62 protein-coding genes and 1 tRNA gene (2 of these 63 running past the window's edge) are annotated in these 53746 nt (G+C 63.0%); 34 read left to right on the top strand and 29 right to left on the bottom strand.

Annotation, left to right across the window (positions count from 1 at the left end; translation table 11 throughout):
• Window positions 1-107, top strand: partial view of an amidohydrolase gene (locus tag AC1XDK_RS00880; protein WP_483347893.1) — the 3' portion only. Its footprint begins 1096 nt before the window's first position; the window shows 107 of its 1203 coding nt (coding positions 1097-1203); its start codon lies off the left edge, out of view; the stop codon is at window positions 105-107.
• A 73-nt stretch (window positions 108-180) separates the two neighbouring features.
• On the opposite strand, the gene AC1XDK_RS00875 is transcribed toward AC1XDK_RS00880, so the two are convergent.
• Together AC1XDK_RS00875 and msrB are read right to left on the bottom strand one after the other, a co-directional pair.
• Window positions 181-363, bottom strand: coding sequence for a hypothetical protein (locus tag AC1XDK_RS00875; protein ID WP_483347892.1), 183 nt, complete (start codon window positions 361-363; stop codon window positions 181-183).
• 156 nt (window positions 364-519) lie between these two features.
• Window positions 520-924, bottom strand: coding sequence for a peptide-methionine (R)-S-oxide reductase MsrB (gene msrB / locus AC1XDK_RS00870; protein ID WP_483347891.1), 405 nt, complete (start codon window positions 922-924; stop codon window positions 520-522).
• Window positions 925-1030: 106 nt separating this feature from the next.
• Between msrB and AC1XDK_RS00865 the strand changes: the two genes are divergently transcribed.
• A complete protein-coding gene (locus AC1XDK_RS00865) occupies window positions 1031-1183 on the top strand; it encodes an HVO_A0556 family zinc finger protein (RefSeq protein ID WP_483347890.1) in 153 nt (50 codons plus the stop codon).
• 176 nt (window positions 1184-1359) lie between these two features.
• Here the strand turns inward: AC1XDK_RS00865 and AC1XDK_RS00860 are convergent, their stop codons facing one another.
• Together AC1XDK_RS00860 and AC1XDK_RS00855 are read right to left on the bottom strand one after the other, a co-directional pair.
• The gene (locus tag AC1XDK_RS00860; protein ID WP_483347889.1) at window positions 1360-2355 is read right to left on the bottom strand and encodes a D-2-hydroxyacid dehydrogenase; all 996 of its coding nucleotides are present in this window, start codon (window positions 2353-2355) and stop codon (window positions 1360-1362) included.
• Window positions 2356-2438: 83 nt separating this feature from the next.
• The gene (locus AC1XDK_RS00855; protein ID WP_483347888.1) at window positions 2439-4223 is read right to left on the bottom strand and encodes an SLC13 family permease; all 1785 of its coding nucleotides are present in this window, start codon (window positions 4221-4223) and stop codon (window positions 2439-2441) included.
• Between the two features lie 246 nt (window positions 4224-4469).
• Here AC1XDK_RS00855 and AC1XDK_RS00850 point away from each other — a divergent pair, with 246 nt between their 5' ends.
• From AC1XDK_RS00850 to AC1XDK_RS00815, 8 genes are all read left to right on the top strand, one after another.
• Window positions 4470-5336 carry a universal stress protein gene (locus AC1XDK_RS00850; protein WP_483347887.1) on the top strand — a complete coding sequence of 289 codons (867 nt, stop codon included), beginning with the start codon at window positions 4470-4472 and terminating at the stop codon, window positions 5334-5336.
• A gap of 127 nt (window positions 5337-5463) precedes the next feature.
• Complete coding sequence (locus AC1XDK_RS00845) at window positions 5464-5703, top strand: hypothetical protein (protein ID WP_483347886.1); 240 nt, start codon at window positions 5464-5466, stop codon at window positions 5701-5703.
• A 76-nt stretch (window positions 5704-5779) separates the two neighbouring features.
• Window positions 5780-6223 (top strand): VOC family protein, encoded by a 444-nt coding sequence (locus AC1XDK_RS00840; protein ID WP_483347885.1) that lies wholly within the window; start codon window positions 5780-5782, stop codon window positions 6221-6223.
• A 71-nt stretch (window positions 6224-6294) separates the two neighbouring features.
• Window positions 6295-6708, top strand: a complete 414-nt coding sequence (locus tag AC1XDK_RS00835; RefSeq protein WP_483347884.1) for a hypothetical protein — start codon at window positions 6295-6297, stop codon at window positions 6706-6708.
• A 44-nt stretch (window positions 6709-6752) separates the two neighbouring features.
• Window positions 6753-8834: a ribosome rescue protein RqcH gene (rqcH, locus tag AC1XDK_RS00830; RefSeq protein ID WP_483347883.1), complete on the top strand. Its 2082-nt coding sequence runs from the start codon at window positions 6753-6755 to the stop codon at window positions 8832-8834.
• Window positions 8835-8963: 129 nt separating this feature from the next.
• Window positions 8964-9656: a DUF4013 domain-containing protein gene (locus tag AC1XDK_RS00825; protein ID WP_483347882.1), complete on the top strand. Its 693-nt coding sequence runs from the start codon at window positions 8964-8966 to the stop codon at window positions 9654-9656.
• Window positions 9657-9714: 58 nt separating this feature from the next.
• Complete coding sequence (locus tag AC1XDK_RS00820) at window positions 9715-10800, top strand: mRNA surveillance protein pelota (RefSeq protein WP_483347881.1); 1086 nt, start codon at window positions 9715-9717, stop codon at window positions 10798-10800.
• A 65-nt stretch (window positions 10801-10865) separates the two neighbouring features.
• Window positions 10866-11405, top strand: coding sequence for a hypothetical protein (locus AC1XDK_RS00815; protein WP_483347879.1), 540 nt, complete (start codon window positions 10866-10868; stop codon window positions 11403-11405).
• A gap of 40 nt (window positions 11406-11445) precedes the next feature.
• Here AC1XDK_RS00815 and AC1XDK_RS00810 read toward each other — a convergent pair whose 3' ends face one another.
• Complete coding sequence (locus AC1XDK_RS00810; RefSeq protein WP_483347878.1) at window positions 11446-12180, bottom strand: MBL fold metallo-hydrolase; 735 nt, start codon at window positions 12178-12180, stop codon at window positions 11446-11448.
• Between the two features lie 443 nt (window positions 12181-12623).
• Between AC1XDK_RS00810 and AC1XDK_RS00805 the strand changes: the two genes are divergently transcribed.
• The 4 genes from AC1XDK_RS00805 to AC1XDK_RS00790 all read left to right on the top strand — a co-directional run bounded on the left by AC1XDK_RS00805 (window position 12624) and on the right by AC1XDK_RS00790 (window position 18748).
• Window positions 12624-13772, top strand: a complete 1149-nt coding sequence (locus tag AC1XDK_RS00805) for a M14 family metallopeptidase (protein ID WP_483347877.1) — start codon at window positions 12624-12626, stop codon at window positions 13770-13772.
• Window positions 13773-13842: 70 nt separating this feature from the next.
• Window positions 13843-14181 carry an SRPBCC family protein gene (locus tag AC1XDK_RS00800; RefSeq protein ID WP_483347876.1) on the top strand — a complete coding sequence of 113 codons (339 nt, stop codon included), beginning with the start codon at window positions 13843-13845 and terminating at the stop codon, window positions 14179-14181.
• A 111-nt stretch (window positions 14182-14292) separates the two neighbouring features.
• Window positions 14293-17019, top strand: a complete 2727-nt coding sequence (locus AC1XDK_RS00795; RefSeq protein WP_483347875.1) for an ATP-dependent helicase — start codon at window positions 14293-14295, stop codon at window positions 17017-17019.
• Window positions 17020-17131: 112 nt separating this feature from the next.
• Entirely contained in the window at window positions 17132-18748 is a 1617-nt protein-coding gene (locus AC1XDK_RS00790) for an SLC13 family permease (protein ID WP_483347874.1), read from the top strand.
• Between the two features lie 79 nt (window positions 18749-18827).
• Here the strand turns inward: AC1XDK_RS00790 and AC1XDK_RS00785 are convergent, their stop codons facing one another.
• The gene (locus tag AC1XDK_RS00785; RefSeq protein ID WP_483347873.1) at window positions 18828-21569 is read right to left on the bottom strand and encodes an AAA domain-containing protein; all 2742 of its coding nucleotides are present in this window, start codon (window positions 21567-21569) and stop codon (window positions 18828-18830) included.
• A 97-nt stretch (window positions 21570-21666) separates the two neighbouring features.
• Between AC1XDK_RS00785 and AC1XDK_RS00780 the strand changes: the two genes are divergently transcribed.
• Entirely contained in the window at window positions 21667-21813 is a 147-nt protein-coding gene (locus tag AC1XDK_RS00780; protein WP_483347872.1) for a hypothetical protein, read from the top strand.
• A 104-nt stretch (window positions 21814-21917) separates the two neighbouring features.
• Here the strand turns inward: AC1XDK_RS00780 and AC1XDK_RS00775 are convergent, their stop codons facing one another.
• Entirely contained in the window at window positions 21918-22085 is a 168-nt protein-coding gene (locus tag AC1XDK_RS00775) for a DUF1059 domain-containing protein (RefSeq protein WP_483347871.1), read from the bottom strand.
• Window positions 22086-22185: 100 nt separating this feature from the next.
• Window positions 22186-23001, bottom strand: coding sequence for a helix-turn-helix transcriptional regulator (locus AC1XDK_RS00770; RefSeq protein WP_483347870.1), 816 nt, complete (start codon window positions 22999-23001; stop codon window positions 22186-22188).
• A gap of 176 nt (window positions 23002-23177) precedes the next feature.
• Between AC1XDK_RS00770 and AC1XDK_RS00765 the strand changes: the two genes are divergently transcribed.
• On the top strand, window positions 23178-23819 hold the full coding sequence (locus AC1XDK_RS00765) for an OsmC family protein (RefSeq protein WP_483347869.1): 642 nt from the start codon (window positions 23178-23180) through the stop codon (window positions 23817-23819).
• Window positions 23820-23938: 119 nt separating this feature from the next.
• Here AC1XDK_RS00765 and AC1XDK_RS00760 read toward each other — a convergent pair whose 3' ends face one another.
• Window positions 23939-25129, bottom strand: coding sequence for an alanyl-tRNA editing protein (locus tag AC1XDK_RS00760; RefSeq protein ID WP_483347868.1), 1191 nt, complete (start codon window positions 25127-25129; stop codon window positions 23939-23941).
• Between the two features lie 32 nt (window positions 25130-25161).
• A complete protein-coding gene (locus AC1XDK_RS00755) occupies window positions 25162-25683 on the bottom strand; it encodes a helix-turn-helix domain-containing protein (RefSeq protein WP_483347867.1) in 522 nt (173 codons plus the stop codon).
• Window positions 25684-25791: 108 nt separating this feature from the next.
• Here AC1XDK_RS00755 and AC1XDK_RS00750 point away from each other — a divergent pair, with 108 nt between their 5' ends.
• Window positions 25792-25995 carry a TOBE domain-containing protein gene (locus tag AC1XDK_RS00750; protein WP_483347866.1) on the top strand — a complete coding sequence of 68 codons (204 nt, stop codon included), beginning with the start codon at window positions 25792-25794 and terminating at the stop codon, window positions 25993-25995.
• A 56-nt stretch (window positions 25996-26051) separates the two neighbouring features.
• Here the strand turns inward: AC1XDK_RS00750 and AC1XDK_RS00745 are convergent, their stop codons facing one another.
• Entirely contained in the window at window positions 26052-26291 is a 240-nt protein-coding gene (locus tag AC1XDK_RS00745) for a DUF8066 domain-containing protein (RefSeq protein WP_483347865.1), read from the bottom strand.
• Window positions 26292-26383: 92 nt separating this feature from the next.
• On the opposite strand from AC1XDK_RS00745, the gene AC1XDK_RS00740 reads away from it, so the two are divergent.
• Complete coding sequence (locus AC1XDK_RS00740) at window positions 26384-26785, top strand: acyl-CoA thioesterase (RefSeq protein WP_483347864.1); 402 nt, start codon at window positions 26384-26386, stop codon at window positions 26783-26785.
• Window positions 26786-27034: 249 nt separating this feature from the next.
• Here AC1XDK_RS00740 and AC1XDK_RS00735 read toward each other — a convergent pair.
• Window positions 27035-27119, bottom strand: a tRNA-Leu gene (locus AC1XDK_RS00735).
• A 309-nt stretch (window positions 27120-27428) separates the two neighbouring features.
• On the opposite strand from AC1XDK_RS00735, the gene AC1XDK_RS00730 reads away from it, so the two are divergent.
• Window positions 27429-27989 carry a DUF420 domain-containing protein gene (locus AC1XDK_RS00730; protein WP_483347863.1) on the top strand — a complete coding sequence of 187 codons (561 nt, stop codon included), beginning with the start codon at window positions 27429-27431 and terminating at the stop codon, window positions 27987-27989.
• A 101-nt stretch (window positions 27990-28090) separates the two neighbouring features.
• Entirely contained in the window at window positions 28091-28267 is a 177-nt protein-coding gene (locus tag AC1XDK_RS00725; RefSeq protein ID WP_483347862.1) for a DUF8027 family protein, read from the top strand.
• A gap of 32 nt (window positions 28268-28299) precedes the next feature.
• On the opposite strand, the gene AC1XDK_RS00720 is transcribed toward AC1XDK_RS00725, so the two are convergent.
• The 5 genes from AC1XDK_RS00720 to AC1XDK_RS00700 all read right to left on the bottom strand — a co-directional run bounded on the left by AC1XDK_RS00720 (window position 28300) and on the right by AC1XDK_RS00700 (window position 32014).
• Window positions 28300-28851: a DUF8215 family protein gene (locus AC1XDK_RS00720; RefSeq protein ID WP_483347861.1), complete on the bottom strand. Its 552-nt coding sequence runs from the start codon at window positions 28849-28851 to the stop codon at window positions 28300-28302.
• Window positions 28852-28904: 53 nt separating this feature from the next.
• Window positions 28905-30368 (bottom strand): amidophosphoribosyltransferase, encoded by a 1464-nt coding sequence (purF, locus tag AC1XDK_RS00715; protein ID WP_483347860.1) that lies wholly within the window; start codon window positions 30366-30368, stop codon window positions 28905-28907.
• A 162-nt stretch (window positions 30369-30530) separates the two neighbouring features.
• Window positions 30531-30707 (bottom strand): 50S ribosomal protein L37e, encoded by a 177-nt coding sequence (locus AC1XDK_RS00710; protein WP_082837985.1) that lies wholly within the window; start codon window positions 30705-30707, stop codon window positions 30531-30533.
• Window positions 30704-30886 (bottom strand): LSM domain-containing protein, encoded by a 183-nt coding sequence (locus tag AC1XDK_RS00705; RefSeq protein ID WP_007977665.1) that lies wholly within the window; start codon window positions 30884-30886, stop codon window positions 30704-30706. Before AC1XDK_RS00705 ends, AC1XDK_RS00710 begins: the two co-directional genes overlap by 4 nt.
• Before the next feature lie 60 nt (window positions 30887-30946).
• The gene (locus AC1XDK_RS00700; protein ID WP_483347859.1) at window positions 30947-32014 is read right to left on the bottom strand and encodes a M20/M25/M40 family metallo-hydrolase; all 1068 of its coding nucleotides are present in this window, start codon (window positions 32012-32014) and stop codon (window positions 30947-30949) included.
• A gap of 113 nt (window positions 32015-32127) precedes the next feature.
• Here AC1XDK_RS00700 and AC1XDK_RS00695 point away from each other — a divergent pair, with 113 nt between their 5' ends.
• Both AC1XDK_RS00695 and AC1XDK_RS00690 read left to right on the top strand, forming a co-directional pair.
• A complete protein-coding gene (locus AC1XDK_RS00695) occupies window positions 32128-32391 on the top strand; it encodes a hypothetical protein (RefSeq protein ID WP_483347858.1) in 264 nt (87 codons plus the stop codon).
• Window positions 32392-32433: 42 nt separating this feature from the next.
• The gene (locus tag AC1XDK_RS00690) at window positions 32434-33381 is read left to right on the top strand and encodes a zinc-dependent metalloprotease (protein ID WP_483347857.1); all 948 of its coding nucleotides are present in this window, start codon (window positions 32434-32436) and stop codon (window positions 33379-33381) included.
• Window positions 33382-33412: 31 nt separating this feature from the next.
• Here the strand turns inward: AC1XDK_RS00690 and AC1XDK_RS00685 are convergent, their stop codons facing one another.
• Window positions 33413-34276: a PfkB family carbohydrate kinase gene (locus tag AC1XDK_RS00685; protein WP_483347856.1), complete on the bottom strand. Its 864-nt coding sequence runs from the start codon at window positions 34274-34276 to the stop codon at window positions 33413-33415.
• Window positions 34277-34580: 304 nt separating this feature from the next.
• Here AC1XDK_RS00685 and AC1XDK_RS00680 point away from each other — a divergent pair, with 304 nt between their 5' ends.
• Window positions 34581-35720, top strand: coding sequence for a Gfo/Idh/MocA family protein (locus AC1XDK_RS00680; protein WP_483348901.1), 1140 nt, complete (start codon window positions 34581-34583; stop codon window positions 35718-35720).
• A gap of 10 nt (window positions 35721-35730) precedes the next feature.
• On the opposite strand, the gene AC1XDK_RS00675 is transcribed toward AC1XDK_RS00680, so the two are convergent.
• Window positions 35731-36582 carry an eIF2B alpha/beta/delta subunit family protein gene (locus AC1XDK_RS00675; protein WP_483347855.1) on the bottom strand — a complete coding sequence of 284 codons (852 nt, stop codon included), beginning with the start codon at window positions 36580-36582 and terminating at the stop codon, window positions 35731-35733.
• Between the two features lie 118 nt (window positions 36583-36700).
• On the opposite strand from AC1XDK_RS00675, the gene AC1XDK_RS00670 reads away from it, so the two are divergent.
• Entirely contained in the window at window positions 36701-37006 is a 306-nt protein-coding gene (locus tag AC1XDK_RS00670) for a DUF7969 family protein (protein ID WP_483347854.1), read from the top strand.
• Here AC1XDK_RS00670 and AC1XDK_RS00665 read toward each other — a convergent pair.
• The 3 genes from AC1XDK_RS00665 to AC1XDK_RS00655 form a co-directional block, all read right to left on the bottom strand.
• The gene (locus tag AC1XDK_RS00665; RefSeq protein WP_483347853.1) at window positions 37003-37542 is read right to left on the bottom strand and encodes a hypothetical protein; all 540 of its coding nucleotides are present in this window, start codon (window positions 37540-37542) and stop codon (window positions 37003-37005) included. The genes AC1XDK_RS00670 and AC1XDK_RS00665 overlap by 4 nt on opposite strands.
• A 95-nt stretch (window positions 37543-37637) precedes the next feature.
• The gene (locus AC1XDK_RS00660) at window positions 37638-39134 is read right to left on the bottom strand and encodes an RtcB family protein (protein WP_483348900.1); all 1497 of its coding nucleotides are present in this window, start codon (window positions 39132-39134) and stop codon (window positions 37638-37640) included.
• A gap of 80 nt (window positions 39135-39214) precedes the next feature.
• The gene (locus AC1XDK_RS00655; protein WP_483347852.1) at window positions 39215-39625 is read right to left on the bottom strand and encodes an archease; all 411 of its coding nucleotides are present in this window, start codon (window positions 39623-39625) and stop codon (window positions 39215-39217) included.
• 104 nt (window positions 39626-39729) lie between these two features.
• On the opposite strand from AC1XDK_RS00655, the gene AC1XDK_RS00650 reads away from it, so the two are divergent.
• From AC1XDK_RS00650 to AC1XDK_RS00640, 3 genes are all read left to right on the top strand, one after another.
• A complete protein-coding gene (locus AC1XDK_RS00650; RefSeq protein WP_483347851.1) occupies window positions 39730-40218 on the top strand; it encodes a GNAT family N-acetyltransferase in 489 nt (162 codons plus the stop codon).
• Between the two features lie 106 nt (window positions 40219-40324).
• Window positions 40325-41497: a DNA primase small subunit PriS gene (gene priS / locus AC1XDK_RS00645; protein ID WP_483347850.1), complete on the top strand. Its 1173-nt coding sequence runs from the start codon at window positions 40325-40327 to the stop codon at window positions 41495-41497.
• Window positions 41494-42399: a DNA replication complex subunit Gins51 gene (locus AC1XDK_RS00640; protein ID WP_483347849.1), complete on the top strand. Its 906-nt coding sequence runs from the start codon at window positions 41494-41496 to the stop codon at window positions 42397-42399. The genes priS and AC1XDK_RS00640 overlap by 4 nt, the downstream gene beginning before the upstream one ends.
• 135 nt (window positions 42400-42534) lie before the next feature.
• On the opposite strand, the gene AC1XDK_RS00635 is transcribed toward AC1XDK_RS00640, so the two are convergent.
• The 3 genes from AC1XDK_RS00635 to AC1XDK_RS00625 all read right to left on the bottom strand — a co-directional run bounded on the left by AC1XDK_RS00635 (window position 42535) and on the right by AC1XDK_RS00625 (window position 45609).
• Window positions 42535-42741 carry a helix-turn-helix domain-containing protein gene (locus AC1XDK_RS00635; RefSeq protein ID WP_483347848.1) on the bottom strand — a complete coding sequence of 69 codons (207 nt, stop codon included), beginning with the start codon at window positions 42739-42741 and terminating at the stop codon, window positions 42535-42537.
• Window positions 42742-43105: 364 nt separating this feature from the next.
• Window positions 43106-45370 (bottom strand): CDC48 family AAA ATPase, encoded by a 2265-nt coding sequence (locus tag AC1XDK_RS00630; protein ID WP_483347847.1) that lies wholly within the window; start codon window positions 45368-45370, stop codon window positions 43106-43108.
• Window positions 45367-45609, bottom strand: coding sequence for a DUF7127 family protein (locus AC1XDK_RS00625; RefSeq protein ID WP_483347846.1), 243 nt, complete (start codon window positions 45607-45609; stop codon window positions 45367-45369). The genes AC1XDK_RS00630 and AC1XDK_RS00625 overlap by 4 nt, the downstream gene beginning before the upstream one ends.
• Window positions 45610-45795: 186 nt before the next feature.
• Between AC1XDK_RS00625 and AC1XDK_RS00620 the strand changes: the two genes are divergently transcribed.
• Entirely contained in the window at window positions 45796-46572 is a 777-nt protein-coding gene (locus AC1XDK_RS00620) for an alpha/beta fold hydrolase (protein ID WP_483347845.1), read from the top strand.
• A gap of 25 nt (window positions 46573-46597) precedes the next feature.
• On the opposite strand, the gene panB is transcribed toward AC1XDK_RS00620, so the two are convergent.
• Entirely contained in the window at window positions 46598-47407 is an 810-nt protein-coding gene (panB, locus tag AC1XDK_RS00615) for a 3-methyl-2-oxobutanoate hydroxymethyltransferase (protein ID WP_483347844.1), read from the bottom strand.
• 104 nt (window positions 47408-47511) lie between these two features.
• Here panB and AC1XDK_RS00610 point away from each other — a divergent pair, with 104 nt between their 5' ends.
• Both AC1XDK_RS00610 and AC1XDK_RS00605 read left to right on the top strand, forming a co-directional pair.
• Window positions 47512-47763 carry a DUF5822 domain-containing protein gene (locus AC1XDK_RS00610; RefSeq protein WP_483347843.1) on the top strand — a complete coding sequence of 84 codons (252 nt, stop codon included), beginning with the start codon at window positions 47512-47514 and terminating at the stop codon, window positions 47761-47763.
• 190 nt (window positions 47764-47953) lie between these two features.
• Window positions 47954-48604 (top strand): helix-turn-helix domain-containing protein, encoded by a 651-nt coding sequence (locus AC1XDK_RS00605; RefSeq protein WP_483347842.1) that lies wholly within the window; start codon window positions 47954-47956, stop codon window positions 48602-48604.
• On the opposite strand, the gene AC1XDK_RS00600 is transcribed toward AC1XDK_RS00605, so the two are convergent.
• Both AC1XDK_RS00600 and AC1XDK_RS00595 read right to left on the bottom strand, forming a co-directional pair.
• A complete protein-coding gene (locus tag AC1XDK_RS00600) occupies window positions 48605-49120 on the bottom strand; it encodes an HAD family hydrolase (protein WP_483348899.1) in 516 nt (171 codons plus the stop codon). It lies immediately after the preceding gene.
• A gap of 73 nt (window positions 49121-49193) precedes the next feature.
• On the bottom strand, window positions 49194-50318 hold the full coding sequence (locus AC1XDK_RS00595) for an acyl-CoA dehydrogenase family protein (protein ID WP_483347840.1): 1125 nt from the start codon (window positions 50316-50318) through the stop codon (window positions 49194-49196).
• Between the two features lie 177 nt (window positions 50319-50495).
• Here AC1XDK_RS00595 and AC1XDK_RS00590 point away from each other — a divergent pair, with 177 nt between their 5' ends.
• From AC1XDK_RS00590 to AC1XDK_RS00575, 4 genes are all read left to right on the top strand, one after another.
• A complete protein-coding gene (locus AC1XDK_RS00590; RefSeq protein ID WP_483347839.1) occupies window positions 50496-51059 on the top strand; it encodes a hypothetical protein in 564 nt (187 codons plus the stop codon).
• A gap of 163 nt (window positions 51060-51222) precedes the next feature.
• Entirely contained in the window at window positions 51223-52020 is a 798-nt protein-coding gene (locus AC1XDK_RS00585; RefSeq protein WP_483347838.1) for a hypothetical protein, read from the top strand.
• 105 nt (window positions 52021-52125) lie between these two features.
• A complete protein-coding gene (locus AC1XDK_RS00580) occupies window positions 52126-52326 on the top strand; it encodes a hypothetical protein (protein WP_483347837.1) in 201 nt (66 codons plus the stop codon).
• Window positions 52327-52381: 55 nt separating this feature from the next.
• Window positions 52382-52819 carry an NUDIX hydrolase gene (locus tag AC1XDK_RS00575; RefSeq protein ID WP_483347836.1) on the top strand — a complete coding sequence of 146 codons (438 nt, stop codon included), beginning with the start codon at window positions 52382-52384 and terminating at the stop codon, window positions 52817-52819.
• A gap of 1 nt (window position 52820) precedes the next feature.
• On the opposite strand, the gene AC1XDK_RS00570 is transcribed toward AC1XDK_RS00575, so the two are convergent.
• Window positions 52821-53746 carry the 3' portion of a sugar phosphate isomerase/epimerase family protein gene (locus AC1XDK_RS00570; protein ID WP_483347835.1) on the bottom strand. Its footprint extends 46 nt past the window's final position, so the window shows 926 of its 972 coding nt (coding positions 47-972); its start codon lies beyond the right edge, outside the window; its stop codon occupies window positions 52821-52823.

Genomic DNA, 53746 nt, shown 5'->3' with positions numbered 1-53746 from the left:
AACCGTTCGATATCACGTCCGACGCCGAACACGTCTTCGTGGACGGGAACCACGCCTACGACTCGGACCGCGACGACCGGGACCCCCGCGACGAGTACGCGTGGTGAGCGTAGGATAGAGCGATTCCGACGTTTCTCGCATGGGTTCGGTCGCGGTGTGACGATGACGGGACGGTCGTATTCAGTCGTCGTATCCCTCGAAATACGCCATCTTACGGTAGTACCGATACGCAACGACAGCCAGCACGAGAACGACGACTCCGGCGAGGACGGGACTGTTCAGCACGAATCCGCCGAGCAGTATCAGAAGCAAGAGAACGCCTCCGATGATGGCATTCCACTTGAGATACGTCCCTAAATCCATGCCGGAACTAGTTGAAGAAACTACAAATACGTTCTCCATGCCGAGTACCGCCGACGCCTCGGGACGTGCCGACCGTGATTTCCCCATGACCGCAAGTATAGACGTCAATTGACCGCACCCGCCACCGCAACCGCGTGCTCACGGCGTTGTCGTCGTCTACTCGTCCTCGAAGTCGAGCGAGACGCTGTTGATGCAGTAACGCTTCCCGGTCGGTTCCGGGCCGTCGTCGAAGACGTGGCCGAGGTGGCCGCCGCAGTTGGCACAGACGACTTCGGTTCGGACCATTCCGTTGCTGGTGTCCCGTCGCGCCTCGACGTTGTCCGTGGGAACGTCGTAGAAGCTCGGCCAGCCGCAGTGTGAATCGTACTTCGTGTCCGAATCGAACAGCTCCGCGCCACATCCGGCACAGACGTAGGTCCCGTCGTCCTTTCGGTCCAAATGCTCCCCGGTGTGCGGTCGCTCGGTGCCCTGCTCGCGGAGGACGCGGTACTCCTCGTCCGACAGGCGCTCACGCCACTCGTCGTCGCTCTTCGGCAGGTCTGGATTCGACTGTTCGCTCATGGGAGTACGTAGTGACTGCTGGGGGATAAACCGCTTGCACGAATGGCCACTTCCCATACGGGAGGCCACCAAATTCATAGCGCGAGGAATGGAACGTGAGGACGGAATGAGTTTGACGACCGACCAGGGCGTCATCGGATGCCTCGAAGGAGAAGACTGCCAGTGGTGTCCCGACGGCACGCTGGTACGAGACACCTACAAAGGAAACGAGGCGGTCGTCTGCGACACCTGCGAGACGCCCGCTGCCCAGATCTGGTAGTTCCGCACGAACCGCTGCGGACGCTGCGTTCCGTATCCGTAGTTCGATGTGGACTCCCGCTTTTGCCGTCCATTTATTTTTTTTTGTAGTTGATTAACGACGAGGGACATCTGGACCGGTGTCTCGCGTAGTCGCGTACTACGGTTATCGAAGCGGATTCGTCGGTCGACTGGGACTTACTGAACCCGATTTCGAAGGTCGTTGTAGGAACCTGTCCCGGTGATGGTCGCTATATTTTCGGCGACGATGTCGGCGAGCCGGGCGTAGTACTCGGGCGTGTGTCCCGCCATGTGCGGCGTGATGAGGACGTTCTCGAAGTTCCACAGCGTGTGGTCCTCCGGCAGGGGTTCCGGGTCGGTCACGTCCAACGCCGCGCCGCGGATGTGGTTGCCCCGGAGCGCGGAAACGAGCGCGTCCGTCTCGACCACCCCGCCGCGGGCGATGTTCACCAGCACGGCGTGGGACGGCAGGGTGTCGAATGCGGCGGCGTCGAGCAGGCCGCGCGTGTCCTCCGTCAGCGGACAGGCCAACACGAGGTAGTCCGTCCGGGCGAGCGCGTCGTGCAGGTCGTCGAACCCGACCACCTCGTCCGTCGGGCCGCCCTTCTCGGGCGAGTACCGGACGCCGACCGTTTCGACGCCGAACCCGTCCAACCGCTCCACGATTGATTCCCCGATTGCGCCCAATCCGACGACAGTCACGGTACTGCCTTGCAGTTCGTGGGCCTGAAAGTGCCGCCACTCGCGTCGCTCCTGCTGTCGTCCGGCGCGGAGGAACCTCCGCGTGAAGGTCAACATCGCGCCGAGGACGTGTTCCGCGATGTTCGGCCCGTGTACCCCCGAGGCGTTCGTCACCGCGACATCCCGCGATTCGAGGGCGTCGAGCGGTAGGTGGCCCGTTCCGGCGTAGGCACACGCGAACAGTTCCATGTTCTCGGCGTGGGCGAGGAGGGACTCGTCGATGGTCATCCCGGTCACGATTTCGGCGTCGGCGATGAACTCGCGTTCCTCATCGGGAGTCCTCGCGTGGCGGATTTCGTGATTCGGCAGTCGCTCGCGGAGTTCGTCGGCGTAATCGGACACCGGCATGCCGTGAGTGCCCCGCCGAAGGACGAGAACCGTCGGGGAATCGGTCGTCTGCTCCTCGTTCGAACCGGTCGCGTGGTCGGTCATACGCCGTGGTTCTCGGCGGAGAGAAATAGAGGTGGCCGTTCAGGCAGTTTGTCGGGTGGTCATCCCGCCACGACGACACCCCGTCAGAGACCGAAATAGACCGCAATCGTGAGGGGCGTGACGATAGCGAGTATCACCTGGAGGAGGGCACCGACGCGAGCGAAATCGGTAAAGCGGTACCCTCCCGGTCGGTAGACGAAGAGGTTGGTCTGATAGCCGACGGGACTCATGAACGCCGCGCTGGCGGCGAACATCACGGCTAGCAGGAAGGCGAGCGGGTTCGTCCCGATTTCGCGGGCGGCGTTGATGGCGACGGGGACCATGAGCGCGACGGTGGCGTTGTTGCTGATGATGTTGGTGAGAACGACCGTCGCCGCGTAGAACACGCCGAGGACGGCGACGGTCGGGAGGTACTGCGCCGAGGTGGCGACGAGCGCGCCGAGGAGGGCCGCAGTCCCCGTGTTCTCCATCGCGATGCCGAGCGGAATCACGCCCGCGAGGAGGAAGATGACGGTCCAGTCCACGCCCTCGTAGAGTTCCGTCGGCGCGAGCGTCCCCGAAAGGACCATCGCCACGACGCCCGTCAAGGCGGCGACCTGTATTTCCAGAAACCCGAGCGCCGCGGACCCGACGACGGCCGCGAGGATTGCGATTGCGACCGGAATCTTGTCGTATCGATAGTCCTCGCCCGGGATTTCGCGGGCGACGATGAGGTCACGCGTCTCGGCTACGCGTTCCAGTTCGTCGGCGGGCAGTTGGAGCAACAGCAGGTCGCCGACGGTGAACTCGGCTTCACGGACTCGGGGCAGTCGGACGTCGCCGCGTTGGAGCGCGACGAGCGTCGCGTCGTAGCGTTCGAGTATCCTGCTCGTCTCGATGGTGTCGCCGATGAGCGCCGAATCGGTCGGGACGACGACTTCGATGAGGACGGTTTCCGAGTCGTTCCTCGCCTCCTCGGTGACTGACGGTTCGCGCCCGACCGTCGGAAGCGGGTTCAGGGCTTCGTCCTCGATGAGCGAGGTGAGACCGGCCCGACTCGCCGTGATGAGAAACGTGTCGTCCGGTTCGACGGGTTCGTCGGAGAAGGGCGACAGCACGGTGTCCTCGCGGATAACCTCCTTCACTTCGCCGCCGAATCCGGCCTCCTCCGGGATGTCGGCGATGGGCGTCCCGACGAGCGGCGACGCCTCGGGTGCGACCAGTTCGGCCAAATACTCCTCGACTTCGTACTCTTCGAGGAGCGTCTCCCTCGGCCGAACACGCTCGGGGAGCAGTCGCGGCGCGACGAAGACGAGGTAGAGGAGGCCGGTGATGAGGACGACGACGCCGACGGGCGTGAACTGGAAGACGCCGAGCGAGCGCCCGAGAAGTTGCTGTGCGAGGCCGCTCGCGAGCAGGTTCGTCGAGGTGCCGATGAGCGTGAGGGTGCCACCGAGCATGGCGGCGTAGGAGAGCGGAATCATCAGTTTCGACGGCGACGTGTTACCCCGATGGGCGAGGTCGGACGCGAAGGGAACCAGCAACGCGACGACGGGCGTGTCGTTGATGAACCCCGACACGGACCCGGCGATGCCGACCGTCGCGAGTATCTGTTTGAACTGGCTGTCGCCGACGAGCGCCGTGACGCGATGGCCGAGCAATTGTACCGCGCCAGTTCGCCGGACGCTCTCGCTGAGGATGAGCATGGCGAGGACCGTGATGGTCGCCTCGTTCGAAAACCCCGAAAGTCCGTCCGTCGGCGACACGTTCGTCCACGGCCCGAGAATCATGAGGAGGACGAGGACGATGAGTGCCGTCACGTCCACGGGGAACAGTTCCGTCACGAACAGAATGAACGCGACGAGGATGATTCCGAGCACGACGAGCATACTGTCCGTTACCGGTGGAATAGACACACCTGTTTGAAGTGGAATCACCATTTGCACCCCTGTGGTCACGCGTCGCGTTGCTCACGTGCCACCCCATCGTTCATTCGTCGGAGATTGACAAATGGCTACCTCAATTGTTCATTCGACCGCGAGAAAAACCATCCCGTAGCCTCGTTGTCATATCCTTCCGTCGACTGACGCGGGGAAATCCATTGAAGTCCGTGCCCGTCGAACGAGACGGGGAGGATGTTCGATTCGATTCTGGTTCCGACGGACGGAGGGGACGCCACGGCGGGTGCGACAGAACACGGCCTTCGTATCGCCGAGAAAACCGGCGCGACGGTCCACGCGCTGTACGTCATCGACCTACCACAACTGCGCGTCGGTAACGCCGACGAAGGGCTTTCGACGTTGGTGGACGTACTCGAAGAGGAGGGAAAAGAAGCGACTGCGGCGGTCGCCGAGCGAGCGCGCGAGCACGACGTTCCGGTGACGGAGGCGATGGAATCGGGGGTCCCGTTCCGGGAAATCCTCGACTACGCCGAGAAACACGACATCGACCTGATTTCGATGGGAACGGGCGACCGCAGTCGCCTCGAATCCTACGTCGTGGGGAGTACGGCGCGGAAAGTCAACCGACTGTCCGAAAGCCCCGTGCTGACGGTTCGCGGCGGTGACGAAATCCCCACGACGGCGTACGAAAACCTCCTCTTGGCGACCGACGGGACGCCGGGTTCCGAGCGTGCAGTCGAGGAGTGCAGCGCGCTCGCCGCCGAGTACGACGCCTTCGTACACGTCGTTTACGTGGTCGACTCGCGCATCGCCCGTTCGGGGTCGTTGGTGGAACTGATGGAGGACGACGGGAAACGGGCGTGCAACGACGCCGTCTCGCGGGTGCAGAGCGAGGGCGTGCAAGCCAGACGGGAACTCCTCCGCGGACGACCCGCCGAGCAACTCCTCGACTATGCCGAGAAACACGACATCGACCTGATTTCGATGGGAACCCACGGCAGGACCGGAATCGACCGCTTCGTGATGGGGAGCGTGGCCGAGAAGGTCATTCGTCGCTCGGAACGGCCGGTCCTCACGGTGCGGGATTTGGGCGAGGAGTAGGGTCGAGAACGCGGGGGAGTCGGTCGAGCAGGGCGGATTCGCGGCCGAAGACGGATACCGAGTCGATGGCTCCCCGAAATGGGAACGTGACGACAAGATATTTGCTCGCGTCGTCTGAACGCCCGCCATGGCAGGCGTTCAAATCGTCATCCCGTGGTTCCTCGCGATTCCGCTCGCCGTCCTCCCCGCGATGTGGGTGTACCGAGATGCGAAGCGACGGCGGATGGACACCGCCGACATGTGGGCCGTCGGAACCTTCATCGGATTCTTCGTTCCTCCGTTCATTGGTGCGCTACTCGTCTACGCGTTCTACCTTCGGAAACGAAACCGGCGGCGAGGCGGGCCGTACGCCGTCCCCGGGCAGTGACGAACGGATGCGATGTGTTATCTCCCGTCTCGGTCGGGCAATCCTTATCTCCCGTTGCGGAGACCGTCGATTCGTTATGGCCGATTTCGATTCCGATCACGATATCTACCCGATGCCGCTCTTTCCCCAGTTGACCGTCTCGAACGTCGAGGAATCGACGGCGTGGTACGAGGCGTTGGGCTTCGACGTCATCCACTCGATGCCCGTGATGGCCCACGTCCGCTACCGAAAGTACGCGGACGTCATGCTCGTCGCCGACCGCTCCGAGGCGAATTCGGACGCGAAAACCACCCGGGGAGACGGCGTTTCCATCTACCTCACGGTGGAGGACGAGGCCATCGACGATGTGGCGGAGCGGGCCGAGGAAACGGGTGCCGATGTGGTCGCCCCGCCGCACGAAACCGAGTGGAACACGCGGGAAACGACGGTTAGCGACCCGGACGGCTACGAACTCGTGTTCTCCGAACGCGCCGAAACGGACCGTAGTTTCGAGGACGTTATGGGGACATTCGACGCGTAATCGACGGGTTCGGAACCCGCACACCTCCGTTTCACCTGAAAGCTTATTCCGACCCGCGAGACACTCCGGTCGTGACGACCGAGAAACTCGGAACCGGAGAAATCGCTCTGGGTCGGGACACGCGCCTCTCGAAGCGACTGCTCGTGGTCGCGGTCGGCCTGTTCGTCCTCACGTTCCTCGCCCACACGCCGCCCAATGTCTTTCCCCTGACGTACACGTTCGGGTTCGACCTCCGGATCCTCTTCCTGTTGGCGGCGATTCCTCCGCTTTTCGTCGCCTACTGGAACGACGGGGTTCTCGTGAGCCTCGCCCTCGCGACGGCCCCGACGTTGGCGTTTTTCGTCTCCATCGCTGCGTTCGACGCGGTGTACCCGACTCCGACGCTGACGTGGGGTGTCGGAACCGGGGTCTTTTGGGGATTCGTAGTCGGTGTCCCGGCCTATCTCATCGGTGCGTTCGCGCGGCGAACCGTCCCGCCGGGGTGACGTCGAACGACACGCCTTTCCTCCCGCCCGAGAAAACGACGGCTATGGATAGAAAGCGAGAGCTTTCGAGCATCGATCTCGCCGCCATCTCCCGGGAACTCGGCTCCTTCGAGGGCGCGAAGGTCGATAAAGCGTATCTCTACGGCGACGACCTGTTGCGTCTGAAGATGCGCGATTTCGACCGCGGTCGGCTCGAACTGCTCGTAGAAGTGGGCGAGGTGAAACGCGCCCACACCGTCGCACCGGAACACGTCCCGCCCGCACCGGGCCGGCCGCCGAACTTCGCCATGATGCTCCGAAACCGCCTCTCGGGTGCGGACTTCGCCGGCGTCGAACAGTTCGAGTTCGACCGCATCCTCCAGTTCCACTTCAAGCGCGAGGACGGCGATACGACCATCGTCGCGGAGCTGTTCGGACAGGGCAACGTCGCGGTGCTGGACGAGAACAACGAGGTCGTCGACTGCCTCGACACGGTTCGGCTCAAGTCCAGAACCGTCGCGCCGGGGTCCCAGTACGAGTTCCCCAGTTCGCGCGTGAACCCGCTCGAAATCGACTACGAGGAGTTCGAGTACCGGATGAACGACTCGGACACCGACGTGGTTCGGACGTTGGCGACGCAACTCAACTTCGGCGGTCTGTACGCCGAGGAGGTCTGTACCCGCGCCGACGTCGAGAAGGCCACGGACATTACGGATGCCGACGAGGACGAGTACGAACGCCTGTACGACGCCATCGAACGCCTCCGCGAACCGCTGGAAACCGGGGACTTCGACCCGCGGGTCTACTACGAGGACGACGTTCGAACGGACGTGACGCCGTTCCCGCTCGAAGAGTACGAGGGTAGGGATTCGGAGGCGTTCGATTCGTTCAACGCGGCGGCGGACGACTACTTCACCAACCTCGACCTGTCCGAAAACGAGGACGCGGGCGAACCGCAGAAACCGGACTTCCAAGCCCAAATCGAGAAACAACAGCGCATCATCGAGCAACAGGAGGGCGCTATCGAGGGCTTCGAACGCCAGGCCGACGCCGAGCGCGAGAAGGCGGAACTGCTCTACGCCAACTACGGGTTCGTGGACGAAATCCTCGCCACGGTTCGGAACGCCCGCGCCGAGGACACGCCGTGGGCCGACATCGAAGCCCGATTCGATGAAGGCGCGGAACGCGGCATCGAGGCGGCGGAAGCCGTGCAGGAAATCGACCCGAGCGAGGGGACCGTCACGGTCCGAATCGACGACACGGACATCACGCTCTTTCCCGACGACGGCGTGGAGAAGAACGCCAACCGTCTCTATCAGGAGGCCAAGCGAATCGAGGAGAAAAAGGAGGGCGCGCTCGCCGCCATCGAGGACACCCGCGAGGAGTTGGAGGAAGTCGAGAAGCGCGCCGAGGAGTGGGAAGAAGAACCCGAAGAGGAGCGGACGGACCCCGAGAACGTCGACTGGTTGTCGCGGGCGTCGATTCCGGTTCGGAAACAGGAACAGTGGTACGAGCGGTTCCGCTGGTTCCGCACCTCGGACGGTTTTCTCGTTCTCGGCGGGCGAAACGCCGACGAGAACGAGGAACTGGTCAAGAAGTACATGGACCGAAACGACCTGTTCTTCCACTCGCAGGCACACGGTGGTCCCATCACCATCCTGAAAACCTCCGACCCGAGCGAACCCTCGAAGGACGTGGACGTGCCCGAGCAAAGCAAGCGGGAGGCCGCCCAGTTCGCCGTCTCCTACTCGTCCGTGTGGAAAGACGGACGCTTCGCGGGAGACGCCTACATGGTCACGCCCGAACAGGTGTCGAAGACGCCCGAGAGCGGCGAATATCTGGAGAAGGGCGGCTTCGCCATCCGCGGCGACCGGACCTACTTCGAGGACACGCCCGTCGGCGTGGCCGTCGGTATCACCGTCGAACCCAACACCCGCGTCATCGGCGGCCCGCCGTCCGCCATCGAGAAACAGGCCGAAACCGTCATCGAAGTCGAACCGGGCCAGTACGCCCAGAACGACGCCGCGAAGCGACTGTATCGCGAGTTCCGCGAGCGATTCGAGGACACCTCGTTCGTCCGCAAGGTGGCGAGTCCAGACCTGATTCAGGAGTTCCTGCCCGCGGGCGGCAGTCGGATGGTTGACTGAGTCGGTTCCCGCCGGAGAGCGCGGATTCGATTCTGACACGTCCACTTTCCTGCGCAACGATTAAGCCCTCAGACGGTGTCTAGGACTCTGTATCGGGCGAGCCGTGGGTTCGACCCGAGGGGGAAATCAATGTTCAACGAAAGCATCCGGTATCTGAAGGACAGTGACGACGCCGCGACGACGGTACTCGTCGGCGGCCTGCTCGTCATCTTCGGGTTCCTCATCATACCGGCAATCGTCGTAGAGGGGTACATGATTCGCGTCCTGCGTCGGGTTTCCGAGGGTGATACGGACGCCCCGAAGTTCGACGACTGGACGGAACTGTTCGTGGACGGGTTGAAAGCACTGGTCATCGCGTTCGTCTACCTGCTCGTACCGGCCATCTTCGCCGCCGTGTTCATCGGCGGCGGCGCGGCGCTCTCGGACAGCTCCGGCGTTCTGGGCGGCCTCGTCGTGGCCCTCGGTGCGCTGTTGACGTTCGTGTCGGGCCTCGCGGTCTGGTACGCGCTTCCCGCGGCGCTCGTTCGGTTCGCGGAGAAGAACACGATGGGGTCGGCGTTCGAGTACGAGTCGTACCTCCCCATCCTGCGTGACCGCGAGTACGCGACGGGATGGCTCATCGCGTTGGCAGTCGTCGTCGTGACCGGCATCATCGTGAGTGCCATCGCCGTCATACCGCTTCTCGGATGGCTGGTGGGCGTGTTCCTCGGATTCTACGCCCACGTAATGGCGTCGTACATCTACGGCCGCGCCTACGCGGAAGCGGACGAACACCGACTGCGTGAAGGTCCCGAAGTGGAAGAAGGACGACCCGCGGTCTGATACTTTTTTGAACGCCCGAATAGCAGGGCACTTACCGCCGGACGTCACAGTCCTACCCATGCAGATACACGACCGAACGTCCATCGACGGGACCCGCGAGCGCATCACGCTCGTCCCCGAGAGTCTGGACGACCTCTGGCATCTCACGTATCTCCTCGAACCGGGCGACGACGTGTCGGGTGACACGACCCGACGCATCCAGCGGGCCGACGACCAGATGCGCGACACGGGCGGCGAACGAGAGCACATGCACATCACGCTGCGGGTGGAGGACGTGGAGTTCCACCGGTTCGCCAACCGCGTCCGCGTCGGCGGGGTCATCACCGACTGCTCGCGGGAGGACCAGTTAGGACTCCACCACACGCTCAACGTCGAGGAACGCGAGAAGATAACCATCGAGAAGGAGTGGAAACGAGACCAACTCGACCGACTCGACGACGCGGTCGAAGCGACGGACAATCCGGACGTAGCCATCGCCACCGTGGAGGAAGGCGAAGCCTACATCCATACCGTCGCCCAGTACGGCGCGGACGAGTACACGTCCTTCACCGGGACGACCGGCAAGGGCGAGTACGCGGGCGGGCGGACGGAACTATTCGACCAGTTGGGGTCGGCGCTCTCGCACCTCGACGTGGACGCCATCATCCTCGCCGGACCGGGCTTTACGAAACAGGACGCCTACGACCACATCGCCGAGGAGTACCCCGACCTGACCGAGAAGATAACGACGGTGGACGTGAGTTCCACCGGCGACAGGGGCGTCCACGAGGTGCTGAAACGCGGGGCCGTGGACGACGTGCAGGCCGAGACGCGCATCGCCGAGGAGGCCGAACTCATCGACGACCTGATGAAGCGAATCGGTGAGGGCGCGAAGGCCGCCTACGGCATCGAGGAGGTCAAGCAGGCGACGGACTTCGGCGCGGTGGAGCGACTGCTCGTGTTGGACGAGCGACTTCGCAAGGAGCGCGGCGCGCTCGGCGAGGACGAAGCGGGCGGCGAGTGGGAAATCGACGTGAACGAAATCATCACCGACGTGGAGCGAAAAGGCGGCGACGTGACCGTCTTCTCCCACGAGTTCGCGCCGGGCGAGCAGTTGTCGAACCTCGGCGGCATCGCCGCGCTCCTGCGCTATCGACTGAACTGAGTTCGGACTGAATTTTCTCTCTCGGCAAGAACGTTTACCAGCACCCCCCTCGAAATATCGGACGGATGTTTCTGTATCTGGCTGCGAAGTTGGCTATCGTGGCCGTTTATTATCTCGTTCGTCTCGTTCCCGTCGTCGGTTTGAAACTCTCGAATCGGTACGAACAGCAGGTGTTCGGCCCGTTGGTGGACGACCTCTCGGTCGCGGACCTGTCCGCGGAACGGTCGGGGAGGTCGATGGCCCTCGACCTCACGCTGGACAACGACAGCACTCTCGACGCGCACGTCGTCGGGGGGAGCGTTCGATTGGGCCACACGCGGGATGGGGAGACGGTCTGTACGTTCGTCTGGACGGACCACTTCGATGCCCCACCGAAGAACGTCGAGGCAACGAAAATCGAGAGCGATGGGGACGGAACCCTCCGACTCGAACACTGCGTCGATGGCGACCGCGACCTGTGGATAGACGGGGAGTTACGACTGCGCCGGGTGTTCACGATTCGAGGACGGGAGTTACCGCTCGGTGTCGCAACCTTCTCTCTTCCCGAGAAGTCGGTGTCGGTCGAATCTCGCGATACGGCAGAAAAAGCGTCGACGGACGGATAGAACGACGAGCAGAGCAGCGGCGTGAGACGAGAATATGCCGTCAGAGTTCGACGGACAGGAGGTCTTCCGCGAATCCCACGTCGCCGTCGTAGTGTTCTGCGATGGAGTTCAACATCGCCTCGTGGTTGCCGTCCGTGTGCGGATAGAGGTGGGTAAGATAGACGCGGCCGATATCCGTTCCCGACAGCGCTTCGCCGAGTTGTGACGGCGTCGGATGATTCGCCACGTCCACCTCGTCGGGGAACGAACAGTCGTGGACGAGCACGTCGCTCCCGTCCGCGAAGTTCGCCAACCCTTCGAACGCCTCGCTGTCGCCGCTGAACGTGAACTCGTCCTCGAACCGGTAGGCGAGACACTGCATCGAGTGGCGCGTCTCGAACCCTTCGACGTCGAAGTCCGCGACGGAGAACTCCTCTCCCGCGGTGATTTCACGCACTTGGAGGTCCACCCGCCCGTCGAGATAGTCGTGGACGGAGAGCAGTCCGTCGAGGAGGGCTTTCGTCCCGGTCGGACCGACGACTTCGAGTTGTTCTTCCCCCGCGAGCCAACGGGCCTTCAGGAGGGCCATGAGGTCGGACACGTGGTCAACGTGGTGATGGGTGAGGATGACGGTCGAGACGTTTTCGTATCCCACGCCCGACTGCTGGAGGCGGTGGAGGACGCCACTGCCGCAGTCCACGAGAACGCGACGGCCGTCGTCCTCGACGACGATGCCGGTCTGGAACCGACTGCCGGTGGGCATCGCGCTTCCCGTACCGAGAAACGTGATTCGCATGTGTACTCCCGAGTGCGGGAGGGTGAAAAAGGTTCAGTCGTGCGGTATGGTGTCAGAGTGCGTGAACGCGCGATTCGTGTCGAACGCGGTGAAAAGCGGTATCTGTCCCCCGTTTCAGGCTTCGTCGGAGATGTGCCGGTTACGCGTCGTTTGCTCTCGTTCGAAACGTTGACATACTAAAGTTCTATGACAGATGTATCCGCTGGGGAGATGGGTCGTCGTACTTCCTCCCGTCATCGCTCTCGGTGCGACTATCGAACCGTTTCGGACGTTCACATCAAGTGATGCTTAGTACGAATCAATTTCGACGACACGACGATTCCAGCGGTCGTTATGACGTAATCCGTTTTCCGCCGACGAACGTTTATGCTTCCCTTCTCGGGGATTATCCCGGAAGGATGCCTATAACAAAATGTCAATAGTGGTGTAGATATGGACGGCTCATGAAGGAATTTACGAACGATAGTTCGGAAAGTCAGACGAGTCGGCGAACGTTCCTGCAAGCCGGAACCGCCGCGGCCGCAGCGGCGACGCTCGGCTTTTCGGCGACGGGGCTCGGAAGCGCACAATCGACGGATACGTACAAGATCCGCGAAGGAACGGAGGACGAAACGGAGGTCGTCGTCATCGACTCGGGGTCGTCCGGTCCGACTGCCGTCGTCGTCGGGGGAATGCACGGCAACGAAGCGGCCGGTTACAAGGCCGCCGCGAAGATGCGGGATTGGTCGATAGACGAGGGGAAACTCGTCCTGATACCGAGGTCGAACCCGACCGCTATCGAGGACGACACCTACACGACCGACGACGGAAACCTCAACAGGCAGTTTCCGCCGGGGGAGGAGCCGAAAACGCCGCTCGCACGCGCGATTTGGGGCGTCATCACCGACCACGACGCCTACGTCGTGTTCAACCTACACAGCTCCAAGGGCATCTACAAGAAGGACGTCGGTCCCGAGGGGGTCGGGCAGGCCATCTACCCCACGACGATAGACGATACGCCGAAGAAGGCGACGCAGGCCGCGGAGTATATGAACGAGAATCACCTCGGCGACCGGGAGGATTACTACAAATTCAAGCGCGGTAATCTGATAGACGGCGACCGGCCGCTGTTGATTCACAAGGTGAACTCGGACCTGAAGAAACCGGGATTCATCGTCGAAACGACGCGCTACGAAACGTCGTTGGAAACGCGTGTCGATTGGGAACTCGAAATCGTGGAGTACCTCCTCAGCCAGTACTCCATCGACCGCACCTCGGGCGATTCCTCGGACGGGTCTAGCGACGGGTCGTCCGACGATGGTAGTTCGGGCGACGACTCGTCCGGCAACGACTCGAACGACGGCTCGTCCGGTGATGGTTCCGGTGGCGACTCCTCGGACGGTTCCTCGGGCGACGATTCATCGAGCGACGGTTCCTCCGACGACGGAAGCTCCGGCGATGGCTCGTCGGACGGTGGTGATTCCAGTGATGGCTCCTCCGACGACGGAGGATCGGACGACTCCGCCGCGAGCGACCGTGAACGAATCGAACAGTACCTCGAAGAGAACGAGAACGCCGACTGGGCGACCCTCGTGCGACAGTTCCTCGACTGATACCGTCCGACGGACGTCCGGTCGCGGACGCGGGCAGTACCGATTTCGTCCACCACCTCGTTTTCCGGGTATGCAGAGCGACGTTCGAGTCGAGCGCGGACCGACCGGCCGACATATCGCCGTCGCACGACCGACCGCCGCCCCGCCGGAACGCGTCTGGTCGGTGCTGACCGATACGACCGAGTGGCCGACGTGGGGGCCGTCCGTCACCGATGTCGAGTGCGTTGACCGCGTGATTCGAGTCGGATCCACGGGACGGGTTCGGACGCCGCTCGGGGTCTGGGTTCCCTTCGAAATCACGACCTGCGAGGCGTTTCGGTGGACGTGGACCGTCGCGGGCGTTCCGGCGACCGGCCATCGCGTCGAAGCGCTCGAAACCATCGACCGTCTCGCCACCGAAGAGTTATAACCGAAGACGGGAGCAGTTCGGCGTATTCGATGGCCATCACCGTCCACCCTTCCGTTCACTTTCACTCCGCTGGCATAACCCTCTTTGCCGCCCGACACCAACGCGGAACAAATGGATGCGAGAGGGCTGTTGGCCCGCGAGGAGTTCGATTTCGCCCCCGAGACGGTCGAAATCGAGGACGAAGCGACGTTGGACCTCCTCGAACCCGCGGTGCGCGAGTGGTGGGCCGAACAGTTCGGCGCGTTCGTCCCGGAGAACGGCGGCTTTTTCACGCCGCCACAGCGCGAGGCCATTCCGCTGATTCACGGCCACGACAACGCCCTCATCGCGTCACCGACGGGGAGCGGAAAGACGCTCGCGTCGTTCACCGCGATTCTCAACGAACTGTTTCGGCGGGAACAGGAGACGGGATTGGAGAACTCGGTGTACTGCCTGTACGTCTCGCCGCTGAAATCGCTGGCCAACGACATCCATCGCAACCTCGAACTGCCGCTGTCGGGAATACGGGAGCGGATGGACGACGTGAGCGAGGTTCGCCACGCCATCCGACACGGGGATACGGACAAGACGGCGCGACAGAAGATGTTGAAGGAGACGCCGCACATCCTCAACACGACTCCCGAGACGTTGGCAATCCTGCTCAACTCGCCGAAGTTCCGCGACAAACTCCGGAGCGTCGAGTACGTCATCGTGGACGAAATCCACAGCCTCGCGGACGGAAAGCGCGGAACCCACCTGTCGGTCAGCCTCGAACGCCTCGAAACCATCGCCGACGCCTCGCCGACGAGAATCGGGTGTTCCGCGACGGTCGAACCGCTCTCGGACATCGCGGAGTTCCTCGTCGGCAGGGCGGAACCCGGCGGGGAGAGTCGCCCCTACGAAATCGTGGACACGCGATTCGTCCGGGAGTTCGACCTCGAACTGCTGTGTCCGACCGACGACCTCGTTCACACGCCGCGGGCCGTCGTGCAGGAGCGGTTTTACGACCAGTTACACGACCTGATCGGGGAGCACACGAACACGCTCGTCTTCACGAACACCCGCTCCGGGGCCGAGCGAGTCCTCCAGAACCTCCGCGAGAAGTTCGCCGACTACGACGAGGAGAACTCCGGGTGTCACCACGGCAGTCTCTCGAAGGAGTCGCGCCAGCACATCGAGGAGCGCCTGAAGAACGGCGAGGTGGACGTGGTGACGACGTCGACCAGCCTCGAACTCGGCATCGACATGCCCCACGTGGATTTGGTCGTGCAGGTCGGGTCGCCGAAGAGCGTCGCGTCCCTGCTCCAGCGCGTCGGACGGGCCGGCCACCGCCTCGGTCAAACCGTCACCGGCCGTGTCATCGCGCTCGACCGGGACGAACTGGTGGAGTGTGCAGTCATGCTGAAGAAGGCCGAGGAGGGCTTCGTGGACCGCGTGTTCGTCCCCGAGAACGCACAGGACGTGGCGGCCCAGCAGGTGTACGGGATGGCGATAAACGAAGTTCGCCCGGCGGAAGACGTGAAGGCGACGCTCCGGCGGGCCTACCCCTACCGGAACTACTCGGATTCGGCGTGGGCCTCCCTCCTCCGGTATCTCACCGCGGATTACGACGGGATGGAGGACAGAAACGTCTACGCCAAGGTGTGGCACGACGAGAACGACCCGCCCGACGGGGAGTACCATTACCCCGATTTCCCCGTCGGCGAACCGTTGATGGGAAAACGCGGACGGTTGGCCCGCGTCATCTACATGACCAACATCGGGACAATTCCCGACTCGTTCACCTGCGACGTGTTCACCCGCGCGGACAACGAGTGGGTCGGTGACTTGGACGAGAGTTACCTCGACACGTTGGAGAAGGGCGACGTGTTCGTCCTCGGCGGGCAACACTTCGAGTACCGCTACCGGCGCGGGTCGAAGGTGTACGCGGACCGGACGAGCGCACGCCCGACGGTGCCGTCGTGGTTCTCCGAGCGTCTGCCGCTCTCCTACGATTTGGGGCGGGAAATCTCCGCGTTTCAGGGCGAACTCCTCTCGCGCCTGACCGACCGCGGGAAACCGGCGGTCCGAGTGTGGCTTCGGGAGTTCCCGCTGGACGAGAACAGCGTCCGGGCCATCGCGCGGATGTTCGACGAACAGGTCCGCTACGCCGGGGAAGGGAGCGTCAGTACGGCCGAGCGACTCACAGTCGAAATCGAAATGGACCGCGACGAGTACGAGCGTCGCTATTACGTCCACTCGAACTACGGCCGACAGTTCAACGACGGCCTCTCGCGGGTCGTCGCCTATCGCTGTGCGCAGGCGGCCAACACGAACGTCGGCGTCGCCGTCGCGGACAACGGCTTTACCGTCTCGATGCCGCTCAACCGCAAGGTGGACGTTCCCGGAATTCTCGCCGATATCCACCCGAAAGATGTCCGGGAGGATTTGCGCGCCGCGCTCTCGGAGACGGACCTCCTCCAGCGTTACTTCCGCATCAACGCGACACGCTCGCTGATGATACTGAAACGCTACAAGGGCTACGAGAAGTCTGCCAGCGAACAGCAGGTATCCAGCGAGATGCTGCTCGGGTTCGCGGACGAACTGGACGAGTTCGCCGTCATGGAGGAGACGTACCGCGAAATCGTGGAGGACAAACTCGCGCTCGAACCGGTCGAAGAAATCCTCGCGAAGATACGGGACGGTGACATCGAAGTCGTGCAACACCGCGTCGAGTCGCCGACGCCGCGAGCGTTCGGACTGGCGACGCTGATGGCGAGCGACGTGGTGCTGGCCGAGGACGAGAGCGCGGTGTTACAGGAGTTCCACGAGCGCGTCATGGACTCCATTTCGGACGGGAACCCTACCGCCTCGAACTGATTCTGAATCGGACGACACAATTTGAAATAACGGAATATTTTTGTGTTTCAACTATAATATCTATTGAAAATCGAAAGGATTAATTCTTGGGGTTACTTGGCTGTGCGTACCAATGGCACAGACAGATCCACGCAAACGACTCCTGCTTTTCGTTCTCGCGCTCGTCGGAACGGCGATTATCGCGGGTGTACCGACTCCAAGTGGCCTCTCCGTTCGGGGGCAGTTCGCGTTCGCCACGATGTTCTTCGCGGGTTTCCTCTGGGTCACGGGGGCGCTCCCGCTGGCAGTGACGGCGCTGTCGATACCCGTCCTCCTCACGATATTCGGCGTGTACGCCGACCTCGACGCGGCGCTCACGGGATTCGCGGACCACCTCATCTTCCTGTTCATCGCCGGGTTCATGCTGGCGAACGCGCTCCAGAAGTACGACATCGACCGGCGAATCGCCCTCTGGTTGATGTCGGTGATGGGGTCGTCGCCGCGTCGTCTCGTCCTCGCGGTTATGCTGGCGACGGCGTTCCTCTCGATGTGGGTGTCGAACACGGCGACGGCGGCGATGATGACGCCCATCGCGCTGGGCGTCCTCTCGCAAGTGCTGGGCCGGGAAACGGTCGAAGCGGCGAAGACGACGGACACCGCCGACGCGGGCGATTCGTCGCCCGCTCCCGACGGTGGGACAGTCGTCGCGGACGACGAAGCGTTCACGAACCTCCACGTCTCGATGCTCCTCGGAACCGCCTACGCGGCCAGCGTCGGCGGCGTCGGGACGCTCATCGGAACGCCGCCGAACGCGGTGTTGGCCTCGCAACTGAACGAGATTTTGGGCTACGAAATCGGCTTCGCCCAGTGGCTGCTCATCGGCATCCCGATAGTCGTCATCACCCTTCCGCTCGTCTGGTACGTCCTCACGTATCTCCTCTACCCGCCGCAAATCGACGACGTGAGCGACGCACGCGAGATGGCCCGCCAGTACCTCGAAGAGGAAGGGGAGTTGAGTCCGCGCGGAAAACGCGTCGCGCTCATCTTCACCGGCACCGCTCTCCTGTGGGTGGTCGGCGGATTGGGCGATTTCATCGGCCCGTACCTCCCGTCCGCGTGGGCGGTCACGCTGTTCGGCGGCGAAGGAACGAGCGTCTTCGGTATCGACGGTCATCAGGGAATGCTCTACTACGTCGTCGTCGGCCTGCTTTCGGTTCCGGCACTCGTGCTGGCGGACACGATGGAGTGGGACGATTTGGTGGACATCGACTGGGGAACCATCCTCCTGTTCGGCGGGGGTATCGCGCTCGCGGACGCGCTGGCGACCACCGGCGCGACGAAGTGGATAGCCGACTCCGTGTTCACGTCGCTCACCGGCGCGCCCATCGTCCTCGTCGTGGGAATCGTCGTCCTCCTCGTCATCTTCCTGACGGAGATGACCTCGAACACCGCGACGGCGACCATCATCGTTCCCATCCTCATCAGCATCGGGAGCGTCTTCGCGGCCACGCTCGGCCTCACCGATGTCGCCGCCGCCGTCTTCCTCTCCGTCTCCGGGGCCATCGCCGCGAGTTTCGCCTTCGCGCTCCCCGTCGCCACGCCGCCGAACGCCATCGTCTTCGGGAGCGGGTACCTGAAACAGGAACAGATGATGCGTGCCGGCGTCGTGTTGAACCTGATAATGACCGTCGTCCTCACCGGCCTCATCTGGCTGCTGTTCCAGTTCGTCTGGCCGCACGTCCTCTGGTGACGGCATCGCCGGTCCGGTTCGTGTTCAGTCCGGTCGCACTAGCGGCGTCCCCAACGCGTTCGGAACGACTACCACGTCGCTAGGACGCCCACTCGACCATCCGGTCGTAGAGCGGCGAGGAGCGAAGCGCCCGCTCGTCGCCGACGAGGACGAGCGACTTTTTCGCACGGGTAAGCGCGACGTTCACCCGGCGGTAGTCGTCGAATATTGGACTGTCCAAGTCGCCCGTGGCGACGAACGAAACGATGATGACCTCCTTGCTCGACCCTTGGAACCGGTCCACCGTATCGACCGCGACGGCGTCGGGGACGCGCCGGGAAATCTCGGCGACCTGTGCACGGAAAGGTGCGATGACGCCGATATCCTCGCGGGCGACGCCCGCCTCCACGAACCGGGAGACGAGTTCGGTGACGCGTTCGGCTTCGATCGGATTCGTATTGCCCGCGGTCTTCCCATCGGGGTCGACGAAGGCGACGCCGGGACGGAGTTCGGGCGGCAGGGAGTCGGTGTCGACCGTCGGCAGGTCGTCTATCTTCTGGGCCGCGACGTCGCCGCTCGCCGGGCGAAGCGCGCCGTCGTAAAACTCGCGGGAGGAGAACGCCTGAATCCGTTGGGCCATTCGATACTGGCGGTCCAACATGACGGACGCGTCGGGGTACAGTTCCACGAGGCGCTGGAACAGGGATTGAGAGAGGTCGCCCCCCACGGCGTCACCGTCCGTGCTCTCTTCGGAGTCCGACTCCGCGTCGGTCGCTTGGACGACCGGCGGCAGTTGGTGGTGGTCGCCGACGAGGACGAACCGCTCGGCGAGGTTGATGGCCGCCTGTGTCGCGGGTTCGGTCAACTGCGAGGCCTCGTCCACCAGCGCCACGTCGAACGCCTGTTCGCGCATGATTCGGGAGCCACAGGTCGCTGTCGTGGCGGCGACGACGCTCGCCCCTTCGAGTTCCGCGACGCGAGCGCCGGGATCGCCGCTTCTCTCCAAGCGAACGTCCTGCATGTCCTCGCGGACGCCGCTTTCGGTGCCGACGCGGAGTACATAATCGGACGCAGTCCGATTGCCAGCGGAGCTTTGCTCCGCGCTGTTCTCACATCCTTGGTCCCGCAGTGCCTCCAGCGCGTTGTCCACCGCGCGGTTCGTGAACGCCGACAGGAGGACGCGGTTGCCGTCATCGACGAGCGCCCGGATGGTCCGCGCGATAGTGTAAGTCTTCCCGGTCCCGGGCGGGCCGTGGATGAGCGCACAGTCCTTCGCGTTCACCGCGAGGTTGACCGACGCGTTCTGCGCGTCGTTGTTCTCGATGAACGTCCGCTCCTCCGACTCGAACTCGGGTTCCTGCCGTCCGAACAGCACGTCCTTCCGTCGCTGGTCGCCCTTGAGCAGGGCATCGTGGAGCGCGGTCAACATTCCGTCGGCGGAGAACTCCGAGGGATACACGTCCAATCGCCGGAGTTCGACCGGTTCGTCCGTCGTGACGACGATTTCGTCGCCAAGCTTCTGGACCCGTGCCAGTTCCGCGTGGCCGCTGACGGGGTTGCCCTTGCTGGCGAGGATGACGTCTCCCTCCCGAATCTTCGATACCGCGTCGTCGGTTCGGCGAGCGCGGAGTTCCCAGCGCCCGCCCTCGATTTGTGTCTGTCCCGCCGGTTCCAAGCCGATGAGCGCCCGGTCGTCGTCCGCCCGTTCTCGGGCCGTCTGCTCCCACAGTTTGGCGTACTCGCGGTGGGTCGCCCGGCGTTCCCGTTCAATCTGCTCGTACTTCTCGCGGAAGTATTCACGCTCTTCTTCCGGAATCGGCCGTCCGATTTGGCCCGCCTTCGACTCCTGGTTCAGGCGACCCGAGACGACCATGCAGGTGTCCTTCTCGAAGCAGTACTCGCACTTGGCGTTCGCCTCGTACCCCGTCGGTACGTCCATGTCGAACTCCGCCGCGGCGATTTCGTTGCGCGTCCTGACGACGAATTCGAGGAGACCCTTTCCGATGGAGAACTCCTTCGCGGGCGAGAGGTCGCCGGTCTCCTCGGCGCGGTCCAGCGCCGAGTTCTTCGTGTAGAGTAAGGTTCCCGTGTCCGCCGGGACGCCGCGCTCCTGCAGGAGGAGAGCGTAACAGGCCGCCTGAATCTTGTCCTGAAAGCGCGGGTCGCGGTTCGTGTTCTTCCCCGTCTTCAGTTCGACCGGCATTCCGCGCCGGAGCGCGTCACAGCGCCCCTTGATGCCGAACTGCTCGCTGATGAGCGTGTACTCGCTTCGCCAGTCGTCCGTGTCGTCGAGGACGCCCTGTTCCAACCAGCCTTCGATGGCGCGGGCGTTCTGGCGCACCTCGCCCGCCACCTCGTCCGCCTCGCGTCCGAGCAGGCCCAGTTGCAGGCCGACCTCCTCCACGCGCTCCTCGATAGAGTCGTCTAAGTCGCGGCCGCGGAGCAGGTCGCCGAACACCTCGTGGACGATGGTCCCCTTCACGACGGGGTAGTTAAGCGGAATTGCGGACAGTTTGTTCAGGTAGTACATCCGCGGACACTGCACCCACGAGCGGACGTCGGTCACGTTCACGAGGAACGAGGGTTCGACCACGACGTAGGACTCCTTCCCCGTCGCATACGTCGTCTCACCGTCGTACTCGGACTCCTCGGCGTCCGTCACCAGCAGTTCCATCCCTCGTTCGAGGTACTCTACGGTTTCCGTCCACTTTCCCCACAGCGTCACCGTTTTCGGGGCGTCGTCGTCCGGTTGCACGCGTACCTCCGCAAGGTCACGCTCCCCGTACTGCGTACTCACGGTTCGCGCCTCGCCCGGTTCGGTGACCGTCCCCCGTACATTCACGGAACGTTCGTACCCGCTCTCACGGAAAAATACTGTCGATTACTCCGCGAACCAACTCCTCCCCCGACCGCCCCACGCGAGGAAGATGGCCGCTAAAATGCAGGCAAACCATACTGGCGACGCCCCCATTCTCCTGCGCGAGGAGCGAAACACGGGCCACGGCGTCGGCAAGCCGAGGGAGATGGTCGTTCGGGAGAAGTTGGACGAGTGGACGTTCGTCTTCGAGCAGTTGAACGTCGAATAGCGACGCAACACCGTCGAACCCTTCGACAGAAGATGGGGTGTGACGGAAAAGCCAGGTGCGTGTCCGGGTCGGCGTGAGCGTGGGGAGTGAGATATGCGGACGGGTCAAACTTCCCGCATTATCCTTTTCACGTGTTCTCGCGATACCGATACGTCGTGTGTCCGCTCGGCGTGCTGTTGGACGATTTCGATCAACTCGGATTCGTTCTCGGAGCGGATGAGGAACTCACACCCCTCGAATCCGGCGTGAATACAGCTTACTTCCCTGACCATCGGCTCGGACTACGTCAAATGAGAAGATAGGGATTGTCCCATTCGCGTGTGTCACCTTCCGCCGCGAGCGACGGCGCTGCAGCGGGACTCCCGAACGGGATTACTCGGCGGCGACCGCGTCCCGAAGTCCCTTTTTGGTGAAGTTCTCCAACAGCACGGATTCTGACTTGTAGGTCTCGTAGACCGTCTCAGCCCACGTACGCGCGTCGGGGGAGTTCGTATCGATGAAGGCATCGAGGGCGCGAGACTCCGGGTTGCGAACGGCGATGCCGATTCGGTCATCGAAGAGCGCGAGCCCGAACGGAAGGGAGTCGTGGAGCCGAATCGTGAGGTGGCCGCTCACACAGACCTCGACACAGCGTTCCGGATACCTGTCCATGACATCCTCGACGACCGGGACGGGGTCGATGAGGTCCGTCTCCATGCCGTCGAGGATGCGTTCCTGAACCACGTCCATGTAGGTCGGAGCGATGGTCCACGTGTCGAACCCGCGGAGCGTAGTCGTCTCCTCCACGAGCGAAACGTATCGCATCATCGGAGCGTGCGGGTCGCCGTGAGCGGGACTCGTGACGGCGGCGTCGCCGAACGCGGCGAGAGGGACGGGAGAACTGGTACCGTCCATGGCTTCGAGTACCGGTGCGAGTCGAAAAGCCGTCGTGACCTCGGTCTTGAAGCGAGCGGTCGATACCGCAACCTGCCGTCCGAGTTCCGTCGGATGAAACTCGCCGTCGACACGGTCGATGAGACCCCTGTCACCGAGCCATCTCGTGAATCGGTGACTCGTGGCCCGCGAGATACCGAGTTCGTCCTCCAGTTCCCGTCTATCGAGTGTGCGTTCGTGTAGCGCTTCCAGCATCGGCGCTCGTCTGAGGAGTTCGAGAAAACCGTCGGGGTCCGACGGTGGGCCGGTGTTCATGAACGGGATACGCCCGGTGTAGCGATAACCCTATCTCGGGCATCTCACCGGGTGAGACGCTCTCATCCGGCGATAAAATGTCAGGAGTCGATTATAGGACCGATCGCGGCGTAGCCCGAAACGTTCGTCGGGAACGGCGAACACGGACACGGGAAACACCGAGGTGTCACAAAATCATGACGACGGGAAAGCAATCGATGGATAGAACGGTCCGATATGGGGTCGACAGTGAGGCATTCGCGGAGTTCGTGGACTACGCGGAAGCGAACCCGGACGACGTGCAATTCGAACTGAGCGCGAAGGGACATTGGGAAGGACGGGCGTTCCACACCCTCTCGAAGATCGGTCCCTACTCGCTCGGCGGGCAGACGATAGAGCGCGAAACACGGGACTATACGTTTCCGTTCGGCGCTCACAAGGAGGTCGAAGCGGCGATGGGCTTCGTCGATCCGGACGACCGTCCCGAGGTAATCGAAACCGCGTTGGCGGCGCTGAGCGGGTGTCTCAATCACGTAATCTCGCTCCATCTCGCATCCGAGGGCCTCGACGTCGAAACCCTCGAAACGACGGTTCGAATTCCTTGGAACCCGTTCGTCGCCCTCGATATCGACGACACGGAAACCGAGGACGGGACGCTCCGGGACCAGTTCGGCGACTTATCGATCGAGGTGCGGGTGGGCGGTGAGAACGTCACCGAGGAAACCATCCAACGCGTGGCGAGCGCTGCACGTCAGTCGGCGGTTTACAACCTCATCTCGCTGGCCCATCCGGCGGAGCCGATAGTCGAGAAGACGTCGGTCGAACCGACCGCCGACTGAGGGGACGACCGGACCCGTTCCGGTTCGACGAACACGTCCGCTGTTTTCGCCGGTCATCGTTGCAGACAGTTCTTCGGCCACTTCGTCGATGGAGGTACTCGATACGGCCATCGATGTCGTTATTCTCGCAGATACGCAACCACGTCGTCCGGGTCCGCCGACAGGCCGCCGCCCTGCGCGAACGTCGGACTGCCGCCACCGCCGCCACCGAACTCCGCCGTTACCTCGTCCACCACGTCGCCCGCTTCGACGTCGCCGTCGGTGCCGACGACGAGGAAGGTAGCACCGTCTTTCCCGGTCAGGGCAATCACGTCCGCCGTCTCGCCCGCGAGTTCGCGCACCGTGTCACCGAGTTCGTTCGGGCCGACGCCCTCCACCGCGCCGACGAGCCATTCGTTGCCGTTTCGGGCGACTGTCTCGTCCGCGAGTTCCTCGATGGTCGCACCGAGGAGTTGCGACTTCGCGTCCGCCAACTCGGCTTCCAACGCGTCGAGTTCGTCCGTGAGGCGGGCCACCTCGTCAGGCAAGTCTTCGACTCCCGTACCGGCGATTCGCGCGGCGTCGAGCGCGTTCCGTTTGTGCTCCGCCCGCATGCGGATGGCCGGCGGCCCCACCGCGAACTCCACGCGCGTCATGCCTTCGCCGGGGTTCGACCGGTCGAGTATCGTCACCGGCCCGATTTCGCGGGTGTTCTCGACGTGCGTGCCGCCGCAGGCCGCCACGTCCCACCCGTCGATGTCCACGACGCGAACCGTGTCCGACCCGCTCAACACGCCCTCTTCCGTCTTCGTGTTGAACGCGATGTCCTCGCGTGCCAACGCGTCCTCCTTCGGGACCTCCTCCCACGAGACGGCCATCGAATCCCACACCGCGCGGTTCGTCAGGCGTTCGAGTTCCGTCAGCACGTCGTCGTCGATGTCCGTCGAGGTCTGGAAATCGACGCGCACCTTCTCCTCGCCGATGTCGAACCCCCCGTAGCCGAGGTCGTCCAGTATCAGCCGTCCCGCACCGTAGAGGACGTGGCTCGCCGTATGCGACCGCATGCAGTAGGTGCGAAACTCCTTGTCTACCTGTCCGACGATTTCGTCGCCCTCCTCCAACTCGGGCTCGATTTCGAGCGTGTGAACGACGTCGCCGTCGCGCTTCTGTACGTCCACGACGGAAATCCCCCCGAGGGTGCCCCGGTCGGCCGGTTGGCCGCCGCTCTCGGCGTAGAAGTACGTGTCGGTGAGAACGACGTCCGTCCCGTCGATTGCCGCAACCGTCGCGTCGAAACTCGTCCGATATGGCTCTGCTGGCGCGCGGGTCATACCCCGTTCTCCGAAACGGGCGGACAAAAACGCTACGCCGACTCGGAGAGCGTAACGCCGAGACGGTCTTCGAGCGCTTCGATGACCGACCCGCCGACGCTCGCGCGGTTCGCCCGGTTCTGCTCGACTGCGAGGAGGTCGTTCTCCTGAACCCCGAGTTCGTCGGCGAGTTCGCCGCGCTGGAGGCCTTTCTCCTGTCGCGCGTCGATGACGCGCTCTCCGTAGTCCGAGACGAGGTACGGGAGCGGGTCGCTGTCGTAACTCGTTCCTTCCTCCTCCCAGTGACGCGCATCGCCCTTTCGGGCGTCGTCCATCCTCGCCGTCCGTTGGGCCGCCCTGCGCCGTCGGTCCTGCTCGCTCATGGCGTTCCCGTCGTTGCCGCCCTTCGATTTCGTCGGTTGGGCGGCGTCGTTGTGGCTCGCACAGCTGTCACAGACCTGCAACGTCGCGCCCGCGACGCTCGCTTCGGTCAGCGAGTCGGACGCCTTCCCGCAGAGTTCACAGGAACCGCCGCCGTCACCGCCGGACGAGTTCCCCGTCGAATATTTTGCCATACCCCCGTTAGGAAGGGGCTACATTTCAATATCGCGTTTGTTTATCGGAGCAAAGTCCGCCCGAACGCTTATCCTCGGCGTCGTCGTGTTCGTCTCGGGGGAACTCGGATGTTAAGCGCACGAAACAGACTCGACGGGGAGGTAGTGGACGTGGAAACCGGCGACGTGACCGCCGAAGTGGTGCTCGACGTGAACGGCGAGGAAGTCGCGGCCGTCATCACCCGCGAATCGGCGGAGAACTTGGAAATCGAGGAGGGGATGGAGCTGACCGCGGTGATCAAGGCGACCGACGTGATGCTCCGGTCGGATTGAACGAGGCGAAACCCATTTTTCGAGATGCCGACGGCAACACCTTGAACGGGACGTGATCACCGCTCCATTTCACCGGCGATTCGTTCGACGGCGCGAACGAACCGCCAGAACAGATAGAGTCCGAGGAGCGGAATGACGATGCCGAACCACGAGAGGAAGCGCCCGGCGAGGAGGACGCTGTACAGGAGCGTGAGAACCGCGACGACGACGATGCCCAGACGACGTACGATTCTTTGGACTCGGAAGACATGTTTGTTTGCAGTAGTAGAACTGATGAATACATGTCTGTCGCCCATCCGTTCCTCGGGCTGCTCGCATCGAACCGAGGAACGTGACCCGTTCGGGTCGGAACCGACAGATGGTTTAACCGCTTTCCGTTACGAGTTTCATGGACGAATTCGGCTACACGACGGACATCGAGGTGCGCTATCGCGACCTCGATACGATGGGCCACGTGAACAACGCGGTGTACGCGACGTACCTCGAACAAGCGCGAATGGACTACTTCCGGGACCACCTCGGTCTCACGATGGACGACGTCCGGGGCGTCATCGCACACCTCGAAATCGACTATCATCGCTCGATAACCGCCGCGGACGACGTAACCATCGGGATGGGCATCACCGAACTCGGGAACACCAGTTTCACTATGGAATACGAGATTCGCACCGGGGACGAAGTGGCCGCTACCGCCGAAATCGTACAAGTCGTATTCGACGGGGAGACGGACGAACCCACCGAGATTCCGAGCGAATGGCGCGACCGAATCACCACGCATGAAGGGCTCTAACCGACGAACCGGAACCGACTTTTACCCGAAACCGCCTCTCCGTCGTCGGCGAACTGACTCGCCACCAGACCCGAGGATACGCGTATATTCGACTCTAACCGTCGAGCGTTCCGTGTAGAAGACCCCGCCTTGGCTGGTGAATATTGTTTCAGTAGAATTGTGCGTGGGTGATGTCCTCGAAGGAGATCACCTGCATCGTGTTCGGCGGTGAAACCGCCTCACGTATTCGCGGCGAAGCCGCGTAAGCGATGCGTGGGACCGGATTTGAACCGGCGGACCCCTACGGGACAGCGCCCTCAACGCTGCGCCGTTGGCCTAGCTTGGCTACCCACGCTCGCTGTGTCTGTCTGCACTCAATCGTAGATGGTGGGATAATAAAAGGCCTTTCATTTGCCGCGGCGGAGGCAGGCGTTCGCACGGACATGACAAGGTGCGTCCAATACGCTAATTATTCGCGGATACCATCCTGAACTGATGTCGCTTGGCCTCATCTCCCGCCTGAAAAACACGCGTGTCGACTACGTTTGCCCGGAGTGTGCCCGTGCGTTCAACCTGCCGTTCGATCGATGTCCCGCCTGCGAATGCGACCGACTCTACAAAATCGTGAAGTAACTTGTTTACTGACGGGGCGTCAAGGCGAAGCATGGAAACCTCCGTTCGCAACAACGTTCCGGCCCTGACCGCGCTCCTGAGCGTCGTCTCGCTTGCGCTCGTGTTCGGTGCCGTGTTAGGCGTCGTCCCAGAGGACGCGATTCCGCGCGCCCCCGCTTGGTTTTTGGAAGCGATTCCCCACCTCAACGCCATCATCAGCGTCGCCGCAATCACCATCATCGGTACCGCGTGGCACGCGATTCAACACGGCCACCTCGTGCGCCACCGCGCCGGAATGTTGACCGGACTCGTCTTGTTCGTCTGCTTCCTGGCACTCTACCTCTACCGCGTCTCGTTGGAAGGTCCGACCGAATTTCCCGGGCCGAAAACCGTAAAACAATACCTTTACCTGCCGATTTTAGCGATTCACATGGTCCTCGCGATGGTGTGCATCCCCCTGCTGTACTACGTGTTGTTGCTCGCGCTTTCCCGCCCGGTACGCGACCTCCCGAAGACGAACCACCCCCGCGTCGGACGCATCGCGGCGTCGCTGTGGCTCACCTCCTTCGCGCTCGGCGTGGTGGTCTACGCGTTGTTGTACGTGGTGTACTGATTCACTTAACCTCCCAATTCCACTGTCTCAAGCTTTGTGTATCCGAAATATCCAGTTCTAGCCGCACGTTATTTCCCGCCCGGAGCCGTACGTTTCATCCCATGCCAATACCGGGATACGACCCGGACGATTTGGACGAATTGCTCGCGGAGCGACTCGAAGCACTCGACGGAGAGGCCTCCCTGACACCCCGCCAGTGGCGCGAATACGAGAACGGAGCGAACCTGCTCGACGTGCTGAACGATGCGGATATCGAGCGGTTGTTACACGAAGAATAACGTCGCACGAACGAGTTCGGTAGCGGACGCCGTTAGTCGCTCGGACGAACCCCCGAAACGTGAAATCGGTCACAGAACAGCTCTGCAAGCCGTGGGAAAGCGGCGATTCCGATGGCCGCCGCAACCACGGAAACCGCGACGGATACGAGCGGCAATCCCAACGTGTCCGCCACCGTTCCGCCGCTGTACGTCACTGCGGCGAAGAAAGCGTTGAAGTAGGCGACTCGGAAGAGCAGTAGGGCGGGAGCCAACGATACCCAGCCTCGCGTCTCCGTCGCCAGCGGCGGGAGCCATCCGCCGCGAATCAGGGCGGCCACGATAACCATCGTCGTCCACGCGACCAACGCGGAGGTTTTCAGGCCGAAAAACCGGTTCGGAGTGGCGACGCTCACGAAAAAGAGGGAGGGGATGAGCGGAACCGAAACGTCCGCAAAGGCATACACGACATCGTCGAGAAACCGCCCGAAGCCGCTCTTTTCGGTCGTCGCTATCTGTCCATGACCGAACCAACCTCCCCGCCGCTTGCTACGGGCGGCACGCGTCGCGCGACAGGGGTGGTCGTCCCTGCCGGACGAGTTCGGCATAGAACGCGAAATTACACGCGGAGCATGGTAAAACTACGGTCCGTACCGGGAAATCAGTCGCTTGCGCCCTCGATGACCGGACGCGTCACGTCGCGGTCCGTTTCCTCGCCGTCGATGTCGTAGGGATAGTCGCCCGTGACACAGCCGAGACAGAGTTCGGATTGGGAAACCGAAAGCGCCTCGGCGATGGCCTCCTTCGAGAGGTAGCCGAGGCTGTCGGCGGAAATCGCCTCCCGAATATCCTCGACGGACTTGTCGGAGGCGATGAGTTCCTCGCGGGTGGCCATGTTGATGCCCATGTAGCAGGGGGCGACGATGGGCGGCGCGCCGATTCGCATGTGGACCTCCTCCGCTCCGCAGTCCTTGAGGAGTCGGACGAGTTGTGTGGAGGTAGTTCCCCGGACGATGCTATCGTCGATGATGGTAACGGTTCGACCCTCGACGGTGGATTTGATGGGGTTGAGTTTGAGGCGGACCGCCCGTTCGCGCTCGCCCTGCGTCGGCATGATGAACGTCCGGCCGACGTAGCGGTTCTTCATCAGCCCTTCCGCGAACTCCACGTCGGACCCGTCTTCCTGTGCGGCCTCCGCGTATCCCGACGCGAACGCACGGCCGGAGTCGGGGACGGGCATCACGACGTCGCTCTCGATGCCGCTCTCCTTCCAGAGTTTGCGCCCCAACTCGCGTCGAACTTCGTAGACGAGGTTGCCGTCGATGACGCTATCCGGGCGGGCGAAGTAGACGTGTTCGAAAAAGCAGTGGGCGGGTTCGTCGCGTTCGACGAGCTGGTAGGTGTCGTAGCCGGCCCCGTCCGGTCGGAGGACGACGAGTTCGCCGGGTCGCACGTCACGGACGAGTTCGCCGTCGATGGTGTCGATGGCCGAGGATTCGGAGGCCAGCACGTAGCCGTCCTCGACTTCGCCGATGACGAGCGGGCGGTTGCCCTCCGGGTCGCGCACGCCGAGGACCGTCTCGTCGTGCATGATGGCGAGCGAGTAGGAGCCGTGAATTCGGTTCATCGTCCGTTTGACCGCGCGAACGAGGTCCTCTTCGAGGAGGTTGCGCGCGAGGTCGTGGGCGATGACTTCCGTATCGCCGTCGGACGTGAACGCGTGGCCCTTCCCGGCGAGTTCGTCGCGAATCTCCTCGGAGTTGACGAGGTTGCCGTTGTGTGACAGCGCGAGCGACCCGCTCTTGAACGAGACGGTGAATGGCTGGGCACAGCTCTTGTCCACGCTTCCGGCGGTCGGATAGCGGACGTGGCCGATACCGGCGCTTCCCTTCAGGCCGTCGATGTCCTCCTTGCTGAAGGCGTCCCCGACGAGGCCCATCGAAACGTGGTCGTGTTGTTGGAAGCCGTCGTGTGTTACGATGCCTGCCGACTCCTGCCCGCGGTGCTGGAGGGCGTACAGCGAGTAGTAGAGTGGGCGTGCCGCGTCCCGACCCTCGAGTGACGCGCCGACGACGCCACATTTCTCGGTCGGTCCGCCGAGGTCTCCGTCCCGGCCACATGACATAGCTGTCCGTAGCGCGGGACGGTAGTAAAAACCCTCGTTATCGTGCCGAATTCTCCTGCCATCTTCGTAGAAATATGCATGCCCATGTATATCGGGGATTTGAAATAGCCGACGGCTGGTCGAAAGGGAAGTGTCGAGAGGTAGAAAATCCGTAGCCGGCGCTTAGTTGTCGCCCGCTCGACTCTGCCACTCGTAGTCGCGCCGTTTGCTCGATTTACCGAAGCCGCACGACGAGCAAACGCCTTTTCTCACGTGATAGGATTTTTCGCCGCAACGGCGGCATTTCACGTGCGTCGTTTTGTTCTTCTTACCCTGGCTTGGAGTTCCTGCACCAGTCATGGAGTGATCGAAACGACGTTATCGCCGCGTATAATGGTTGTGTCTTCGTCTTCGATGACGAGGTTCATGTGCTGGTCGTAGCCGGTCAGCGTGCCGGTGTACTCTTCCCCACCTTTCAACTGCACGGTCACCGCCGAGTTCAGCGACGCTTCGAGAACGTCGAGTGGTCGTCCGCTCATATCAACAAACCCAGTGTTTGTGCTGATAAACGTACCGGAACGATAGTCGAGTGATTCCGTTCAGATGTCAACTGCGAATCCGTCTCGGTCGCTCGATTGCGCCGCGAACTCCGCGAGGAGGTCCGCGGACGCGTCCAAGTCGTCCGTGTCGATGACTTCGACGGGCGTGTGCATGTACCGGTTCGGCAGTCCGAGGTTGAGCGACGGCGTGCCGCCACGAGCAGTGAAGAAGGCGTCGGCGTCCGTTCCGGTGTAGATGCCCGCCGCCTGCAACTGAACAGGAATCCCGGCCTCCTCCGCCGCCGCACGCACCGCCGCGACGACTTCAGGGTGGTTCGCGCTGCCGCGGGCGACCACGGGGCCGCCGCCGAGGTCGATGGTGAGGTCGGAAAAGCGTTCCTCGCCGTCCACGTCGGGGCTGTCCATGGCGTGCGTCACGTCGATGGCGACGATGGCGTCCGGGTCGAGGTCGAAGCCGACCATTTTCGCACCTTGCAGACCGACTTCTTCCTGCACCGTACTCACGGCGTACACCGTCGCGTCGACGTCCCGTTCGGCCGCGCGGCGGAGCGCCTCGGCGGCGACCCACGTTCCGACGCGGTTGTCGATTCCCGGCCCGGCCAGTCGCGTTCCCTGAAGGTCCTCGATGGTCGCCGTGTACGTTATCGGGTCGCCCACGTCGACCAGTTCGGCCGCCTCCTCCTCGCTCTTGACGCCGATGTCCACGTGCTGTTCGACGATGTCCTCGAACTCGTCTTCAGCGGTGTCGCGCAGGTGAATCGCCCGCTGGCCGACGACCCCGTTGACGGTGCCGTCGTCGGTGTGAATCACGACCTGTTGCCCCTTGGTTACGGTGCGGTCCGTCCCGCCGATGCGGTCGATTCGGATGAAGCCGTCCTCGTCGATTCCGGCGACGATGAGGCCTATCTGGTCGGCGTGGCCCGCGAACGCGATTTCGGGGCCGTCGCCCTCCACGACGGCGACGGCGTTCCCGTACTCGTCGGTTCGAACCTCGTCGGCGAACTCGGACACGTAGTCGACCCAGACGCGCTGGCCCGGTACTTCGAACCCGGACGGACTGGGCGTCGTCAGCAACGTCTTCAAAAACGTGCGTCGGTTCTCGTCCATAATCGTACTGGTGCCGTCGTGTCTCTTCAAACTCCCGAAGATGACGATTTGATATCTGATTTTCGATATTTACACCCAGAATGCATAAGAGGACGAACGTTGAGTGGGTGTGCATGGGGTTTCTGGAACTGCACCTTCACGAGCCGAACTTCACGCTCAACGCGGGCGAAAAGGAATCGACCGCCGGATTCGGTCGGGGAAAGCTAAAACCGGGACATAAACACGGGAAGCACGGCAAACACGGGAAGCACGGCAAACACGACGAACCGGGCGAACGCGAGGAGGAACCGCCGTCCATCGCCGGAAAACTCGGACCGCTCCTCGTCCTCGTCCTCGTCGTCGCGCTGGCAAAGCGGATGAGACAACGGCGGGAGTGAATGGTCAGAAGGATTTTGTCGGCGTGAGTCCAACATAGCGATGTGAATCTCTATCGTAGCGTCCGTGCCGTCACCGGTGCGTCCGGCAGCGGCCCCATCGACTGGACCGCGGTGGCCGACGCGGCGAAGGCGGCGACGGACCCCGGGTCGATAGACCTCTCTCCGGCGGAACAGACCGGCTACGCGACCGACGTCCGCGACGCCCGAACCCGCGTTCGGGAGGTGTCCGGCGTCTCCTTCGACGTTCCCAGTACCGTCGAAATACAGAACCGGCACCACTGGATAGACGCGAACATCGCCACCTTCGAGCGCGTGATGGAACCCATCGAGGAGTACGGACCGGACGTGCTCCCGGGCGTCGCCCGCGTCCTCAACACCGGGACGATGTCGTTCATGCTCGCCCTCCTCGGCAATAACGTCCTCGGGCAGTACGACCCGCTCCTGCTCGCCGAGGGCGACGACCACGCGCTGTACTTCGTCCACCCGAACATCAGCCGTATCGCGGAGCAATTAGAGGTGGACCCCGCTCGCTTCCGCCGCTGGATAGCCTTCCACGAAGTGACCCACGCCGCGGAGTTCGGCGCGGCACCGTGGCTCTCCGACCACCTCGAACGCGAGATGGAAACGGGAATCGAGGCGCTCGCCCACGGCGAGGTGGACCGGAAGGCGTTCAAGCAACTCGACACGGCGATGACGGCCGTCGAGGGCTACGCGGAACTCCTCATGGACGAGGCGTTCGACGACGAGTACGCCGACCTCCGCGAAAAGATAGAGGCGCGACGAAGGGGAATGAACCCGCTGTCGAAACTCGTCCGGCGCATGCTCGGGTTGGGCATGAAACGGCGACAGTACGAGCGCGGCAAGGACTTCTTCCAACACGTCGTCTCGGCGCGCGACGTGAAAACGGCGACCCGCGTCTGGGAAGGTCCGGACATGTTGCCGACCGACGACGAACTCGACCACCCCGAACGCTGGTTGGCCCGCGTGTAATCGGCGAGTCGCCCGCGTGAACGACGCTGTTTTACTCCCACTCCTCGTGTAGAATCGTCCCCGTATCGACGGTGGTCGCCGTCTCGACGTATCGCGACGTACAGACGTTCGCCAGCGCCAGCGTCGGCGTCCAGTCCCATCCGCTCGCACGGCCGAACGTCAGTCCCCCGGAGAACCGGTCGCCCGCGCCCGTCGTCCGTTCGACTGTCGAAACGGTACGGTTGGGGACGGAATACGTCCCCTCGCGAGTCGCCGCAATCGCCCGTTCCTTGCCGTGGAACACGACCGCAGAGACGCCCGCCTCGTCCCGAATCCGTTCGAGCGAATCGGAGTTCGGTTCGTTTCCGTTCGTGGCCGCTCCATCCGCGTTCGTTTCTTCAGTATTCGTCTCTGCTCCGTCCGTCCCATCGGACCCACCGACCGCATCGCGGAGTCTGGCCAGTTCGCCGTCGTTCACGCTCAAAACGACCTCGAAGCCGTCATCGAGGTCGGAGAGCGCCGAGAAGTAGTCCGCCATCGTCTCGCTTGCCATATCCGTCAAATCGCCGGGGTCGAGGACGAACGCGCCACCGTCGTCGCCCCCGTTTCCGGCGAGCGACCGTATCACGTCGAGGAGGGCCGGAAACGACGCGATGTTTCCACAGCACGCCCCGTCGGCGTCGCGTATCGGGGCGAAGTCCCCGCCCATCGCGGTTCGCAGTTCGTCCGCCGTCCAGTCACGAATCTCGTCCGACTCCGTCGCAAAGAGGAGACCGTCGTCCCCTAGTTCTAACACGGACACGGCCGCCGGGTCGCCCATCGAGACTGTCCGAAACGGGAGGTCTTCGAACAGCGGGTCGTCTAAATGACCGTACAGTTCGGCGTGGCCACCCAACGCGTGGACCTGTATGGCCATGTTCACGGACTGTCCTCCCCGCTCGCGCGACTCGGGGTCGAGATGGAACGACCGCTTTCCGCGCGCCAGTTCGCGTGAGAGTTCCCGTATCGAATCCAAGTGCCCGCTTTCGGAACGACTTCTCGAATACGAATCGACGCTCCCGTCCGGGAACGCGACGATTGCCGGGGACGGCCTCTTCGATAGTGCTGCGTGGAGTTCTGCGTACGCCACACGAACCGTTCGACCGCGGTCACGAAAAAGCGGTCGGGCGGGGTCGCCGTCACCAACGCTAAATCCCTTCCCGGATAACGTGAACGCAATCATGACGCTGAAAATCGGCGTGCTAGGCTATCGGTTTATGGGAAAAGCTCACGCGAACGCGCTGGCGCGGTTGCCCATGTTCTTCCCGGACGCCCCGGACGTGGAACGACACACGCTCATCGGGCGGGACGAGGAAGCGCTCACGGAGGCCGCGGACCGACTCGGCTTCGCCGAGACGAGTACGAACTGGGAGGAAGTCGTGGACGAGGTGGACGTGTTCTACAACCTCGGTCCGAACTTCGTCCACGCGGACCCCTCCATCGCCGCGCTGGAGGCGGACGTCCCGGTCCTCTGTGAGAAACCGCTCGCGGCCGACCTCTCCGACGCGGAGCGGATGGCCGACGCCGCGGAATCGGCGGACGTTCCGACCGCCACGGCGTTCAACTACCGATACATCCCGGCTATCCAGTACGCGAAGGGACTCATCGAGGACGGCGTCCTCGGCGAGATTCACCAGTTCCGCGGTCGTTATCTCCAAGATTGGCTGGTCGACCCCGACGCGCCGTGGTCGTGGCGCAACGACGAGGAGTTGGCGGGAAACGGCGCGCTCGGCGACCTCGGAGCACACACCATCGACCTCGCGCGGTTCCTCGTGGGCGACGTGGAGCGCGTTTCTGGCCATCTCCAGACGTTCGTGGACGAGCGTCCGGTGGAGAAGGAGACTCGGGAGGAGTCCCCGGGAGGCGGTGAAACCGCCGGAAACGAAACGCGCCCGGTCACGGTGGACGACGCCTACTCCGCACAGGCCGAGTTGGAAGGCGACGTGATGGCGACGTTCGAAGCCTCGCGGTTCGCGAACGGCCACAAGAACGACCACGCCATCGAGATTCACGGCTCAGAGGGAAGCCTGAAGTTCTCGCTCGAACGCCTCAACGAACTCGAAGTCCTGCGCGGCGACGACCGGGGCTACGAGACGGTCCTCGTCACCGACGAGTCCGACCCGTACGTCGACCACTGGTGGCCGCCGGGCCACGTCATCGGGTGGGAACACACCTTCGTCCACGAGAACTACGAGTTCCTCTCCGCTGTGGAGAACGGAGAAGAGTACCACCCGAACTTCGCGGACGGGTTGGAAGTGCAGAATACGTTGGACGCCATCGAGCGAAGCGACGAGAGCGGCGAGTGGGTGGAAGTCGAATAAGGAGTCGGCGTCAGTACTCCCACGTCCCCTCGTCCGTCACGACGGAATCGAGGAGTTCGGTCGGGGTGGCGTCATAGGCCGGATTGCAGACCGCAAATCCTTCGGCGGGTTCCCGAATCACTTCGCTCGGCGAGCGGAAGTCGTTCTCGAAGCGGAACGCCTCGCCGACGATTTTTGCGCTGGAACCGACGGACGTGACGGGGACCTCGACCTCGTTCGCGGTGGCGACGAGGGGGAAGGTGCCGACGCGGTTGTAGAGGGTTTCGTCCACGATGCAGTCCATTCCGGTGAACACGCGGTCACACTCGGGCAGGTAGTGACCCGCGGCGCTGTCGATGATGAGCGTCACGTCCACCTGGTCGATTTCGCCCAGCACGCGGGCGGTCTTGCGTCCGAGGTAGCGCGGACGGGCCTCCATGACGTACACGTCGAGGTACGCACCGTCCGCGACGGCCGTTTCGACGGCTTCCAGCACGGTCGAGGAGTAATCGTGGGTCATGAGCGTCATGCCGTCCTCGAACAGCGGCGCGGCGTTCTCGGCGGCGCGGCGTTTGGCGGTCACCACCTGTTCGACGACGCTGTCGATGGCCTCTTGGGTGTGTTCTTTGGCGGCTTCGACCGAGTCGTTGTCCGCCTCCGTGACCATCGTGACGATGGCGCGCTGGGTCGTGACGAGCGAGGCGTGGGACGGGTTCGCGTGACGAAGCACGCTGCTGTTGTGGTCGAGCGCGCGCTCGAACTCCTCGACGGTTTCGAAATCGCGGTCCACGAGGTCGGAGAGCGCTCTCGCCGCCTTGACCGCGACGGTCGAGGAGCTGTGCGTTTGCATCTCCTGTATCTCCTCGACTGTCTCGTCTATCATGCGCTAACGAAGTTCGTCGGGCTACAAGATTGTTCTGGGTTTCCGGTTCCCTTTCGCTGACTCCCACGCGACGGAAAGCGACGAACGGTTTACCTCCTCCCGACGCTTACCGTCGATTATGACTGTTCCCGTTCGCTACTACTGCCCCCACTGCGGTACCATCGCGACGCTGCAACGCGATGCCCGTTTGGCCGACAAATCGGTCACGCCCGACCCGCTCGACGGGTGGGAGTACGCAAACGCATACGACGAGTTCGAGGACGCGGACGGCGTGAAACTCGTCTGCGGCGCGAGCGAAACCGACGGCGACGGCTGTGGCGAGCTGTACTATCTCAACTTCGTACGATACGAGAAGGGTGAAGAACTCGACCCGGAGGTCCCGCTCCGACCGGAGGACGCGCCGAACTTCGACTTCCGGACTTAGCGTATCCGAAGCCGAAATCCCCATTCGTACACGTTCTCGCCCATCCGATAGCGGTCGGAGAAACGATAGCTTCCGGACGGGTAGCAGGTGTCCGATTCCTCGTGTGTCAGAACTTCCCATTCGACGTCCGCATCGTCTCCCGGACCGAACCGCCGTTGCTCGGTTGCGCCGTTGTCGTAGGTGTCAGTCGCCCACCAGCAGTCGTCGTGGTGGTCGTCAGCGGTGGCTTCGTATTTGAGTACGAGTTTCGAGTCGCCCGAACCCGCTGCGACCGTGTCCGCAAACGGACCCGGGTAGGTAAATCCGACCGTGCCGTCTTCCTCCCCCGTGTACTCGAACGTAACTCGAATCCGAGGCGGATGATTCGTCGTTTCGGGGGAGAGGAGTTTCGCGGAGAGCGTCGCCGGAAGGCCCGCGGGAACGGGGTCGTTCTCGATGGAAAAGCGCTGTTCGCCGCGCGAAAAGCGGAACACGTCACCGAGACAACCCGCGGTCACACTCGTTCCCATCGCACCGAGCAACGCACGTCGTCGCATACTGTCGTTTCGTGACGATGGGTATCAAAATCTTTTGATTAGTAAACGGAATATTGATCATATCTGGAACTGTGAAATTCGAGCGAGGCGACGACTCATCCCTTGATATTACAGACCGGAAACGTCCGGGCGACCGTGTCCCCGATTCCGAGCGCGTCGGAAACCCGAACCACCTCGTCCACGTCCTTGTAGACGCCCGGTGCCTCCTCCGCGACCGTCGCGCCGCTCCGGGCTTTGACGTAAACGTGCTCGTCTTCCAGTTCGTCTTTCACGTCCTCCCCCCAGTAATCCCGCTTCGCTTGTGTTCGACTCATCACCCGGCCCGCACCGTGTGCGGTCGAACCGAATCCTAAGTCCATCGACGCCTCGCCCCCGCGAAGCACGTAACTTCCCGTCCCCATGCTACCGGGGATAATGACGGGTTGTCCCACGTCGAGATACGCGCCGGGAACCTCCGGATGGCCCGCCGGAAACGCACGCGTCGCACCCTTACGATGGACGAACAGTTCTCGCTCCTCGCGGTCGACGGCATCGCCGTCTCCTCCCTGTCGGCCCGTCGGCCCGACCCTGTGAACCTCCTTCTTGGCGATGTTGTGAGCCACGTCGTACAGCAGTTCCATCCCCATCGTCCGCCACGAGCGGTCGAACACCTCCTCGAACACCTCGCGCGTTCGGTGCATGACGAGTTGCCGGTTCACCCACGCGAAGTTGATGGCCGCCCCCATCGCCGCGTAGTACTCCTCGGCTAATCGGCTCCCAGCAGGGGCAGCGGCGAGTTCCCTGTCGGGAAGTTTCGACAGTAAATCCCCGTGTTCCTTCTCGATTTTGCGGAGGTAGTCCGTGCAGACCTGATGGCCCAACCCGCGGCTGCCACAGTGGACGAGGACGACGATTTGTCCCTCCGACAGCCCGTACGCGTCGGCGACTTCCTCCCGAAACACGTCCGTCACGCGCTGGACTTCGAGGAAGTGGTTGCCGCTGCCGAGGCTTCCGAGTTGACCTTTCCCCCGGTTCTTCGCCTTCTCCGAGACGGCCGCCGGGTCGCTTTCCTCCCGGACCCCCTCGTCCTCGCAGTGTGCGAGGTCCGCGTCCGTCGCGTACCCGTTCTCCAGCGCCCACGCCATCCCGCGGTCCAACACCTCCTCGACGGTGTCGACGTCCGTTTCGACGACCCCGCCGCCGCCCAACCCTGACGGGATGGCGTCGAACAACGCGTCCACGAGTTCCTCCTCGTAGCCGCGCACGTCGTCCATCGTCAGGTCGGTTCGCATCATCCTGACGCCGCAGTTGATGTCGTAGCCGACCGCTCCCGGCGAAATACACCCGTTCTCGGCGTCGATTCCCGCGACGCCGCCGACCGGGAACCCGTACCCCTGATGGCCGTCCGGCATACAGACCGCGTACTTCGTCACGCCCGGCAACTGAGTCGCGTTCCGTAACTGGTGGAGCGTTTTGTCCTCCGCGATTTGGGCGAGGATTTCCTCGCTGGCGAGGACGCGGGCGGGCGTCCCCATCTCCCCCTCCCGTGGAATCTCCCACACGTACTCACGAACCCGTTCGAGCGTGATGTCCCCCGCGGTGTACGTCGTCATGTGTGCAACTTCGACCCACGCGTTGGAAGGCGTTTCGGGGGCTGGGTACGACACCGTGGACTCGAAGCCGTCTCGCCGGTTTACACGTCGAAGACGACGTAGGCACGCCATCCGTCGTTCGTCTCCTCGATTGCCATCTCGGAGTAGGTGACGGCCTTGATTTCCCGCGCCGCGAGTTCCGTAAGCGCGACCCCGCGTGCGCTTCCGCGGAGATGCCACTCCGCTCCCTCCTCGCTGACCCTCGCATCGTTTTCGACGGGAAGGACGGCCCGAACGTCGCGCTGGTAGATGAGTTCGTCCAGATAGTCGAAGAGGAGCGCTTCCCGGCTTTCCGCGGAAACGGCAACGTCGAAGCGGGTTCCACTCGTCGGGATGTCGTCGCACATCGCCGCCGCCATGCCGTCCGCAACGGCGGCGAACGCGTCGGAAATCGTCTCTCCGGTCGCCTCGACCCCGATGTCGGCTGTGTGTTCTCGGAGCGTGTAGCGCATCGTTCGATACACGGTAGCTACCGGTTTTAGGCTTGCTACTCCGGGAATCATGCTGCATTCGTATGCCGGTGGAATTATATTTGTCTGCCTGCTACTCCCTCGCAGTGAGCGTAAATATAGACACGCGCGTCGTCGGGCCGGGCGACAGCCGCTACGTCGAGGAGGCGTGGCAACTGAAGGAGCGTATCCGGCAACGCGAAGGCGTGCTGAAACAACGACGTGGATTTTTCACCGACGCGTATCGACGGTCGACGGTTTACTGTTACATCACGGAGGGCGAGGACGGCGAGCAACTCGTCGGATTCGCGGCGGTTCGACGGGACGGGTACATCCTCTTTCTCGCCGTCGCACCCGAGTTCCGGGGCGAAGGGTTCGGCCAACGACTCGTCGCGAAGGTCGCCGACAATCACGCTTCCGTCACCTGCCACGCCCGGTCGACGAACGAAAACGCACTCGAATTTTATCGATACCTCGGCTTCCACGTCGAACGCCGTATCGACAACTACTACGAGGACGGCGGCGGCGCCTACTACCTCCGATTGGGCGAGGAGGAGGGCATCGCCAAACGTCTCTCCGATTTCATGCGCGGCTAAGATACGTTCGCTGGCGAATCCGACTGTGCAACGATAGTATCCCGAACAGCGCTCGCTTAATCCGAAGAAACAACGCTTTAATCAGTCGGGTGTTCATGAACGTACGATGGAAGAGCGGACGCGTGCGTATCTGCGAGGCCGATTCCGGGACCACTACCGAACGGTAGCGCCGGCGCTCCCGCCGGACGCCGACGAGCGCGAGTGGGGATACATCCCGTGGACCGCCGGGTCCGGAACGACGATGGTTCGACACCACTCGCTCCTCGACCTCGGCACCCTCGGCGGCTTTCTCGAACGCGAGCGTCCGCGACACGTCTACTTCTCCGCCGGGCGCTACCGGGACCCCGGCGCCGGGACGATGGAGGCGAAAGACTGGCAGAGCGCCGACCTCGTGTTCGACTTGGACGCGGACCACCTGCCGGGCGTCACGCCCGAAACGCCCTACGCCGAGATGCTGGCGCGCTGTAAGGACGAACTACTCGACCTGCTCGACATCCTCGACCGCGATTTCGGCTTCGAGGACATGACGGTGGTCTTTTCGGGGGGGCGAGGCTACCACGTCCACGTCCGGGACGAGGGCGTCAAGGGATTGGACCGCGAGGGGCGGCGGGAAATCGTCGATTACGTTCGGGCGGGCGACGTGGAATTCGAGTCGTTAGTGCAGACGGAGACGGTCGCCGGACTCGGCTTGAAGAACCCGACGCAGAAACGAACGCTGCCGACGGGCGGCGGGTGGGGCGGCCGGGTCCACGCGCACATCAGTTCGTTCGTGGACGAACTCCTGTCGATGGAGGAATCAGACGCCCTCGAACGGTTACAGGAGTTCGACGGCATCGGGTCGGGAAAGGCGACGGGCGCGTACAACGCCGCGAAGAACAACCGCTGGGAGATAGACCGCGGGAACGTGGACGTGCATCCCGCGTTCTACCAACTCGCGCGGATTCTGGCCGACGACGTGTTCGCGGCCGAAAGCGCGTCGGTGGACGAACCCGTCACGACCGACACGCATCGCTTGATTCGCCTGCCGGGGAGCCTTCACGGCGGAAGCGGGCTCGAAGTGAAACGGATTCCGCGCGACGAGTTGCCCGAGTTCGACCCGCTCCGTGATGCGATTCCCGAGACGTTCACGTCACACGAGGTGACGGTCGAACTGCCGTCGGAGACGCGACTTTCGCTCGGTGGCGAAAGCTTTAGGCTCCCCGCAGGCAATGTATCTATTCCCGAATACGTCGCCATCTTTCTCATGGTGCGTGACCGGGCAGAAAAGGGGAAAGAATGAATCTCGACGAACTCCGCAGCGTACAGAGCAAGGAACGCTCGAAGGACAGCCTACAGCATCTGCGCGAGTCCTTCTACGCGGACGTCGGGAGCTACATCCGCGGCCTTCGCGAGGAGCGCGAGCGGGCCGCCGAACGGGCAGACGACCCGTTCGATTCCGCGGAAGTCAACCAACTCACCGACGAAATCAAGACCGCGGAGGAAGTGGTCGAGGCGGTGTACGAACGCCGCGTCGGGAAGGTCGTCAAACGTGCAAGCCTCTCTGCGGCCGGGATTCCGGCCGACGAGGAGGGACTGACCAGCGAGGAACAACAGCTGTTTTCCGACCTCGTGGAACGTATCGAATCCAACAAGACGACCGTTCTCGACGTGTTGTCGGGGGACAAGGGGAACGCCCAATCGACCGCCAACGAACCCGCGGCCGACACGAATTCGGTTTCGAACGCCGAAACCGATTCAGTCACACAATCCGCTTCGGACGACGACCGACCGACCGACGAAGCGGCCACGATTGCGGGACAACACGACCCCGACGATGCATCGTCTCTCGGCGAATCGACGCCTTCCGAACCGTCGTCGCCCGACGAGGGGACCGCTCGGGAACCGGATTCACCGACGGAGACGGCGACTGCCGGCACGGCGTCCGAAAAACCGGACGGCGGTGCGGATATGGCACCGGCGGATTCCGACCCCGCGGCCGACGCCGCAACCGACACCAACGCTACCCAGGCCGGTTCGGACCTCGAAGCGGACCGAACGACGGTGCGAATCACCCGCGATATCGGCTCTATTCTCGGCGTGGACGAGCGCGAGTACGACCTCGAAGCCGAGGACGTGGTCGCACTCCCGGCCGAAAACGCCGGGCCGCTCATCGAGCGTGACGCGGCGGAGCAAATCGACTGATTCCGCCCGATTTCGTCGGTCATCCGCCGATTCGTTTTACAAGGGTTCGATTCGAACGGGACCGACTGGTATCGGGACTCGGATGGTACGTCTTCCTCGCGGTGGTCGTTACGCACGTCGTTCCCGGCGCGTGACTCACTGGACTCGCGGCGACGGTTCGCTCACGAACGCCTTGACGATTCGTTCTTCCGCGCGGTGTGCCATGCCGCTCGCGGCACCCGTCGTGACGCCGAGTTCGCTCGCCAACTCCGTCAGCGTACACCGTCGCGGCGTACCGTAGTATCCGCGTTCGACGGCTTCGACGACGAACTCCCGTTGTGAGTCGCAACCTGCTGACAGCAACGCGATAGGCTACTGACGCGACCGTAAGTCGCTAGCAACTCTTCCGGAAAATCTCCGATTTCCGGGCCGACGACTGAGCGGAGCGAGGCGCTTCGCGCCTCGGAGAACGAACGGCGAACGGTAGTGAGCCGTGCATCGAAGCGAGGGAGGAGTGTCTTCTTGAACGCAGTGAAGGAAGGTCAGGAAGTCGCATGCCCGCGCAGCGTACGCGAGCAGGAACGTCTTCCGCTGCTTTTGATGAACCTTTTACAGGGAATGCGAGGGAGCGAAGCTCCCTCGTCCCTTCACGGCGAAGCCGTGAAGAAGACGGGTACTGCGCCCGCGATTTCGCGGGCGCAGTATCCTTCGACCGTCGAAAAAGGTTCTATTGGAACGTCCGGCCCAACTGTTCCTTTCCTTCGGGTTCCGCGCTGTCGAAGCGCTCTTCGATTTCCGAGTAGCGTTCGCGGGTCTCCTCGGTGACGCTGGGTGTCACTTCGCCGAGCGCGTCCTCGAAGTGTTCGGCCGTGATGCGGACGTTACCGACGCTGTCGCCGATATCTTCGAGCGAGACGCTGTCGATGAACTCGCGGCTCGCGGCCATCGCGGCCTCACGGCAGACGGCTTCGATGTCGGCACCGACGTAGCCCTCGGTTTGTTCCGCGAGGGCTTCGAGATCCACGTCGTCGGCCAACGGCTTGTGACGGGTGTGAACCTCGAAGATGGCGTGGCGCGCCTCCTCGTCCGGCACGGGAACGTGGACGTGACGGTCCAACCGTCCCGGGCGCAGGAGCGCCGCGTCGATGAGGTCGGGACGGTTCGAGGTGGCGATGACCACGACGTCTTCGAGTTCTTCGAGGCCGTCGAGTTCGGTCAGGAGTTGCGAGACGACGCGCTCGCTGACCTGCGTGCCACCGCCGCCGTCGCGGCCGCGCTCCGTGGCGATGGAGTCGATCTCGTCGAAGAACACCACGGTTGGGGCGTTCTCGCGCGCCTTGCTGAACACTTCACGCACGCCTTTCTCGCTTTCCCCGACCCACTTCGACAGCAGTTCGGGACCCTTGATCGAGATGAAGTTGCTGTCGCTCTCGTTGGCGACGGCCTTCGCCATCAGGGTCTTCCCGGTTCCGGGCGGCCCGTACATCAGGACGCCTTTCGCGGCCTGCATGTCGAGCGCTTGGAACACCTCGGGGTAGTCGAGCGGCCACTGGATGGTCTCGCGGAGGCGCTCTTTGGTGTTCTCCAATCCACCGACGTCCTGCCACGTCACGTCGGGGACTTCGACGAACACCTCGCGGAGCGCCGAGGGTTCGATGCCCTTCAGCGCCTCCTTGAAGTCCGTCTCCGTCACCTTCAGCGATTCCAGGACGTCCGCTGGAATCTCGTCCGAATCGAGGTCGAGGTCCGGGCGGACGCGTCGGAGCGCGTTCATCGCGGCTTCGCGGGCCAACGATTCGAGGTCGGCACCGACGAACCCGTGGGTGTTGTCCGCGTACTCCTCCAGGTCGACACCGTCGGCCAGCGGCATCCCGCGGGTGTGGACCTGCATGATTTCGAGCCGTCCGTCGCGGTCCGGCACGCCGATTTCGATTTCGCGGTCGAAGCGACCACCACGGCGGAGCGCGGGGTCGACGGCGTCGACGCGGTTCGTCGCCGCGATGACGGTGACCTCGCCGCGCTCTTCCAACCCGTCCATCAGCGAGAGCAGTTGTGCGACGACGCGGCGTTCCACGTCCCCGCCCGCCTCCTCACGCTTGGGTGCGATGGAGTCGAGTTCGTCGATGAAGATGATTGCGGGGGCGTTCTGTTCCGCCTCCTCGAACACCTCGCGCAGTTGCTCTTCGGACTCGCCGTAGTACTTCGACATGATCTCCGGGCCGGAGATGGTCCGGAAGTCGGCGTCGATTTCGTTGGCGACGGCCTTCGCCATCAGGGTCTTCCCGGTTCCCGGTGGGCCGTGGAGCAGGACGCCCTTCGGCGGGTCGATGCCAAGGCGACTGAACAGCTCCGGGTGGCGCATCGGGAGTTCGATCATCTCCCGAACTTGTTCGAGTTCGCGCTCCAGACCGCCGATGTCCTCGTAAGCCACGTCGGGGCGCGCTTGCCCGCCGGCACCGCCACCGCCGGCAGCGACTTCCTCCGCGGGGCGTTCGCTGATCTGGATTTCGGTGGCGTCGGTGACGACGACCGTTCCGTCCGGGTCGGTGTCGGCGACCTTGAGCGGGATGGACTGTCCCGAGCCCATACCCATCAGGCCGAAGCCGAACGGAATCGCCTGCCCTTGCGTGATGGCTTGTCCGCTGAGCTTGTCACGGATGTGAGGCGCGATGTTCCCGCGAATCTGGAGGTTCTGCGGGAGCGCAATCGTCACCCGGTTCGCGGGGCTTACGTCGGCCTTCTCGATGCTGACCTTGTCGTCGATGCCGACGCCGGCCTCCTGCCGGAGTTTCCCGTCGATGCGGATGATGCCGCGACCCTCGTCCTCGGGGTAGCCGGGCCAAACCCGTGCGACGGCACGACCCTGCCCACGTCCCTCGATGACAATGTAGTCGCCGTTCTCTACGCCGAGCTCCTCCATGGAGCGTCGGTCAACAGCCGCGAGTCCGCGACCCGCGTCCTTCTGCTTGAGCGGTTTGACTGTAAGTTTCATTGTCCCACCTCGATAGTGAGGACACCGTTGTTGATAAACGCTTGCGCGTCACCTTCCGGTAGGTCGATTTCACTCTGGGAACTCTCGCCGTCGCGCTCCACGACGACGATTGCCGCGTCGTCCAGCACGTCAACCGACACGTCGGCGGTGCCGAAATCCGCGACGATGAGCTCTTCATCGCCGTACTCGTAGCGGCGAGCAATACTGTCTTCTTGCTGTGATATTCGTTCGAGCGTCATCTTTAGCTAACCTGTAGTTAGTTACGATACTATATAAATCTTTCCTATATGGGGGTGGCGCTGTACATCGATTTCCGAATTAGTACACGAAATGCGGTTCACGCGAAACGGCTCGATTTCGGTCGTAATCGTAGCCGACGGTCCGAGGTCGAACTTTATGCTTCGCGCACGAGAACGAAACGACATATGCAGTCAGTCACACATCAGGGACGGACGACCGCGTACCGCGTTGCGGACCGCAGTAGCGATACGGACCCCGTCCTGTTCGTTCACGGTAGCGGCGGAACCCACGAGATCTGGAAGGCACAACTCGCCCGCCTCGCTTCAGAGTTTCCCGTCGTCGCCGTCGATTTGAGCGGCCACGGCGAGTCCGGCGACGTGGACGCGGACCCGGGATGGAGTACCCTTTCTGCCTACGCCACCGACGTATTGGCGGTCGCCGAGGAGACCGGTGCGCGAACCCTCGTCGGTAACTCGCTCGGCGGTGCGGTCGTGATGCACCTCGTCCTCGACCGTGGCTTCGACCCCGACGCGCTCGTCCTCGCCGGAACGGGCGCACGGCTCTCGGTTTTAGACGACGTGCTCACGTGGTTGGAAGGCGATTTCGACCGGGCCGTCGAGTTCCTCCACGACCCCGACCGGCTCTTTCACGACCCGGACGACCGCTACGTCGAACTCTCGAAGGAATCCATGTACGCCGTCGGCCAACGGGTGACGAGTAGGGATTTCCACTCCTGTCACACGTTCGACGTACGCGACCAATTGAGCGACATCGCCGCGCCGACGCTCGCCGTCGTCGGCGAACACGACATGCTCACGCCGCCGTGGTACCACGAATTTTTGGCCGAGAACGTACAGGACGGGGCGTACGTGGAAATCGACGGTGCGGCTCACCTCGCCATGCTCGAAACGCCCGACGCGTTCAACGAGGCGGTCGTGGAATTCCTCGCGGAGAGTCGATAGGAACCGAAAATAGCGGCCAACCGCCTCAGTAGACGTCGTCCAACTCCTCTTCGACGTGGCTGTGTTCCTCGGCCGGGAACTCGCCGGACTCGACCTCGTCGCGGAAGGCGGACACCGCTCGTTTCATCTCGCCTCGCACGTCGCCGAACTGCTTCGAGAAGGGTGGACTCCAGTCTCCCAACCCGACCGCGTCGTCGATGACGAGGACCTGTCCATCGGTGTGCGGTCCCGCGCCGATGCCGATGGTCGGGATGTCGAGTTCGTCCGTGACCGTCGCCGCGAGGTTCGCCGGGATGTGTTCGAGGACGAGCGAAAACGCCCCCGCCTCCTCGTGTTTCCGTGCGAGTTCGAGGATTTCGTCGGCGTCTCCCCGCGATGTCCCCTGTCGAAGGTGGCCCAATTGGTTGACCTTCTGCGGGGTGAGTCCGAGGTGGGCCATCACCGGAATTCCGAGGTTCGAAAGCGTCTCCGTCAGTTCGACGGTGTGTGGGCCGCTCTCGATTTTGACGGCGTTCGCGCCTTCTTCCTTCAACATCCGTCCCGCGTTCTCGACGGCGCTTTTCTCGTCGTAGCCGAAGCCGAGGAACGGCAGGTCGGCGACGACGAGGGCGTCCTCCGTCCCACGGACGACCGCACCGGTTCGGCTGGCGATTTCGTCCACCGTTACCGGCAGCGTCGAATCGTATCCGAGGGCCGTGTTTCCCATGCTATCGCCCACGAGTATCATATCGACACCGGCATCGTCCACGACGGCCGCGGTCGGCGCATCGTAGGCCGTCAACATCGTAATCGGCTCTTTGCCCGCCTTGGCGCGGATGTCCCTCACCGTTGGCATACATCGAACTCTACGGTCCGGTGGCTTAACGTACCCGGTCGGTGATTCGGTTGCCGGAATCGGACCTGACAACGCTTAAGCCCATCCGGTTCGCGGGTTTACCCGTGCCCGAACCAGTCGAAACCCACACTCCCGACGGCATCGACTACGGATGGGTGATGCAGGTCACGTTCGTCACCACGATTCTCATCGGCGCGCCGACCGTCGCGCTTTTAGCGCTCTTTTCGGGAGTGTCGCTTCCGACGTGGGCATCGCGCGTGTCGTTTGCCGTTCGGGTCGGTGCGATAGTGTGGTTCCTAACGGCAATCGGCGTATTCCTGTACGCTCGCACCCATCAGGTCCCGAAACGAGGATAGTAATCAAAAACGTACATTGGTACACGTTTCCAAACGATAACGGGTTTTTTTGCGAATTTCTCGATTCATATCACTTCGTACATGTACTTGCACAGTTCGGCTTGCGTCCGCGATTCTCCGTTCCATAAGATTTCATATCTATAATCTAACGGCCAATAACGGTATTAGGGGCAACTCCTGAGAAAGGGCTATGACGGGAACCATAGCCGAAGTGGCGTTTCCCGCCGATAGGTTTGCCCTCGGTCACACGCTTGCGGAACTCGATTCGGTTCGATTCGACGTTGAACAGGTGGCGGCGTACAATCGCAACCACCTCATGCCCTTCGTTTGGGTGGGGACGGATAGTCAACAGGCCATCGAAACGGCGTTCTCGGCCGACGAGACGGTCCGCGATTTTCAATTGGTCGCGGCGTTCGACACGGAATGTCTGTATCGATTGGAGTGGGTCAAGGACATCGACGCACTGGTTCAGATACTGGTCGAGGAAAACGGGACGGTGTTGGCCGCGACGGGGAAGGAAGACCAGTGGAAGTTCCGGTTGCTGTTCAGCGACCACGACGCCGTCACTCGCACCCACGAGTACTGTCGTCGGCGAGGAATCGACCTCGAGCTCCAGAACATCCACGAGCTTTCCAAGGGGAGAACGGACCGATACGGCCTCACACAGAGCCAGCAGCAGACGCTCATGCTCGCGTACAAGAACGGGTACTACTCGGTTCCGCGAAGCACGTCCTCGACGGACCTCGCCGAAAGCCTCGGCGTGACCCACCAATCCATCTCGGAGAAGCTACGTCGCGGCCACGCGAACCTCCTGAAGAACACGCTCGCGGTCAACCAGTAACTACACGTACTCGAACGCGACGCCCGCTCGTTCTGCCGTCAGTTCGTCACGCGGAGAGTCGCCGATAAACAGCGCCGGGCCGTCGATTCCCAGCGCACGGAGCGTCGCCCGAAGCGGTTCCGGGTCGGGCTTTCGTGTCGGAACGGAGTCGCGGCCGACGACCGCATCGACGGCATCCGCGAGTCCGTGCGTTTCGAGGCTGACGTGACAGGAGGCCTCGCAGTTCAGCGAACACACGCCGACCGGAACCTCGCGGCGGAGGAGTTCGTCGGCGTGCGGGAGGCGCTTTGACCGCCGTGCGCCGAGACACTCGTGGTCGCCGATGACCGTCTCGACCGCCTCGCGGGCGTTCGCTTCGTCCGCCAAATCCAACATCGCCCAGAGGTCGGCATCGCTCGCGTCGACGCCGTGGTCGGAGAGGACGACGCCGACGTCTTCCGCGACTCGTTTCCAGTTGACGACGAGGTTCACGAGCGTCCCATCCAAGTCGTACACGACCGCCGAAACGTCGTCTATCACGCTCGTCGGTAGGAAAGGAGGGTGCAAAGGGACTTCGGTCGCCGACACCTGTGAACGCTCGATGGACGCATCAGTCGAGCAGGTCGCGGGCGATGACCTTCTTCTGAATCTCCGAGGTCCCTTCGTAGATGGTCGTGATCTTCGAATCGCGGTAGAATCGCTCCACATCGAAGTCGGTGGTGTAGCCGTAGCCGCCGTGAATCTGGACCGCCTCGTTCGTGATTTCGACGGCGGACTCGCTGGCGAAGTATTTCGCCATGCTCGCGGCCGCTGCGTGGTCCTCGCCGTCGTCCGCTCGACGGGCCGAATCGCGGGTCAGCAACCGTCCCGCCTGCAACTTCGTCCGCATGTCGGCGAGTTTGTGCCGGATGGTCTGGATGTCCGCGATTGGCCTGTCGAACTGCTCGCGCTCCTGTGCGTACTCGACGGCTTGGTCCAGGGCCGCCTGCGAGAGGCCGACCGCTTGACTGGCGATGCCGATGCGCCCGCCCGTCAGGATGTGGAACGCCGCGGACAGTCCCTTGCCCTCCTCCGTCAGTCGATACTCGGCGGGAATCCGGACGTCGTCGAAGATGAGGCTCGTCGTGTCGCTCGCCCGCAGGCCGAGTTTCTCCTCTTTCTTGCCGACTTCGACGCCCGCGTCCTTCGGGACGACGAACTGCGTGACGCTCCGCGGGTCGTCGCGGTCCGTCTTGGCGAACAGGACGATGACGTCGGCGCGCTTGCCGTTCGTTATCCACTGTTTCTTGCCGTTGATGACGTACTCGTCGCCCTCGCGGCGCGCCTCCGTGGACATCTCGGCCGGGTTCGACCCCGCCTCGGGTTCCGACAGCGCGAACGCGCCGACCGGGCGACCCTCCGCCATGTCGGGAAGCCAGCGTTCCTTCTGTTCCTCGTTGCCGAACTCGGCCAGACACGACGTCGCGAGACAGTGGACCGACAGCGCCGTCGCCACCGACAGCATGCCGTAGGCGACCTCCTCGTTGACGACGCTGTAGGTCAGTTTGTCCACGTCCAATCCGCCGTACTCCTCGGGGACCGTCAGTCCCATCATATCGAGTTCGGCGAGGCCGTCCCACACCTCCTCGGGGAACTCCTGTTTCTCGTCGCATTCGCCGGCGACCGGTCGTATCTCCTCGACTGAAAACTCCCGGACCACGTCCCGAATGGCCCGCTGTTCCGCTGAAAGGTTCATGATGGTTCTTCGAGTTCCGGAGGAAAAAGGTACCCGTTCCACGTCGTCGGCCACCTCCCTGCCGCTCGCCGCTTCGCTGCGTCGGAACGCCCGAAAACGGCTATCTCGTTGCCCACAGAACGAATCCAGATACGGGAAAGCGATACGTTAATCCTTCCGGCGTGTTACTGTGTATCTATGCGGATTCGAGAGTGGCAGGATATCTTACAGGACGTGGTCGACCGCAGCGTCGACCCCGAAGGGTGGCGGGCCGCCGGCGGACAGCGGGCGGGCGGCGTCGGGGAGGACCTGTATCTCGGCCATCCGAAGGCCGGTCTCTTCCATCTGAAGACCTACGCGAAGAACCCGTATCAGGTCCGCGGCGTCGGCACACACGTCGCCCGAAAACTGGACGACGAAATCGGGAACTATCTCCCCGAAAAGGAGTTCCGGGAGGGTCGGTTCGCGGTCCGAAATTCGGAGGAGAAGCGTCCGGACGAAAGGGAGATGGAAGCGCGTGCAAAACGCGTCGAGGAGACCATCAAAGCACACGCCGACGCGCCGACGTCGGGGGCGGACCTCTTCGACGACGTGATGGAGGCGCTCGAAAGCCCGGCGTTCGGGCCGATGGCGTTCGACGGCTACGACCGACCGGACGCGGTTTCCGACCTCGCCGAGACGTTCGAGGAGGAAGAAAAGCTGCTGAACGAGGAGCTAGACGACCTCATCGACGAGGACGAAGTGGGTCGCGGGTTCCAGTAACGTTCCGAAATCTTCACCTGGGACGAAAGACCGGTCCGATTTTTCATGGGTGGCGAAACCGATAGTAGTGCTGAGCAACTACCTGTGATATAGTGACCCTCGGATGCGTGTGACCCATCCCGACCCCACGGTAGCCGACGGCGAATCGAGAACCGGCGGACGAATGGTCTCACTCCTCGGTGTTCTGCTGTCGATAGTCGTCGTCTTCGACCTGTTTCTCCGTTCGGATTCGGTGTGGTTCCCGGAGTTCATCATCGAAATGACGCTCTCCGCGATACTCATCTACTCGGGGTATCGACTCTCGAGGAGCGACATCGAAGAGAGCGCACTCCAGCGCATCGACATCTCCTGTCTCAAGGGGATGTTGGCCCTCGGTGGCTTCGCGGCGGGCGTCATCGTCACCGCGAAAGTGTCCGGGTGGCACATCGCAAATCCATACTTTCTCACACAGACCTTATTGACGAGCGGTGCGCTGTTGGGATTAGTCGTCGGCATCGCCGGAATAGTTGCCCCGATTCGGAACGAAACGGGGAGTTCGCGTGTCGAGGAATCCGACGCGACCACGGCTACGCCGGCTGATGTGGGCCTCTCCATCCCCGACGGTTCGCCATCGGCGGACCCGGACGCATCGGAACCTCCACAGTTACCGGTGGCCACCTCGGAAATCGGCGCGCCCTCCGGCGTGGTGGACGATTGGCTCTCCGTACTGGCCGACCGGGAGTGCCGATACGTGCTTCGCATGGCGATGGACGCGCCCGACGGCGTCCTCACGGTCGAGGAGTTGACCGAAACCGACGAACTCAGAGGGGTGTCGCTCGAAACGAACCTCCGGCACGTCACGCTCCCCAAACTGTGGGACGTCCGTCTCATCGATTACGACGACCGGACGGAGACGATTCGGTACGACGCCCCGCCCGCCTTCGAGGCCCTGTTAGAAAGCGTCGAACGGTACCGGGAATAACTCCATCCCGCCGGGATTTAAGCGTCTACCACTCCCGCCCTCTTCCATGCGTGGCGTACGCGTCGGTGACGAGACGAGTCCAGTGCGAACGAGCAGGGGTCGATAATGGTCGGGCCGATTTCACAGGAGGAGCGTTCGGCCGCGATGACCCGTCTGAAAATCGGCGTCGTACTCCTCGTCGGCGCGTCCGGCGGACTCATCGCACTGCACGGCGGCGGCGGTCCCGTCGTCCTCGTCGCCGCAATCGTCGGCGGGTTAGTCGTCGGCGCACTGTTGACGTGGTATCTGACGCGGATCGTTCGATAGCCTTCGCCGTTGATTCGATATACTTATCTGACACCCTTCGGTCCTCACGGATCCGATGTCCCACCCCCACATCCGCGTCTCCGCTCGTGGCCTCGTCCGTCGCGGCGACGAACTTCTCGTCGCGCGGGAACCTCGCTCCGATGTAAATCCCCCGTATCATTATCCGCTCGGCGGCGGCGTCGAATTCGGCGAACACAGCGAGGAAGCGCTCCACCGCGAGTTCGAAGAAGAGTTAGGCGTCTCGCTCTCGAACGTCTCTCACTTCGAAACCTACGAGGCGGTGTTCACCTTCGGCGGCCAGCGTCGCCACGAAATCTGGCGCGTCTACGAGGCCGACATCGACGAAGCGTGGCCCTACGAGCGTGACGGGTTTCCGGGCTACGAACCCGAGCACGACGAACGCATAGCATGCGTCTGGAAATCACCCGCTGACTTCAGGGACGAGGACGACCCCGAGACGCTGTATCCCGAAGCGCTCGTCGCGGACCTCTGAACTACTCCGCCCAGTACGCCTCGCCGGGCGTGGTTCGGAACACGGCGCGCTGGAGCAGTTCCACGGCCTTCTCTAACCCTTCGCGCGAACTGGTGAGCGAGTCCTCGTGTTCGATCGAGAGCGCGCCGTCGTAGTCCACCAGACGGAGCGCGCTCACGATGTCCTTCCAGTGGCCCTCGCCGTGACCGTAGCCCACCGAACGGAACAGCCACGACCGGTTCGCCTCCTCGGTGTACGGCGTCGTGTCGAGAACGCCCTTGTAGCGTGCTTGGGACTCGTAGACCTTCGTGTCCTTGGCGTGGAAGTGATGGATGGCGTCGTGTTCGCCGAGGAAGCGGATGGCCTCCGGCACGTCGATGCCCTGCCAGTAGAGGTGGCTGGGGTCGAAGTTCGCGCCGACGCGCTCGTTGGTCGCGTTGCGGAGTTCGAGCATTCCGGCGGGTTCGTGGACCAGCATGTTCGGGTGCATCTCGATGGCGAGGTTCACGTCGTGGTCGTCGGCGTACTCCGCCAAATCGGCCCAGTACGGAATCGCGACGTCCTCCCACTGGTATTCGAGGGCTTCCTCGTGTTCCGACGGCCACGGCGCAGTGATCCAGTTCGGATACTCGTCGTTCGGACCGCCCGCGGGAAGACCGGAGAAACAGGTGACGGTGCCGACGTCCAACTGGTCGGCGAGCCGAATCGCCTCTCGGAGTTCGGTGTCGGCCTCCTTGGCCTCCTCGTCGTCCGGGTGGAGCGGGTTGTTGTGCGTCGCCAATGCGCTGATTCGCATGTCGTGTTCGTCGAGGAGGCCGTGGAGTTCGGCCTGTGCCTCCTCGTCGTCCAGATACTCGTCCCGGGGGAGGTGCGTGTCGCCGGGATAGCCACCCACGCCGGGTTCGATGGCGTCCACGCCGATGTCGTTCAGGTAGGAGAGTGCGTCGT

This window comes from Haladaptatus sp. HS23 (genome assembly GCF_056892285.1).
Note: the sequence above shows the minus strand (reverse complement) of the source record. Positions and strands in the feature narration are given on the sequence as shown.

Excerpts from the sequence above, each read along its gene's own strand:
- AC1XDK_RS00865 (WP_483347890.1), top strand. The coding sequence starts at position 1,031 with ATGAGTTTGACGACCGACCAGGGCGTCATCGGATGCCTCGAAGGAGAA.
- AC1XDK_RS00630 (WP_483347847.1), bottom strand. The coding sequence starts at position 45,370 with ATGAAACTTACAGTCAAACCGCTCAAGCAGAAGGACGCGGGTCGCGGA.
- AC1XDK_RS00730 (WP_483347863.1), top strand. The coding sequence starts at position 27,429 with ATGGAAACCTCCGTTCGCAACAACGTTCCGGCCCTGACCGCGCTCCTG.
- AC1XDK_RS00590 (WP_483347839.1), top strand. The coding sequence starts at position 50,496 with ATGCGGATTCGAGAGTGGCAGGATATCTTACAGGACGTGGTCGACCGC.
- AC1XDK_RS00800 (WP_483347876.1), top strand. The coding sequence starts at position 13,843 with ATGCAGAGCGACGTTCGAGTCGAGCGCGGACCGACCGGCCGACATATC.
- AC1XDK_RS00725 (WP_483347862.1), top strand. The coding sequence starts at position 28,091 with ATGCCAATACCGGGATACGACCCGGACGATTTGGACGAATTGCTCGCG.
- panB (WP_483347844.1), bottom strand. The coding sequence starts at position 47,407 with ATGCCAACGGTGAGGGACATCCGCGCCAAGGCGGGCAAAGAGCCGATT.
- AC1XDK_RS00750 (WP_483347866.1), top strand. The coding sequence starts at position 25,792 with ATGTTAAGCGCACGAAACAGACTCGACGGGGAGGTAGTGGACGTGGAA.
- AC1XDK_RS00740 (WP_483347864.1), top strand. The coding sequence starts at position 26,384 with ATGGACGAATTCGGCTACACGACGGACATCGAGGTGCGCTATCGCGAC.
- AC1XDK_RS00765 (WP_483347869.1), top strand. The coding sequence starts at position 23,178 with ATGACGACGGGAAAGCAATCGATGGATAGAACGGTCCGATATGGGGTC.
- purF (WP_483347860.1), bottom strand. The coding sequence starts at position 30,368 with ATGTCATGTGGCCGGGACGGAGACCTCGGCGGACCGACCGAGAAATGT.
- AC1XDK_RS00685 (WP_483347856.1), bottom strand. The coding sequence starts at position 34,276 with ATGGCCATACAGGTCCACGCGTTGGGTGGCCACGCCGAACTGTACGGT.
- AC1XDK_RS00820 (WP_483347881.1), top strand. The coding sequence starts at position 9,715 with ATGCAGATACACGACCGAACGTCCATCGACGGGACCCGCGAGCGCATC.
- AC1XDK_RS00780 (WP_483347872.1), top strand. The coding sequence starts at position 21,667 with ATGCAGGCAAACCATACTGGCGACGCCCCCATTCTCCTGCGCGAGGAG.
- AC1XDK_RS00825 (WP_483347882.1), top strand. The coding sequence starts at position 8,964 with ATGTTCAACGAAAGCATCCGGTATCTGAAGGACAGTGACGACGCCGCG.
- AC1XDK_RS00585 (WP_483347838.1), top strand. The coding sequence starts at position 51,223 with ATGGTCTCACTCCTCGGTGTTCTGCTGTCGATAGTCGTCGTCTTCGAC.
- AC1XDK_RS00790 (WP_483347874.1), top strand. The coding sequence starts at position 17,132 with ATGGCACAGACAGATCCACGCAAACGACTCCTGCTTTTCGTTCTCGCG.
- rqcH (WP_483347883.1), top strand. The coding sequence starts at position 6,753 with ATGGATAGAAAGCGAGAGCTTTCGAGCATCGATCTCGCCGCCATCTCC.
- AC1XDK_RS00710 (WP_082837985.1), bottom strand. The coding sequence starts at position 30,707 with ATGACTGGTGCAGGAACTCCAAGCCAGGGTAAGAAGAACAAAACGACG.
- AC1XDK_RS00855 (WP_483347888.1), bottom strand. The coding sequence starts at position 4,223 with ATGCTCGTCGTGCTCGGAATCATCCTCGTCGCGTTCATTCTGTTCGTG.
- AC1XDK_RS00795 (WP_483347875.1), top strand. The coding sequence starts at position 14,293 with ATGGATGCGAGAGGGCTGTTGGCCCGCGAGGAGTTCGATTTCGCCCCC.
- AC1XDK_RS00640 (WP_483347849.1), top strand. The coding sequence starts at position 41,494 with ATGAATCTCGACGAACTCCGCAGCGTACAGAGCAAGGAACGCTCGAAG.
- AC1XDK_RS00770 (WP_483347870.1), bottom strand. The coding sequence starts at position 23,001 with ATGAACACCGGCCCACCGTCGGACCCCGACGGTTTTCTCGAACTCCTC.
- AC1XDK_RS00575 (WP_483347836.1), top strand. The coding sequence starts at position 52,382 with ATGTCCCACCCCCACATCCGCGTCTCCGCTCGTGGCCTCGTCCGTCGC.
- AC1XDK_RS00605 (WP_483347842.1), top strand. The coding sequence starts at position 47,954 with ATGACGGGAACCATAGCCGAAGTGGCGTTTCCCGCCGATAGGTTTGCC.
- AC1XDK_RS00845 (WP_483347886.1), top strand. The coding sequence starts at position 5,464 with ATGGCAGGCGTTCAAATCGTCATCCCGTGGTTCCTCGCGATTCCGCTC.
- AC1XDK_RS00810 (WP_483347878.1), bottom strand. The coding sequence starts at position 12,180 with ATGCGAATCACGTTTCTCGGTACGGGAAGCGCGATGCCCACCGGCAGT.
- AC1XDK_RS00595 (WP_483347840.1), bottom strand. The coding sequence starts at position 50,318 with ATGAACCTTTCAGCGGAACAGCGGGCCATTCGGGACGTGGTCCGGGAG.
- msrB (WP_483347891.1), bottom strand. The coding sequence starts at position 924 with ATGAGCGAACAGTCGAATCCAGACCTGCCGAAGAGCGACGACGAGTGG.
- AC1XDK_RS00850 (WP_483347887.1), top strand. The coding sequence starts at position 4,470 with ATGTTCGATTCGATTCTGGTTCCGACGGACGGAGGGGACGCCACGGCG.
- AC1XDK_RS00815 (WP_483347879.1), top strand. The coding sequence starts at position 10,866 with ATGTTTCTGTATCTGGCTGCGAAGTTGGCTATCGTGGCCGTTTATTAT.
- AC1XDK_RS00860 (WP_483347889.1), bottom strand. The coding sequence starts at position 2,355 with ATGACCGACCACGCGACCGGTTCGAACGAGGAGCAGACGACCGATTCC.
- AC1XDK_RS00625 (WP_483347846.1), bottom strand. The coding sequence starts at position 45,609 with ATGACGCTCGAACGAATATCACAGCAAGAAGACAGTATTGCTCGCCGC.
- AC1XDK_RS00660 (WP_483348900.1), bottom strand. The coding sequence starts at position 39,134 with ATGACGACGTACACCGCGGGGGACATCACGCTCGAACGGGTTCGTGAG.
- priS (WP_483347850.1), top strand. The coding sequence starts at position 40,325 with ATGGAAGAGCGGACGCGTGCGTATCTGCGAGGCCGATTCCGGGACCAC.
- AC1XDK_RS00875 (WP_483347892.1), bottom strand. The coding sequence starts at position 363 with ATGGATTTAGGGACGTATCTCAAGTGGAATGCCATCATCGGAGGCGTT.
- AC1XDK_RS00695 (WP_483347858.1), top strand. The coding sequence starts at position 32,128 with ATGGGGTTTCTGGAACTGCACCTTCACGAGCCGAACTTCACGCTCAAC.
- AC1XDK_RS00720 (WP_483347861.1), bottom strand. The coding sequence starts at position 28,851 with ATGCCGAACTCGTCCGGCAGGGACGACCACCCCTGTCGCGCGACGCGT.
- AC1XDK_RS00700 (WP_483347859.1), bottom strand. The coding sequence starts at position 32,014 with ATGGACGAGAACCGACGCACGTTTTTGAAGACGTTGCTGACGACGCCC.
- AC1XDK_RS00805 (WP_483347877.1), top strand. The coding sequence starts at position 12,624 with ATGAAGGAATTTACGAACGATAGTTCGGAAAGTCAGACGAGTCGGCGA.
- AC1XDK_RS00755 (WP_483347867.1), bottom strand. The coding sequence starts at position 25,683 with ATGGCAAAATATTCGACGGGGAACTCGTCCGGCGGTGACGGCGGCGGT.
- AC1XDK_RS00760 (WP_483347868.1), bottom strand. The coding sequence starts at position 25,129 with ATGACCCGCGCGCCAGCAGAGCCATATCGGACGAGTTTCGACGCGACG.
- AC1XDK_RS00675 (WP_483347855.1), bottom strand. The coding sequence starts at position 36,582 with ATGATAGACGAGACAGTCGAGGAGATACAGGAGATGCAAACGCACAGC.
- AC1XDK_RS00655 (WP_483347852.1), bottom strand. The coding sequence starts at position 39,625 with ATGCGCTACACGCTCCGAGAACACACAGCCGACATCGGGGTCGAGGCG.
- AC1XDK_RS00680 (WP_483348901.1), top strand. The coding sequence starts at position 34,581 with ATGACGCTGAAAATCGGCGTGCTAGGCTATCGGTTTATGGGAAAAGCT.
- AC1XDK_RS00745 (WP_483347865.1), bottom strand. The coding sequence starts at position 26,291 with ATGGGCGACAGACATGTATTCATCAGTTCTACTACTGCAAACAAACAT.
- AC1XDK_RS00670 (WP_483347854.1), top strand. The coding sequence starts at position 36,701 with ATGACTGTTCCCGTTCGCTACTACTGCCCCCACTGCGGTACCATCGCG.
- AC1XDK_RS00705 (WP_007977665.1), bottom strand. The coding sequence starts at position 30,886 with ATGAGCGGACGACCACTCGACGTTCTCGAAGCGTCGCTGAACTCGGCG.
- AC1XDK_RS00580 (WP_483347837.1), top strand. The coding sequence starts at position 52,126 with ATGGTCGGGCCGATTTCACAGGAGGAGCGTTCGGCCGCGATGACCCGT.
- AC1XDK_RS00620 (WP_483347845.1), top strand. The coding sequence starts at position 45,796 with ATGCAGTCAGTCACACATCAGGGACGGACGACCGCGTACCGCGTTGCG.
- AC1XDK_RS00665 (WP_483347853.1), bottom strand. The coding sequence starts at position 37,542 with ATGCGACGACGTGCGTTGCTCGGTGCGATGGGAACGAGTGTGACCGCG.
- AC1XDK_RS00775 (WP_483347871.1), bottom strand. The coding sequence starts at position 22,085 with ATGGTCAGGGAAGTAAGCTGTATTCACGCCGGATTCGAGGGGTGTGAG.
- AC1XDK_RS00840 (WP_483347885.1), top strand. The coding sequence starts at position 5,780 with ATGGCCGATTTCGATTCCGATCACGATATCTACCCGATGCCGCTCTTT.